Raw genomic sequence first — 53,372 nt, 5'->3', positions numbered from 1 at the left:
CGTGTGACGTCGTGGACCGAGGAGCTGACCCGAGCCCGTCTGCACGTGGTCTCCGGCAAGGGCGGCACGGGCAAGACGACGGTGGCGGCCGCGCTGGCGCTCGCCCTGGCCACCGGTGGCCGGCGGGTGCTGCTGGTCGAGGTCGAGGGCAGGCAGGGCATCGCCCAGCTCTTCGACCGGGCCCCGCTGCCCTACTCCGAGGAGCGGATCGCGTCCGCGCCCGGCGGCGGTGAGGTGCACGCGCTGGCGGTCGACGCCGAGGCGGCGCTGCTCGAGTACCTGGCGATGTTCTACAACCTCGGCTTCGCGGGCCGCACGCTGCGCAAGATGGGCGCGATCGAGTTCGCGACCACGCTCGCGCCCGGCCTGCGCGACGTGCTGCTGACCGGCAAGGTCAAGGAGTGCGTGAACCGGGTCGGGCCGGACGGCCGCCACCTCTACGACGCCGTCGTGCTGGACGCGCCGCCCACGGGCCGCGTGGTCAAGTTCCTCGACGTCACCAAGGCCATGGCCGACCTCGCGAAGGTCGGGCCGATCAAGGGGCAGAGCGAGGGCGTCGTGCGGCTGCTGCACTCCGGTGACACGGCGGTGCACCTCGTCGCGCTGCTGGAGGAGATGCCGGTGCGCGAGACCCTGGACGCCGTCGCCGAACTGGACGGCGCCGACCTGCGTCCGGGCGCGGTGTTCGTGAACCGGGTGCAGCCGACCCGTCTTCCCGCGCGCTCGGTGCCGGTCGCGGCGGAGGGCAGGCTCGACGAGTCGCGGGTGCGCACGGGGCTGCAGGCCGCCGGGCTCGACCTCGACGAGTTCACGCTCGAAGGCCTGGTCGACGAGACCGTGGAGCACGCGATCCGGGTGCAGTCGCAGCAGGAGGCGAAGGAATTGCTGTCGCACTCCGACCTGCCGACCCTCGAACTGCCGGACCTGACGGACGGGGTGGACGTGGCCGCGCTGTACGAGCTGGCCGAGGTGCTGGTCGCGGCGGGAGTCCGATGAACAAGCTCGAGTTCGACCCCCTGCTCGACGACCTGGAGACGCGCGTCCTCGTGTGCTGCGGCTCCGGCGGCGTGGGCAAGACGACGACGGCGGCGGCGCTGGCCGTGCGCGCGGCCGAACGCGGCCGGCGCGTGGTCGTGCTGACGATCGACCCGGCACGCCGGCTCGCGCAGTCGCTGGGCCTGCGGGAACTCGACAACCACCCGCGCGAGGTGGTCGTGGACGGCTTCGAGCCCAAGGGCGAGCTGTTCGCGATGATGCTCGACATGCGTCGCACGTTCGACGACATGGTGCTGACCCACGCGGGCCGCGACCGGGCCGACCAGATCCTGTCGAACCCCTTCTACCAGACCATTTCCTCGTCGTTCTCCGGCACGCAGGAGTACATGGCGATGGAGAAGCTGGGCCAGCTGGTGGCGCAGGACGAGTGGGACCTGATCATCGTCGACACCCCGCCGTCGCGGTCGGCGCTCGACTTCCTGGACGCGCCGCAGCGGCTCTCGACGGTGCTCGACGGCAAGTTCATCCGGATGCTGTCGGCGCCGGCGCGCGCCTCGGGCCGCGGGTTGTTGAAAATTGTAGGAACCGGCTTCAGTCTTTTCACGCGGGCCGTGTCGACGATCGTCGGTGGCCAGCTGTTGCAGGACGCGTCGACTTTTGTTCAGGCTTTCGACAGCATGTTCGGAGGATTCCGCGAGCGCGCCCAGCGCACGTACGAACTGCTCCGGTCGCCCGGAACCGGTTTCGTGGTGGTCGCGGCGGCGGAACCCGACGCGTTGCGCGAGGCGAGCTATTTCGTGGAACGGCTCAGCGCCGAGAACATGCCGCTGTGCGGGCTCGTCGCGAACAGGACCCACCCCGTGCTGGCGGCGGACCTGCCCGCGGCGAAGGCGGTCGCGGCGGCGGACGACCTCGACCGCTCCGGTGACGCGCCGCTCGCCGCGGCAGTGCTCCGGCTGCACGCGGACCGGATCGCAGTGGCCGATCGGGAGAAGCGGCTGCTGGCCCGGTTCACGCGTGCTCACCCCGGCGTCTCGCTGGTCGGCGTGCCCGCCCTGCCTGCTGACGTGCACGACCTCGACGGCCTACGGGAGATAGGTCGCCGCCTCGCCGGCGAGTGACCTGCTAACTGACCCGCGTGTCCTCGACGTGCTCCTGACGGGCGTTGTCGAGCAGTTCGAACCACGAGTCCACGTCCGGGCGGCGGCGCAGCAGAGCACGGCGTTCGCGCTCGGTCATGCCTCCCCAGACCCCGAATTCGATCTTGTTGTCGAGCGCCTCGGCCAGGCATTCCATGCGCACCGGGCACCCCAGGCACACGAGCTTCGCCTTGCGCTGCTCCGCCCCGCGCACGAAGAGCTGATCCGGCTCTTCGTCACGACACGAAGCGTTGATACGCCAATCCCCCTGGTTCATATCCCCCACTCCTCAGTGCTTGTCCAAATGTGGAAATCCGCCACACCCCTGCCACGGATGCCGTAGCGTTCGAGCTACGACTGCATTCCTTGGACGTTGACGGACTGTAGTGCCGTTCGGTTCCCTGTCCAAGCCTGGGTCACCCGACTGTTACCTGTCGTGCGTATGTCTACTCATGCTGAGTAACGGCACTTACTGATCACCTTCACCCGTTCGTGTACGGCGTACGCTGAGCCGCGTGCGAGTCAGGAATGGCGTGCTCAAGATGCTCGGCCTGTGCCTGCTGGCTGGGGTTCTCCTCGCCGGCATGCTGTTCCCAGTCGTGGGCGCGACAGGTCTCGTCTCGAACAGGGCCAGCGACACGGTGGACAGCATCTCGGCCGACCTGGTGACGACGGATCCTCCGTTGATCACCACGGTCACGGACAAGGACGGCGCCCCCATCGCCTACCTGTTCGACCAGTACAGAGTGCTCACGCCGCCCGAGAAGATCTCCCCGACCATGAAGGCGGCGCTGATCTCGGTCGAGGACCGGCGCTTCTACGAGCACCAGGGCGTCGACTGGAAGGGCACGATCCGGGCCGGGTTGACGAACCAGGTCAGCGGCTCGGTGTCGCAGGGCGCGTCCACGCTGACCCAGCAGTACGTCAAGAACTACCTGGTCCACGTCGTGGCGCGGAACAACAAGCTGGAGCAGGCCAAGGCCCAGGAGCAGACCATCGCGCGCAAGATGCGCGAGGCCCGGATCTCGCTGCAGCTCGAGCGCAAGCTGGGCAAGGAGGAGATCCTCGCCCGGTACCTCAACGTCGTTCCTTTCGGTTCGACCATTTACGGCATCGCGGCGGCCGCCCAGGCTTACTTCGGCACGACGCCGGACAAGTTGACGGTTCCGCAGGCCGCGATGCTCGCGGGAATGGTGAACAGTCCGTCAGCACTCGACCCCGAAGCGTATCCGGACAAAGCATTGGACCGGCGCAACAAAGTGATCGACCGGATGGTCGAGAACGACAAGCTGTCGCGCGACGCGGGTGAGGCGGCGAAGAAGGAAGGCCTCGGCCTGCAGAACCCGGTCCGCACCCCGCCGAACGGTTGTGTCGGCGCCGGGCCGGAAAACGGTTTCTTCTGCTCGTACGTCGTGAACTACTTGCAACGCGCGGGTTTCAGCGAGGAGCAGCTGCGCACCGGCGGCTACACCATCCAGACCACTTTGGACAGAGCGGTCACCTCGCAGGCGAAGGCGGCGGCCGAGGCGGGCGTCCCCAAGACCACCGACGGCATCGCCAACACGATGGCCGTCGTGAAGCCCGGCAAGGAGCGCCACGACGTGCTCGCGCTGGTGGCGAACCGCGACTACGGCCTGAAGGCCGACCTGCGCCAGACCACGTACGACCTGCCGAGCGGCGTCGAGAACAAGTTCGGCGCGGGCTCCATCTACAAGGTCTTCACCGCGGCGGCGGCCCTGGAGAAGGGCCTCGGCATCGAGAACGTCATCCCGACGCCGACCTCGCACGTCTCGCGGGTCTTCAAGGGTGGCGCCCAGCGCTGCCCGAGCACCGGTGAGCCCGGCACCCGCTGGTACTGCCTGTCGAACTTCGACTCGAGCTACCCGTCGTCGATGACGCTGCAGCAGGCCCTCGCGACGTCGCCGAACACCGGCTTCGTGATCCTCGAGGAGCAGACCGGCATGGACCCGGTCGTGGACATGGCCTCACGCCTCGGCATGCGCGAGACGATGGCGACGAACCTGCAGGGCACGAGGCCCGACCCGAAGGCCAAGGACAAGCAGAACCGCATCTCGCAGACGGAGTTCTACAAGCAGAACGGCGGCAACGCGTCGTTCACGCTCTCGCCCGCGCCGGTGTCCACCCTGGAGCTCGCGAACGTCGCCGCGACCATCGTGAGCGGCGGCAAGTGGTGCCCGCCCACGCCGATCGCGAAGGTGCTCGACCGCAACGGCAAGGCCGTGCCGGTGAACGAGGCTCCGTGCGAGCAGGTCGTCGCCGAGGGCCTCGCGAACGGCCTCGCCGTCGGCATGAGCAAGGACGACGTCGGCAACGGCACCGCCGCGGCCGCCGCCCGTGCCGCCAAGTGGACCCGCCCGATGATCGCGAAGACGGGCACCACCGAGGAGTACAAGTCGGCGGCGTTCATCGGCGCGACCCCGGACTTCGCGGGCGCCGTGCAGACGTTCAACGACGGCACCTCGCCCCGGCCGATCTGCCTGGGCGCCCAGCCCCGGCTGTGCGGCAACGGCAACATCTTCGGCGGCACGATCCCGGCCAAGACGTGGTTCGAGACGATGACGAAGGTGCACGGCGCGATGCCGGCCTCCCCGCTGCCGCAGGTGGAACAGCGGTACCTGAAGGGCGGCCGCGAGATCCAGGTGCCGGACGTCGTCGGCAAGCAGATCAACGACGCCACCCGGATCCTCGACCAGGCGGGCTACAAGGTGAGCCAGCAGTCGGTGAACTCGGAGCAGCCGAAGGGCACCGTCGTCAGCCAGTCGCCGCGCGGCAACGCGTTGCGCGGCACGGTGATCACGCTGTCGGTGAGCTCGGGGTACGTGCCGCCGCCGGTGGCCTCGGAGCCCCCGGCCCAGCCGCCGCCGAGCCCCGGCGCTCCTCCGAACCAGCCGCCGCCGGTCACGCTGCCGACCGAGCCGAACCGCTAGCCCAGCAGGGCCTTGAGGCGGTCGACGCTCACCTCGACGTGGCTCCGGATCTCGGCGACCGCCCGGTCGCGGTCGCCGAGGCGGACGGCGTCGAGGATCGCGCGGTGCTCGGCGACCACCTCTTCCGGCGTCTCGTCCTTCGCGAGCACGGTGAGGTAGAAGCGCAGCTCCTGCGTGAGCGAGGCGAAGAACTCGTCGAGCCGGCTGCTGTCGAGGACCGCGACGATCGCCTGGTGGAACCTCAGGTCGCGGTCGACGATCTCGTGCGGGTTGTTCGTCGCCGCCTCGACCAGCGCGTCGAACGCCGCGGTGATCGCGTCGAGCTGCTCCGGGCTCGGCGTGCGGGCCAGCGCGGCGGTCTCCAGGCGTTCGCGGGCGGTGTAGAGCGCCTCGATCTTCTCGGGCGTGGGCGCGATGACGACGGCGCCACGGTTGACCTCGTAGCGGACCAGGCCGGTGAGCTCGAGGATGCGGACGGCCTCGCGGATGGTGTTGCGCGCGACGCCCAGCTCGGCCGCGATCGCGCTCTCCCTGAGCCTGTCACCAGGGCCGAACGCGCCGGCCATGATCCGTTCGGACAGACCGTCGGCGAGCTGCTGGGCCGTGGTCGTGCGGCGCACTTCGAGACCGTCGAGGGCGGACATGTGGCCAGTTTAACCAGTTGCTCTGCAGTTGAACTGTACTACAGTTGGTCGGCATGGACCTGACGACGTTCAAGGCGCTCAGCTTCGACTGCTACGGCACGCTCATCGACTGGGAGGCGGGGCTCGTCGCGGTGCTCTCACCGTGGGCGCGCGAACAGGGGCTCTCGCTGTCCGACGAGGAACTGCTGCGCTCGTACGCCTCGGCGGAGGCATCGGTGGCGGCGACCGAGTTCGCGCTGTACCCGGAGCTGCTCGCGGCCGCGTTCCGGCGGACCGGTGCCGATCTGGGGCGCGAGGTGAGCGACGAGTGGGCGGCGCGGCTCGGTGCGTCCGTGCCGGACTGGCCCGCGTTCCCCGACTCTGCGGATGCGTTGGCGCGCTTGGCTTCCCGCTACCAGCTGATCATCCTGTCCAACGTGCACCGGGACGGGTTCGCGGGCAGCAACCGGCAGCTGCGAGGGGACTTCGCGGCGATCATCACCGCCGAGGACGTCGGCGCGTACAAGCCCGCCGAGAACCACTTCCGGGCCCTGGACACGACTTTGGAGTCGCTGGGGATCGCGCGGTCGGAACTGCTGCACGTGGCGCAGAGCCTGTTCCACGACCACGTCCCGGCGAAGCGCGAGGGCCTGCGGTCGGTGTGGATCAACCGGCGGCACGACCGCCCGGGCTGGGGCGCGACGCCGGAGCCGGCCGGTGACTACAGCTACGACCTGGAGTTCGGGTCGATGGGCGAGTTCGCGGACGCGGTCGACAAGGCGTTCTGAACCGGGGTGCCGCAGCGGATCCCGCTGCGGCACCACCTCACGTCAGCCGGCCAGCTTGGCCTTCACCGCGGCGGCCACCCGGCCACCCTCGGCGCGGCCCGCGACCTCGGCGTTGACGGCCTTCATGACCTGGCCCATCTGCTTCTGGCCGGGCGCCTCGCCGAGCTGCGCCGCGACGGCGTCGTAGGCCTTGTCCACAATGGACTGGAGCTCGGCGTCGTCGAGCTGCTTGGGCAGGTAGATCTCCAGCACGGCGAGCTCCTGGCGCTCCAACTCGGCCTTCTCCGCCCGGCCGGCACCGTCGAAGGCCTCCGCGGCCTCCTTGCGCTTCTTCGCCTCACGCGAGAGGACCTTCACGACCTCGTCGTCGCTGAGCGTGCGGGCCTCCTTGCCGGAGACCTCCTCGTTCGTGACGGCCGTGAGCGCCATGCGCAGCGCACCGGCCGTGACCGTCTCTCGGGCCTTCATGGCCGCAGTCAGGTCGTTCTGCAGCCGCGTCTTCAACTCCGCCATGGCGCAGAACGGTACCGCCCACCGGATGCCGCGCCGATCGAGTTAACGCCTTTCCGTACCCTTGACGCGTGAACAAGCTGGGCCGCGCCCTCCTCGCCACGACCGCTCTCGGCGCCGCGACCGTCGCGTACGCGGCGGGAATCGAGAGAAGGTACTGGACCCTGCGCACCGCCACGGTGCCGGTCCTGTCCCCCGACGCCAAGCCGATCCGCGTGTTGCACATCTCAGACCTGCACATGACGCCGAACCAGGTGTCGAAGCAGCGCTGGGTCGCCGCGCTGGCCGACCTGAACCCGGACTTCGTGGTCAACACAGGCGACAACCTCGCGCACAAGGACGCCGTCCCCGGCACGTTGCGCGCGCTCGGCCCGTTGCTCGACAAGCCGGGCGTCTTCGTGTTCGGCAGCAACGACTACTACGCACCGAAGCTCAAGAACCCCGTGCGCTACCTACTGCCGTCCTCCAAGACCAAGCGCATCCACGGCACGACGCTCCCGTGGCGCGACCTCCGCGCCGGCATGATCGAGCGCGGCTGGGAAGACCTCACGCACGTCCGCAAGACCATCATGGTGAACGGCCAGGCCATCTTCTGCGCGGGCCTCGACGACCCGCACCTGAAGCGCGACCGCTACGCCGACATCGCGGGCACCCCGGACCCGTCGGCGGCACTGCGCCTGGGCGTCACGCACTCGCCGGAACCGCGCGTCCTGGACCCGTTCGCCGCCGACGGCTACGACTTCGTGATGGCGGGCCACACGCACGGCGGCCAGCTCCGCATCCCGTTCTACGGCGCCGTTGTGACGAACTGCGAATTGGACAGGGGCCGAGCCCGCGGCGTTTCGCGCTGGGGTGCGCACATGTGGATGAACGTGTCCGCCGGCATGGGCACTTCGCCGTACGCGCCGGTGCGGTTCTGCTGCCCTCCGGAGGCGTCTCTGCTGACCCTCGTCCCGAGGCCCGTTACACCTGGTCAGGGCCGAAATGAGGGGGTCCGATTCGGAGCTGGGGCGGACATGATGTAGAGTTCTACATGTTCCCAGCCGGGGTGTGGCGCAGCTTGGTAGCGCGCTTCGTTCGGGACGAAGAGGTCGCAGGTTCAAATCCTGTCACCCCGATTGAAATAAATACAGGTCAGGCCCTGTCCACAGTAGACGTGGACAGGGCCTGATTTGTGTTCGCGGACCGTTCTGGGAGAAATCTGGGAGAACAACTCCGGAATCACCCCCGGAAGGCTCCCGGTCAAGAGGCTCTGAGAAGCCTGTTGAGGACGGCAACCGGTGATGACGGGCTCATCACCCGCCGCAGCTCCAATGCTTGCTCCCAGACGTCCGTGAGGTCCGCCATGAGCTGATCCCTCATCGTCTGCGTCACGTGCGAGTAGCGAGCCTGCACAGAACCGTCCAGATGCCCCATCCGCTCATCCTGGAGCGGCTTCGGCACGTTGAGCTCCACCAGCAGCGTCTTGTGCGTGTGCCGCAGTCCGTGCGGCGTGAGCCCAGGGGCGACCGGCAACCACGACGCGTCAGCGCGCGTCGCGGCATTCCTGCCACGCGCCGGCACTCCGGGCCAGGGCTCGCCGATGATGGGCACCGGTCGAGCCGCGTGCGGCGACTTCGCCGGGTACCAACCTGTTGCCGCCGGTTTGAACAGCCACGTCGCGAACCCGTTCCGCCGCCAGTGCGCGGCAAGCTGAGTCGGCGCACCGCCGCGGACATAGCCAAGAGTCGAGATCGCGTTCTCGACCGCTAGCCGGGTTTTCATTGGCACCGTCACCGGCCGATTGAGCACGTTGGACACGGTGCCAACTGAAACAGCAGCAAGTCGCGCAACATCAACGAGCTTTGCGCCTGTACCCCGCGCAGACGTGTTGCTCGGCCGATGACCGGAAAAGGCGTAGTCGAGGCCATGACACGCGCACGGTCCAGAATTTTGCTTGGCGAGGTGGTCGGCGAGCAGCCGCGAATGCCACTCTGGAGTGTCGATCGTCCGATATGAATCATCCTTCGGCGGGCACCTATGAAACTCGCCCGTATCCAGTTCATAGAGCTGCCACTCGATACGAATTCCGCCTTCCTTGACATACTGAGCTTCAAGACCGATCAGCTCACCCCAGCGAATCCCGCTGTAGCCCTTGGTAACGATGGCCGCAAATTCATCGTCTCGACCAGACAACAAAGCAGCACGTTCAGCGATCAGCAGCATCCCGAGCATGGTGGTGATTGCCTTCTCTGGCCCTCGCTTTCTAGACCTACCTGCACGCTTACCCCTGCCCCTACGCCTGGCCGCCGGGTTCGATTCGATCGGAATTGTAGGGTCGTCGACCGCATCAGCGAACACCAGATGCAGAGTGCCGCGCCAGGTCTTGATGCTGGACTCTGCATAGCCTGCCGCACGCTCGCTCTTCTCCCACTCACTCACGTCCAAAGGTCGGATTTCACCGATTACCTTGTCCGCGAACGTAGGCAGGATGTGCTCTTCGAGATGCCTGCGGTAGTTCTGCATTGTCGACGCCGCCAGGTCCTGTACCGCGTACCACTTGTCCACATACTCACCGAACAGCACGCCAACTCGTTCGGCGACACTGACACGTCCATTGCGGATGTCAGCCTCTGCATCATTCGCCGCTTTTTCCGCGTCGCGCTTTTTGGAGTATCGGACCGTCTCGCCAAACTCGTTCTTGACGGTGCCATACCGACCAGGCGCGACCTTGTAACGAGCACGGTAGTAATCGCCGCGATTTTCCGCGAATCCCATTTAATTCTCCAGGAAGTAGAGCGCACGCCGCCGCAGTCATCGCGGCGGCGTGCGCAAGGGGTTTCTCATGCGGCGGTCGAACGGTTTGCCGCCGCGCGGGCACGACGCGGCGGACGCGCCCGGAGCCTCCGCACAGGTTGACCGCTAGAAGGAGCTGCCCCGTGCGGAAGTTCGACTTGAAGGGCACCTGGAGTTTCGACCGAGATCGGGCGCCGCTCGCAGATCATCACGATTTCTTTGATTTGGTCTTCCGTAAAGAGGTAGCGTCCACCGATCCAGCTATACGGAATTCGTCGGCGCCGCGCCTGCTCCTTCACCCACCATTCCGAGCATCCGAGTTGCTTAGCGACATCGATCGGTTTGAAGAGCTTGGGGCCATCAGTACTGGACATGGCGAACCGTTCTGTGTGGTGGGGCGATGGTGTCGTCCGGGCGGTGCGTGGTTGGCGGTTCGAGCCGTCCGGGCGGTTGGGTACTGCCCGCATGCGCGGGCTGGTGGGGGATGCGAGTGTCAAACCCGCAAACCCGCAACCGGGTCGCGGCAGGCCTGTGACCTGCGGCGATGAGGTGCGGGTTTGGCGCGGGACTAAACCCGCAGCAAACCCGGGACAAACCCGCAGGCGGGTCTAAACCCGCATCGGCGGGGTCGGGTGGCCCTGCTAGCCGCGGCTAGATCAGGGCGGTCTGTTCGTCGGCGGCCGGCGTCGTGTCGTCGTGGTCGGCCTGGTCGGGTTCGGGGTTGGTCTCGACCCAGAACACGAGGGAGTTGGCGTGCTTGTCGTGGCGGCTGCGCAGGACGTGGCGGCCGTGCCAGCGTCCGATGTGGCCGGTGAGCAGCTTGCCCAGGCTCTTGGACGTGGGGATGCGGTCGCGGTCGTCGGTGAGGAACGTGCCGTCCCAGCGGTCCACGACCTGGTTACCGATGACCTCGGGTTCGGCGCTGTGGCACAGCACCCGCGCCCGCAGCTCTGTGTCCCCGTGCAGCTCCTGCCATTTGGCGAGGAACGCGGTCCAGGTGGTGTTCTCGTCGTCGGCCTCGCGCATCTCGGCGAGGTTGTCCAAGAACCCGTCGATCCCGTGGTGGGCGAGGAACCCGCCGGCCGCACCCGCCCAGGTCGTGAACTGGCGCATGGTGTGCCCGGACCGGGGCGCTCCAGCGTTGATCCAGTCCATGACCAGGATCAGCAGGTGCCGCAGCACCGTGACCCTGTTGGCGGGCTTCTTCAGCCACTGGTCCAGGTGCGGGATGCCGAACCCGGTCTGGTCACGCTGGTCCGGGTGCGGGTCGTTGGGGTCCAGGCGCACCAGGGCGGTGCGGGTGGCCATGTCCCCGCCCAACCGGATGTTGTTGCCCGTGGCCAGCCACAACCGGTCGTTGGTGGCCTCGAACCCCGCGCTGTTCGAGCCGAGGTTGCGGTCGTCCCACTTCGGGCCGGTGAGCAGCTTGGCCAGCACGGCGGAGGAGACCTCGGTTCCTTCGGCGAGGTTGTCCCACAGCATCACGGCGGCGGTGCTGTGCAGGGCGCTGGTGATGGACTTCTGCAGCTCGTCCTCATCGTTCTTGCGCCACACCAGGTGCTTGAGTCCGTAGATGTAGCCGGGGATCTCGGCCAGCAGCGTCTTGCCCGACGACTGCGTGGTGGCGGAGATCAGGCCGAACGGGGTGAGGCACCCGAGGTAGGGCCGCAGGATCGGCGCGACCATCAGCCCGATGTGGTTCGCCTTGTCCGCGTCGGCGACGAACGGGAAGTCACGCAGCAGTGTGCGCGTGATGAACTCGAGCGCGTCGTTGACCTCGGCCTTGCTCGGCTGCGCGGGAACGGCCGGCATCGCCACGGTGGGCGCGTAGTACAGGCCGGTGCCGGTGTCGTATCCGGCGGTCTGCAACAGCGTGCCGTCCGGGCGCAGCACCGGCGAGGTCACCACACCCACCAACGGACGCACATCAGGCCAGTACCGCGACGACAGCACGGCGGCCAGGGCGGCCTTGGTGGGGCTGGCCTCCATGTCCTCCAGCTTTCCGGTGTCGGGGTTCTTCTTGCGCCGGTAGACGAACGCGTGGTGTGCCAGCAGCCACGCCAACGCGGGCGAGGTGATCGGGTCGGCCTGCACCGGCAGTGCTCCGGCGTCGACCTGGTGGGCGTGCTCGGCGGCACTGACGGCCTTGCCGGAGACGCGCGAGAGGTGCACGAGCTGCCCTCCGCTCACGTACACGTCGGGCAGCGCGCCCTGCCCCATCGCGGTGGTGAGCGCGCGGATGGTCTCGGCCTCGCCGCCGATGCGAATGGCCGGCTTCTCCGCGGGCGTGCCCGCCGACACCTCGGCGCTGCTGGTGGTGGTGCCGGTCATGAGGGCGGTGATCTCGGCGGGATCGGTCAGGTTGTGGGTCATCGGCGGGTCCTCCTTCCGTGCTGTGGCAGGCGTTGCGGTGCTGCTGTGGTGCAGGGTCACGCGGCGCTCCGGATGTCGGGTACGGGATGCGGGCGGCCGAACCCGGATGCCAGGACGTAGCGGATCTCTCCGGCCGGGAGTCCGGCGTGCCGTGCGGCGTCGGTGAGCGCGGCTTCCACCACGGCGCGGTCGATCCATCCGGCCAGGGCCATGCCCGCGAGTCGCGTGGTGGAGCGGAAGAGCTTGCGGTTGCGGCCGGTGTCGGGCTCCATCGCGGCCAGCTCGGCGCACGCGGAGCGCAGTGCACCGGCGGCGTAGCGGGCCGGGCCGGTCTGCGTGTCGACTACCGGCACGGCCGCAGTGGGCGTCGTGGTGGCGGCCGGGGTGGTCGGGGTGCGGTCGTGGCCGGTGCGCGTGAGGGCGTCGGCAAGCCAGCCGTCCATTGGGCGGGGCGTGGTGGTGCTTGAGCTACGCCAGTAGGTGCCGGTCTTGCTGGTGGAGCCGGGCAGCACCACGTAGCCGCCGTAGCACTTGATGTCGATCTGCCAGCCCAGTCCGGTTCGGACGGTGTCGTCGCCGTCGCGGACTTTGCCGTGGCTGCCTTTCCACTGCCTGGTGGTGCTGTAGATCAGGTGCAGGCCACCTGAGGGTGTGTCGGTGGTGAACGTGTCCGTTCCGACCGTGCCGCCCGACTGCGCGGCGAGGGTGGAGTAGGTGTCGAGTCCATCGGCCGGCGGCGGTTCCTCGGCGGGCCAGGGTAGGCCGTTGAGTGGCTGACGTGGCGGTGGGCCGGTGCGGGTGTCGAGGTCGACGGCCAGCAGCCCGGAGGCCCACAGGTGCACCGCCCACACGCTGGTGTGCCAGCGCTGCGCCCACCGGGCGATCACGCTCGGGTCGGTGGTGGCGGCCCACACGCCGTGGCACAGCGCCCCATCGGCGCGAGCGAGGCACGGGCAGGTCTGCGGGGTGTGGTCGGTGGTGGCTGCGCGGCAGTCCACGCAGCCACCGAACGGGCGTTTGGTGCCGTAGTTGAGCGGCAGGACGTGCCAGCCGCGGTGCACCGCCAGCCACAGCGCGGCGTCGGCGGCGGTCGCAACGGTCCGGTTCGTGGTCATGGTCGCGGGTCCTTCCGGGTGCTGTGGCGGGCGGTGCTGCGGGGGCTAGTTCGAGTCGGACGCGGTGGTGCGGGTGATCAGCGCGTTACGGGCGGCGGTACGTGTGGGCAGCTCGTTGCGGTACCAGCGGGCGGCGGTGTCGCCGTCCTGCCGCCAGCACGCGAACCAGCGACGTCCGCCGTAGCGCCAGCCCTTCCAGTCGCGGTAGTCACCGATCCAGCCGATCCATGTGCCGTCCACGGTGACGCGGTAAATGACCGTTCCGCGCATGCCGGGCTCGGTCGTGGTGTCGGTGGCCAGTCGCACCTTCACGGCGGTCCCCTTTCGTTGTGTCGCAGACAAGAGCGGGGCACGGCCTGGTGTGGCCGTACCCCGCGTGCGGGTGGTGGGTTAGCGCGTCAGCGACGGCGGCGGGTCGCTGTCCAGGCGCAGCGTCGTGACGTCCAGGCGGGTTACGCGGGCGGTGACGATGTCGGCGGGCAGCACGGTGGCGGTGACGTAGACGCGGCCCAGGACCGATGCGCCGCGGTTGGGGTAGTAGTCGCTGACTTCCTGGATCTCGTAGCCCAGTGCGAGTGCGCGCACCATGTTCGGGATCTCGTCGCGGGTGCCTTCCAGGCGGATCTTCATCGCTGCGCCTCCTGCACGTGCAGCACGACGGCGGTCATGTTGTCGGCCGGTTCGCCCTCGGGTGCCGCGTCCAGGGCAGCGGCCACCAGCTCGCACGCCAGCTGGTCGACGTCCTCGGGGAACGCGGCCATCACGGCGGCGATCTGGTCATCGGTGAGGACCTTGTGGATGCCGTCGCTGGTGAGCAGGACGCGGTCGGCCACGACGTCCACGACGGGGATGCTGGCCACGGCGGCGTTGCCGATGCTGGTGCGCACCCAGTTGTCGTGCAGCTGCGCGTGGTGCTCGTGCACGCCGACCATGCGCAGCAGCTCGCCCACGGTGTGGTCGGTGGTGTGCCGGGTGAGCACTGCGCCGGTCAGGGAGTAGACGCGGCAGTCGCCGACGTGCGCGATGACGGTCGCCCGGTCCGACGGGTAGACGACGGCGACCGCGCCCACGGCGTTGGGCTTGGGTGACTCCGGGCCGGGGCCGGAGATGAGGTCGTGTGCGGCGAGTAGTCCTGCGACCGGGCCACGCCGTGCGGCGACGCGGGCGGCGACTTCGGCCAGCAGTGCGGCCGTGTGCTGGACCTCGGGGGTGCTGCCGATGCCGTCGATGAGCGCGGCGGCCGTGGTGGTGGCGGTGGAGTGCACGGCGGCGGCGTCGCAGTTGTGCGACCGGCCGCCGATGGCGGTGTCGGTGCCGACCCTGATGGTCATGGCCTGGTGCTCGAACTGGAACACGGATTCTCCTGATCGTGGTTGGGATAGCGGGCTGCGAACCGATTGCCGCAGCTCAAGGGCAGGCCCTACTAACTCGCGCGGGTTAGTAGGGCCTGCGGTTGAGCCGGGCGGCTGGAACCGGCGTTGAGGGGTGCGGGTGGGCCGGGTTTGCGGGTTTGGTCTTCCGGCGGCGGGTTTGGCGTCGCTGGAAACCCGCAACGCGTTTGCGCAGCTCGGAGGCTGTCTGTGGGCGCGGTTGCGGGTTTGCGGGTTTGTTTTCGACTCTGAGAAGGGGTGTTGTTGGTTAGGCGCGTGCCGTGCTCGACAGGGCGCACGCGGTGCACATGACCTGGTCCGGGCTGATCCGCCCGCCGCAGCTCGGGCACGTGGCCACGAACCGCAGGCCGCCCGGGATCGGCCGGCGGATCGGCGCGGGCGCCGCCGCGGCGATCAACCTGGTGGTGGATGCCATCGCCGGTCACCGGGCCTTGTGCAGGGCCTCGCAGGCCGGGCAGCGCGGGTTGCTCGACAGCCACGCGAACCAGACCGTGTTCGGCTTGGCGATTTTGATCCCGCACAACGTCTTCGCAGAGCCGTCCCACCACGAGCGAGACGCCGCGATGTGCATCATGTCCTCGTCCACCAGAACCTCATTTCCGTCACTTTGAGTGACTGTCAGCGGGTGTGCGGAGGCCAGGGAGGGAGCCGCGAAACGGGCTCAAACCCCTGATATCCGGGTGTTTTGGCTGGTCGGAGGCCGCAGACTCCCCTGACTCCCTGGGTGGGGTCCCCGCTGGTCAGGTGAGGGAGTCAGTGACGGGGAGGCGGCGAGGGAGATCTCCCCGCCTCCCCGCCGCCTCCCTCACTCGCCGTCTTCCTCACCGTCACCGTCGTTGTCACGCTCGGTGATCGCCTCGGTGATGCGTTCCGCGCCGACCTGCATGACTCCGCCGGTCTTGTACGGGGCCGCGCCGAGCGGGGTGAGGTAGGCGGTGAGGTCCTCCAGCGACCAGCCGGTGTAGTGGCCGGGGTTGAGCGTCGCGAGGCGCTGCAGCACCTCGGTGGTGCGCATCCGCTTGGCCGTGCCGATGACGCGGGCGATGTCGGCGAGGGTGTCGACCTCGACCGGCTCGGGATCGGCCGGCGCGTCGGCGAGGCCCGCGGCCTGGCGCAGCGCGAGGGCGCGTTCGACCACCGGCGTGACCTCATCGACCTCTTCGGATTTACGCAGGTAGCAGCTCCGCACCAGGCCCGGACGGGCCATGAGTCCGCGGGTCATGGCGGTGCCGATGTCGCCCGGTCCTTCGGCGGTCTTGGGCTCCAGCGACACCGCCGAGATCCCCGCCTTGTACGAGCCGGTGCCGAGTACGGCGTCGTTGGACTGCTGGTCACCGATGGCGAAGCACAGCTTGATCGCGGTGACGGCCATCAGCTTGCGCGGCAACGCCGCCGTGGACCCTTCCGGGGTGGCCCAGACCAGCACGATCCCGTACTTGCGGGCGGCGTTCTGCAGCAGCACCGCGACGTTCGCGGCCTCCTCGCCCAGGTCGGCGTCCATGAACAGGGCCTGGCACTCGTCCACGACCACCACACGCGGGCGCATCTGCGGGAACTGCTCCGCCAGCTTGCGGGTCAGCGACCGTTCCCCGTTGGCCTTCAACAGCTTCCCGCGTTCCTCCAGGCTCATGTAGAGGGCCTTGAGGTTGTCCAGGCAGGCCTTGACCGTGTCGGGGCTGGCACCGGTCTTGAGCGTGCGCAACCTGGGCTCGTACGGGTCGTAGTCGGCGTTCTCCGCCAGCACGAACACATCCACGTCCACCAGCGGATCGAGGATGGCTCCGGCGACCAGGGAGATGACGAACGTGGACTTGCCGGAGCCCATCATCCCGGCGACGGCGTAGTTGGTCTCGAACAGGCGGGCGGTGACCAGCTCCCCGCGGATGTTGTAGCCACCGGGAACGCCCTTGAAGAAGTCGGTGGAACCCTTGTGCAGCAACGGCCATGGCTCGACCGGACCCGAGAGTGCGCCCTGGTCGGCCACCCACAGGTCGAGCACACCGGGCTTGTCCTTGGGTTCGGACGGCCACACCTCGACCGGCAGGCGCACGAGGTTGTGCGCGAACACGGTCTTGCGCCGCACGATCTCCTCGACCGGCACACCAGCGGGCAGCACCAGGCGCATGCGCCAGCCCTTGCCGTCGCGGTGCGGGACGTCGATCCAGGTCGGGGTAATCGTTGTGCCCCAACCCTTCTTGAACGCCTCACGCAGCAGCGGCAGGCCCCCGAGGTTGCGCAGCGCGGCCAGCACCGCGGACTCGTCCGGCACGACGTTGCGGCCATCGGCCGGCGTGGTCTCCATCGGCGCGGCCCACACCGGCAGGGTGCCCTGCGCACGCCCGACCAGGTTCGACCGCACCGCCCACGTGCCGATCCCAGTCAGTGCCCAGGCCCACCAGAAGCCACCCACCGGGGAGGCTTCGACCACGGTGGACCAGAACTCGGCGATGCCGTTCCACCGGTCGGTCAGCGACCCCGCGCCGATGATCGCCTGAACAGCGGCGATACCGAGCAGCACGACGTGGCCGGAGGCGAGCACGACGATCACGCCGCCGGACCAGCGCAGGATCTCGATGCGGCGTTCCCGGCCACGCTGCGCGGCACCGTTGCGCCGCGCCTCCAGCGCGGCTTCCAGTCCAGCCAGGACGGTGAAGTCCTCCGCGCTCTTGGCGTTGACGCGCAACGTGGTGATGGCCTGTTCCAGGTCGAGGTGCTTGCGCCGTGCGCGGCGTTCCGCACGGCGTGCCCGTGAACCGGCGACGGTGTATCCGGCGTTGCGCACCACGGCCCGCCTGGCGCTGCGGGTGCGTTCGTGGGTGACACCGGCGCGCACGACTCGTACGACCGCTCCGGCGGCCTGGCGGGTCTGCAGGGCGGCGCGCTGGGCGGCCATGCGCCGGTCGACGGCCGCGGACTCCTCGTCGGTGAGCAGCTCACCGGTCACCGTGTCGTCGCGTTCGACCTGTCCGCCGGGGGCGGCGGGCAGGGCCGCCGGGGCGGTGCGGCGCAGGGGCACCACGTTGTCGGTGTCGTGCTCGGGGTGGGTGTGTTCGGGGGTCATGCCGTCACCTCCTGGCGGCCGTCGTCGGGGCCGTCGTTGTGCGTCGCGGCCTGCCAGACGACAGCCGCGTGGGTGGCACGGATGCGCAGGAACTTGCGCACCGCGTCCTTGCTCGGGGAGGCCGGAAGCTTCCCGGAATCGATCGCCGCGCGGACGCGGGCGACGTAGCCGCCGAACTTGTCGGCGATCTCCGCCGGAACCTCAACGGCGGGCGTTTGCCCTCTTCCCGAGGGGTTCGAGGTCTTCCCAGCCGCGGTGACATCCGGGGCCGGGAGGGCAGTGAGGTAGGCGGTGATCTCGTCGGCCAGGTCCTCGCACAGGTCGGTACCGGGCACGTCGACGGGAAGGCCGGGAACGGTCGCCGGGACCAGCCGGGAGCGGGGGCCGAAACCGCCGCGCAGGACGAACGTGCCGGGGCGGTAGATCAGGGTCGCGGTGCCGTCCGGGGCGACTTGTGCGGCGGCCTGGCGGACGGCGGCGCGGCGCACGCGGTGCAGTCGTCGGCGGGCCTCGCGCTCGACCGTGAGCGCGGCGCGCTCGGCGCGGGTGCGGCGGGTGCGCATCGGCGCGGCGTGCACGAGCTGGTGCACCACGACACCGCCGACCGACACCAGGGCCATGACGATGCCGTGCGCGATGCCGCCGGGCTGCTCGGCACCGTGCACGAAGTTGAGCACCGCGGCCACAGCGGCGAACACCCATGTGCCGGTGTGCAGCCACCCGGTGGACCGGCCGGCACGTGCGGCCATCGGCACGGCGAACGCGAACACCCACATGGCACCCTCGGAGAACAGCGGCAGCAGCACACCGGGGGCACCGAAAATCTTGACGCCGTAGACGGCCATCGCGGTCCACGCCAGCACCGCCGGGACAACGATGACGGGGATGAACATCAGGTCCAGCACGTGCGCGCGAATCCAGCCGGTCAGCTTGGCGCGGGCGGCGGTGCGCCGGGTGCGCGCGGCCTGCTCGGTGTCGGCGCGCAGGCGGGCGTCATGGTCACGGTCGGCGCGACGCTGCTCCAGCAGCATCCGGCGGTCCTCGCGCGCCTGCTCTGCGGCGGCCACGCGGTCAGCGCGGCGGTTCTCGGCCCAGGTGCTCATGCCGTTGCCTCCCAACGGTTACGGCGCGCACGACGGCGCGGGTTGAACGAGGTAGTCGAGCGGCGGAGGTGGGTCCGGGTGGATCGGCCGGCCGCGCGAGGCAGGTACAGCAGCGCGGCGGCGGCCAGCAGCGCGGGCACCGCGAACACGGCGGCCTGGATCAGGGGCTGGTCGGCGAACCCGGTGACCATTGCCCACTGCACCGCGGCGATGCCTCCAGTCAGGACCAGCAGCTTCCACAGCAGCACGGCGCAGACGATCGCCAGGCCGGAGCCCAGCAGCAGCAACAGGAAGAGGGGGTCCTCGGTCATCGGGCCGCTCCGTTCACGCGGGCGGCCTCACGCGTGGCGAGGGCGTCGTGGGAGTACTTGGCCGCCATCTCGACCGCCTCGTGGTGCTCGGGGTGCGACCGGTCGCGGGTGATCGGTGCCAGCAGCCGCACGCAGTACTCGAACCAGCGGGCGATCTGCTCAGGCGGTGCGCCCAGCGGCGGGCAGGTCGTGGCGATGGAGCGGCAGACGTCGTAGAGCGTGAGAGTGGTCGTGGTCAGGGGGTTGGTGGGCGCGGACATGGCACATGGGGTCCTGTCTGTGAGGTGGCGAAAGAGAAGCCCTGGGCGGGCGGTGCGTGGTTGGCGGTTCGAGCCGCCCGGCCAGGGCGTGGGATACGGCGGGCTGGTGACGGTCGCGTGAGTCAGCGCAGGTACCCGCGCGTGTCGGCCTCGGCCCACGCGGCCTCGGCTTCGGCGGTGGTGCAGTTGCGTTCGATCGTCTGGCGCTTGCGCGTGGCCGCTTCGGCCGCGTCCAGGTGCGCGCTGTGTCCCGACGAGCTGAGGAAGTCCGCGTGTGACTCCTCCCGGATCGCCGTGAGCAGGGTGGCGACCTTGTCCGCGCGGATCTGTTCCGACTTCATGACGGCCTGTCCCCTTTTCGTTGCTGTGACTGGACTTCGGGCCGGTCAGCGGCGCGGCGGGTGTGACTGGGCGACGGTGTCGCGCTCGATCTCCCCGATGCGGTGGCGGATCTTCTGCGCGGCTTCAGGGCTTGCGGTGTCGGCGATCTCGACCAGCAGCCGACGAAGCTCCTCAACGGTGTTCATGGCAACGTCCTCCCGGACCGATGACTGTCTGGTGTGGACGGCGGTTAGCAGGACGCGAAGAGCTGGCACTTGTAGTTGCTGCAGTACCTGCCGTCGCGCTGGCGCAGCACCTTGCCGCAGAACTTGCCGTTGCGGCCGGTCCGCGCGGTGCAGCGCTGCGGCTGGGACTTGCTGGTGAGCTTGCTGAGCATCGACATGGGACATGCCTTTCTCGCTCTGGTGATCGGGTGAGGTGGGCACCGTCAAGCGGGCGGGGCGCTAGGGCCTTGGCGGTTCGAGCCGCCCGCCTGACGGCAGAAAAAAGGGGGTGACGGAACCGGTGAGCTCACGGGGGGCGGTCGAGCTCACTGGTTCCGTCACCAGGACTCGAGCCCCTTGCGTCACCTGTGTTCAGCTAGCCGCGCCAACCCCAGCTGCGTGCGGTGGCGTTACCGCGCAACGCCCAGGAACGGGCCGGTGCGGGTGCGGTGGCTGCCGCGCCAGCCCCAGGTACGCGCGGCGGTCTCGCCGTTGACGTCCGGGTCGGCGAGCCAGCTCGGCACCGTGCCGTCGCTCTCGCAGGTCGAGCACGCGGATCGGGTGCTGGTCGAGCAGTCGGGACACGGCCTGCGCGTGGTGTCCATCACGGGTCAGCAGCCGTCGGCGCGGTCGAGAGCCGCGGTGAACAGGGGCAGGTGCGCGGGGTAGAGCCGCCCGCCGGCCTTTCCAGCGGCGCTGGTCAGCGCGTTCTCGGGCACGGCGACGGCCCCCTTTCCGGGGTGAGGTGAGTGGGTGGGGTGTGCGTGCGGGCACGGGTGCGGGACACTGGCCGTGCCTGCGCTCGGCTGTGTCCGGGTGTGTGGTGGTGCACCCTGGTCCGGCGGTGCGTGCTTGGCGGTTCGAGCCGCCGGACCAGGCAGCGGGCGCGGTTTCCGCGCGGGTGCCGGTTGGGCCGTGCCGGGTTCGCTCACGACTGCCGAACCCGGTCGATGAACGTGCCGCCGTTGGTGTCGCACGGCAGCCAACGGGTCGAGGTCGGGTTCATGTGCTGCTGCCGCGCGGTGCCGGTGGCGTTGCTCCAGCTGACCTTGTGGCAGACCGAGCACGTCTTTTCGATGAGCGCCATGTCAGGCCCCTTTTCGCAGAGTGAGGAATTTTTCGAGGTCAACGCTGGTGAGAGACCGGGCACCGGTACTCGTAAGTGCCGGCGTGCACCCACACCGGCTCACCGAACCCCTGATCGACCTGCACGGTGGGCAGGTCACAGCCGTTCGGGCAGGGCTTCACGGTGTGCGGCAGGGTGCGGACGAACGCGGCGGTCATCGCGGTCACCGGCCCTGCGCGGCGGTGCGGGGTCCGCGGACGCGGCCCGTCACCGTCGAGGTCGACAGGGTGACACCGAAACTCGGCGCGGACGTGCTGACGCGGATGTCACCGGAGACCGTGGCCACCGACACCGCCACCCCGTCGCGCACCGTCCGCACCGCGACGTCACCAGAGACCGTGGAGACCTCGGCGCGCCTGCCCACCTCCAGCTCGACATCACCGGTGGTCGAGGTGATCCGCGCGGAGGCAGCGGCGTCCACCACGACGTCACCAGAGATCGTGCGGGCGGTCACCGTCTGCGCCTCACGCACGTGCAGATCACCGGAGGTGGTGTCGAAGTCCACGGTGTCCAGCGACCACTCACCGAAGCTGCCGACCTCCAGGCCTGCCGACACCGTCTTCACGGTCACGTTCGAGTCGTCGGGCAGCAGCACGTTCACCCGCACCCCGCCGCCGCTGGTCACCTTGTCGCCCGCCACCACGCCGCCCAGCACCACGCCGCCGCCACCGAAGCGCACGTCACCGGCGGACACGACACGGCCGTTGACCATGCTCAGGCCCACGATGTTGGTGCCGACGCTGACGTTGTGCAGGTTCTGCGTCACGGTCATGCCACCGGCCGACTGCACCACCACCGTGCCCCCGCTACCGCGCGCGCCCGCCGGGCCGTTCGGCACCGACACGACCACGCCGCCCTCGCGCAGCTCGACCACGGCGCGGTCGATCAGGTCGGCGGCGACCTGGTCCCCAGGGGCCATCGGCGACAGCGTCACCCGCGCCTGCTCGACCCCGGAACCGTGCTGCACGAACACGTGACCGTGCTCGACCCGCACCGACGCGTGCAGCGGGCCGGACACCTCGAAAGCTTCAGAACGCATGACGAACACACCTCTCAGAACAGGAGAAAGCGAAGGGAGACAACGCAAAGCGGCGGGCGCGGTGAGCCGCGGCTACAGCACGGCCGTCAGCAGCGCGGCCACGAACAGCCACAACCAGTGCCAGGCCTGATCCAGCGCGTACGCGCCCGTGCCCAGGCTCGGGTTGTCGTCGCGGCCGGTGCGGGGCGTGCCCAGCACGTAGAACCTGGTGTGACCGGTGAGCCGCGCCAGCGCGGCCAGGGTGAAGCGACGGTCAGCCCAGTAGTGCGTGAGTGCGGAGACCAACTGCCCGACCACGAACCCCACTGGGCTGACGTCGAGGCCGAACACCAGCCACACCAAGCCCACCACCAGCGCGGTCACCGCCGTGTAGGAGGCGACGTGCGCCGCGCATGCCTTCCGGCCGGCGTGTCCGCGCTGGCCCTTACACGCGGCCTGGTGACTGGTCTGAACCCAGTGATCAGCGACGTTGTGCGCTACCAGCAGAGCGGGCAGCACCACCGCGAACGTCACCGCCGACGCGCTCACTGCGTCACCTCCGGCGGCTCGCTCTCCCACTTACCGCAGACGCATTCACGCTCCACCGCACCGCACCAGGAACACGCCAGGAACCGGTCCACCGCGTCCTTGGTCTTGCGGGCCGCCTCGGCCAGCTTGTTGACCAGCGACATCACGCGGCCACCGCATCCGGCGCCGCGGCCTGGTTCGCCGTGGTCTGGTTCGTGGCTGCCCAGAACGCGTCCGAGCGGACCTGCGCCCGGTTCCAGCGCTGCCAGGCCAGCCGCGTGCGCTCCACCGCGTCACCGTGCAGGCCCCGCACGTGCGCCAGTGCCGCGCTGTAGTCGGCGCGGGTCGGGTTCTCCCGCACCAGCTGACTGATCGACGCCATCCGTGCGGCCAGCCGCACCATCGCCTTACGCGCCACCAGGTATCCGGCGCAGGCCTGCTCCTCGGCCAGGCGGAACGCGGCCAGCGGAATGGAGAAGCTCTTGATCTCGAACATGCGAAGAGTCCTTTACTTTTGCAAACAACTGAGGGAAGCGGCTACCTGCGGAGACAGGCCGTCTCCGCAGTGGGGTCGTAGACCATTGGGTCCCGGGACCTCACCGGCCGGTCGAAGCGCGGACGAGTGAGGAACCGGCACTCGAACGGGCTTGAGTGCTCTCACGTGTTCAAGGGGTCAGCCTCTGCCTTGGATCTCCCGGCATTGGCGTCCAATGCCTCACGTCGCTCGCCGCGCAGCACGCTGCGCGGGTCATTGCGGGCTTGCGCCAGGCCGTGAGGCCCGACGTGCTGCCGGGGGTGCGGGTTTCGCTGACCCTGTTCAGTTCTCAAAGAACGTGGCCGCGGCGGCGGTGTCCGACGTGAAGTCCGGTCCTGCCCACCGAGTCGTCAAGCTGTGAACTGCGGCTCGATGTCTTAAGACATCTTGCGTGTCGCAGACGCTACGGCACGGATGTCTCAAACGTCAACAGGTGTCGTAAGACATCCGGGTAGGATGTGGCGTTATGGCTGATCAGGGCACGGATTCTGAGGACAAGCGGAACGCGAGTCGCCGCGTGGCTGACTCCGTCATCGCGGACATCCAGCGTGGCGAGTGGGCGGTCGGCAAGCCCCTGCCGACCTACAGGCAACTAGCCGCGGATCAGGGCGTTGCCGTCAACACGGCGATGGCTGGTGTTCGTCTGGCGCAAGCTGAGGGCTGGGTTGAGATCAGGCCGAATGCTGGTGCAGTCGTGCGGGATCGCAGTCAGGACGTCGGAGCCGAACACGAGCTGCGCGAACTTCGCACCAAGGTGGAGGAACTGCGCGTGACACTTCGGCGGGTAGGCGAAGCGCTGGGTGGCGCTGAGGGCGACCTCGCGGACGTAGTCGCCAGGCTCGGAGCGATGGGCGGCAGTGCCCAGACCGCAGAGCCTCACAGCGCTCGAACGAACGCTGTTAGCCCGTCAAGCGCCGCCCCGCCCCAGGCCGCGACCTGACGGGCAGCTGTGGCCGTACCGGTCGGATCGCGAATCACCATGGCGATGACGGCGACGACCAACGCGGCGAGAACGAGTCGCCGGCCAGTGCCCGAACTACCTGGCATCGGAAGAGTGGTCTTGGTCCTGCGGCTCATCGGTATCTCCCTTGACCTGCGGGTTTGTGATGTCCGTAAGTCAACCGCCGAACGCGAAGATGCGGTATGAACGGGACAGGAACTGAACCCGCACCGATCAGGAACTCGGGTTCGCAGACCTGAGCACCGCGGTGCCAGCTTCCGGGGAGGGGGTGGCGTGTGGACGTTGTAGGGGAGTGGAACGGGGGCCTCGTTCAAGCGCTACGCATAGCGCTGCGCATGACGATGGACGAGCTGGCGGACAAGCTCGACATGTCGACGCGCGTCGTGGGGAAGTGGGAGGCGAACGCGGAGCTTGTTCCCGCACTGGCGACACAACAACTCTTGGACGTGGTGCTTGAGCGGGCGACTGAAGGTCAACGGGCGCGGTTCGCGTTGCTCGTGGCCCAGGCGGCTCCAGCGGTGCCAGCCGCACCGGTCGAGGTCGTGTCCAGCGGCTCTGCCCACACTGCGCTTGTGGTGCCCACCGTCATTGCAGCGCCACCGCGCCATGAAATTGGCCTGCCGACCAGTGACACGATTGAGTACCTGCGTTCGAATCTCCAGAACCAGTATCTGGCGGACAACCTCATCGGTCCCCGTGCCCTTCTTCCGGTCATTACCGCACATGTTAGTACTGTCGAGGCCCTTCGGAAGCAAGTGACCGGCAAAACGATGGACGAACTCCTCGCGATCGAGGCTGGTTACGCGGAGTTCGCCGGATGGCTAAGTCACGACAGTGGCGACATGGGCAACGCAACGCGCTGGTACACACACGCCTATGAAACCGCAAATGCCGCTGGCGACGAACGAATGAGTGCTTTTGTACTGACGCGTCGCGCAGTTCAGTCTATTGGGGAAGGGGACCCACACTATGCGGCGCGGCTTGCGCGCATGGCTCAGCGTGACGACTCGATAACAACTGCACGTGTTCGTGCTCTTGCCGCCCAAACGGAAGCAATTGGGCACGCAATGTCAGGAAACCATAGCGAGACAGACAGGGCGTTGGATGCCGCCGCTCACCTAACCGATTTGGGCAGTAGCGTGCGACCGGATGGCGACCCGTCCGTGGGTCGATACTGCGAGCCTGAACTTTACCTGAAAATCACGAATGCCAAGTGCCAGCTTGAACTTGGCCGCGCAGAGAATGCGGTTATCGCATTTAGGGACGTGCTTGGTTCGCTGCCGAGCAGCTACCACCGGGACCGCGGCAACTACCTAGCCAGGCTGGCGCAGGCCTGCGCGCTCGCAGGCGAGCCTGTCGACGCCTGCATCGCGATCGAAGAATCGCTAGGTATAGCATTGGCCACTGGCTCGACCCGAACGGTCGCCGACCTGGAAAAGATAATTCCTGTCCAGTTGGCACCCTGGGCCAGTGAACCTGAAGTCTTGCGGGTTCGTGAGATGCTTCTAGATGCACAGAAGACCGATGGAAGGTAGTGCAACGGTGATCGCTATCGCAACGGACTCCGCGCCTGGTCGACCCAACCAAGACTTCGTGATCGTGTCTGACTCACTTGCCGTGGTGATCGATGGTGCCGGTATTCCTTTCGGCGGATGCAAACATGGCGTCACCTGGTATGCGCAGCAACTCGCAGCACGCACTATGACCGCCCTTGTCGGCTGCCCCGAAAAGCCCCTTCAGGAAGGCCTTGAGGAGGGCATCGCGGCCGTCGTCGCTCAGCATGCCGACTCTTGCGACCTAAGTGACCCCGGAACGCCCTGCGCGGCCGTAGGGATTCTGCGCATAGGCGATGAAACCGTTGACACCCTTGCACTGTCCGACGTGTCCGTAGTGGTGGAGACGGCGGACGGACCTCAGGTCACTTGCGATCTAGGTATTGAAGATCTTTCAGGAACCGAGCCGGATGCGGTCGCTGGGATGAAATTCAACACCCCCGAGCACGATGAGGCTCTGCGGGCGTTGGTGGCCAATCAGACAGCCACTCGAAACCGCGAGGGCGGTTGGTGGGTGGCAGCAGCGCTCCCCGAGGCTGCTCGTCACTCGGTGGTCAACTCATACCCGCGGCGAGACGTGCAACGGGCCGCGGTCATGTCGGACGGCGTCACGCGCCCGGTGGACCAGATGAAGATCTACTCCTGGCCCGAGTACCTCGACCTCCTGGACAAGCTCGGTCCGGCCGGCCTCATCGACCACGTGCGGTCGATCGAGGTCGAGGACCCAGACGGCGAGCGCTACCCACGGACAAAACGTCACGACGATGCCGCCCTCGCAACGGTTGTCGGCGGGCTCAGCGCCGCGATGACTCAGAGCTGACGCACCTACCGTCACAGTTGTCATGAACGGCAGGCCAAAGACCTGCCGTTCATCGTTCAGCAGGCCTATTCGTGGCCCTTAGAACGGCGGCTCATCCTCTTCCGGTGTTCGTCTGCACAGAGCTTTACGGGCGATGAAATGCCTCACCAACACCGATCCAAGCCCTGCAACCGCAATGGTGTAACTCGTGAGTGCCAGCCATGAGCCGTTCTGTGCCCGGCTCCATGCGGCAACCTCGCCCTTCGTCAGCGGCAGACGGTCGGGGTTGAGACCTTGGGTCCGCACGACCGTCGTCGGCGGCGTGGCAGGCGGACTGCCTGGCACGTGTTGATAGACCTGCCGAAGATCAACCCAGACGAGTTCGGCGGGTTCGCATGCGCGCCACAGAGGCGAAGGCTGAGACTCGCGCGATTCGACCATGTGTTCGATTGTGCATCGGCCTGTCCGCTGCGAACAACCCTAGGCATCGACTCGTGTGGCGGCGCAATGGTGAACTGGTGGCCGATGCGGCTCGCTCGCGGGAAAACCGATGAAGATGCAGGTCTGCAGCTCACGCTTCCCCTGTCAAGTCCCTTATAACCTCACTCCGGTCAGCTGCAGAATTGCACACCTTGGAACTCACCGCTTGGTTCGGGGGTCTTGGTCAGCACCACTGGTACCGGCACCAGTAGCAGCGTGTCGGATGCTTCACCAGGTGCTGCGGTTCCCCTGTGCTGATCATTAACCGTCCACCCCTCCGGCCATGTGCACTCGATGGATACTTCCGCTGCGACAGCCTTCTTCATTGACGTGATTACAGCGAACCTCGTCTTCATGAACCGCGCGCCACGAAAGAAATTAACCCCGTCGAACGTTGCAATGCCGAAAGTCGAATATTCAAACACCGCACGGCAGTTGAAAGTCACACCGTCGAACCGCGCGACGCCGATGAAGGTCGTACCGGTGAACCACGCGTCGCCATTAAAGTTCGCCTTATGGCAGTTCACGCCCCTGATGAAGGTTGCCTCGGAGAACCAGGCGATGCGGCTGAAAGTTGCGTGATCAAATTCTGCGCCATTGACGAAGGTGGCCCCACGGAACCACGCAAGCTCGGAGAAGGTCACCTTATCGAAGGACGCGCCGCCATTAAAATTCGCACCATCAAATGTCGCGTCCATGCTGAAAGTCACTTCGCTGAACAGTGCATTGCCGGAGAAGGTGGCTCTGTTGAATTGCGCGCCGCCGTTGAAGGTTGTCCCGGTGAACCCCGCTACGTCGCTGAAAATCGCCCCGTTGAACGATGCGATGCCTGAGAATTCCGCGTCGCCGAACCAGACTCCACCGGAAAAGTGCACCTCGGTGAAAGCTGCCTGCCGCAAAGTAAGGCCAGCGGCGTTAAAATCGATGAGAGTGGCACCAGTAAGGTCGAGGTCATATGCCTCGCCCCAGTAAAGGGAATCAGTCGGCTGGCCGCTAGTCGTATCTAAGCCGAAGCACAGATGGGTGGTGAGGATGCGCTGCGCAGTGAGTCGGACCTCGCGTTCCTGACGCAACTGCTCGGACGTAACGGCTGGTGTGGGTGGTCTGAGACTGATACGGCGCGCGGTCGCAGAACCAGTAGTGACACGGTCGGTCGCGATGCGTCGGCGTGGGGTCATAGAAAGCCCGGTTCGGCGAGTGGCGGCCTGCTCAGGCGGCGGGGCGTAGGGACTGCGCAGGTAGGCGCAGATCACGTTGATCACGGTCTGACGCTGGTGGGGGTTGTCCTGGGCGACGCGTTCCAACGCGTACAGACCGCCGTGCCGGACCGCCGCCTTGTCCGAACCCAACTGCTCAACCGCCTTCAGATACAGCTCGGTGATCCGCCGCGCCGCCGCGTCGTGCGCGGTGTCGGCAGCGGCCTTGCGCTGCACGGCCAGGGACAGTTCGGCCGCGCGTTGCCGGCGGGCGGCCAATAGCAGCGCAGCAGCGCCACCAGTGCCAACCAGCAGCGTGGCAGCGGTCCGGATCGCGTCCAACCGGTCTCGTGGCTCGGTCCCAGAGAAGTTGACCAGCAGGAGCACCGCAGCGGTGATGCCCAATCCCAGTAGGACGAGTGCGCCGAGCAGGATCGCCCGCGGCGTCAACGCCGGCATCACCTCCGTCTCCGGCTCCACCATCGGGCGGGCTGGCATGGCCGGGTGAAGAGACCGCAGTACCCCGAGCGCTGCCGCAGCACCCAGCAGCAGCACGATGATCGGAACCATCCACCATCGGCCCAGCCACATCCACACGGCAGACCACCAGGACCAGGATCTCGCCATCCATATCGCCATGCCCAAGCCTGTGCCAGCCAACAGCAGGGCTAGCACACCAAGCCCAGCTCGTCCGGTCACTACCTGTCGCACACGGGTCGCTAGCCCGACAGCGGAAGGCGGAGTTACATCGGTCGTCACGCAGACGGGATCGCGGACTCACCCACAGCGTTACCTGGTGGGGACAACTCGTTCTTGAGCTGTCCCCACCTACGAGCTGGTCAGCGCCAAGGAGCACGCGCAAGTGTGAGTCCGTAAACCGAGTGGGCTCCTGCTTCGCGTAGTCGTCGAGCTACCGCGTTCAGGGTGGCGCCGGTCGTAAAAACATCGTCATAGACCACAACTATCTTGCCTCGAACTGCGGCGGAATCTACGACGTTGAGCGCGAGGTAAAGTTGCGCGGCATTCGCGCGTCGCTCTGCAAGGCTGCTTGCCGTCGCCATTTTAGGCGTGCTAGCCGTCTTGATGATCACAGGTGGATCCACACGGAATGGATAACGCCCCGGCGGGTCCTGCTGCTCCATCGCAGACTCAAGCGTCCAGCTTGCCTGGTCATTACCCTTCCGTGGCAGTCCTGATTCCAGGAAGGCGGGCATGGGAATAATCAGGTGCGATATACGCGCGATCTCCCAGTGAGGCAAGTAGCCAAGTAGTACACGTGCCGCAATGACGCCCCAACCCCATCGGTGATGGTACTTGTGCTGCTTGATTGCGGTATCTAGTGGACCAGTCTTCATTGCAATCGCTGTATTGGAAACGTAGTAGCGGTTGGGGTCTGAGCACAATTTATTGATGCATGGCCCGGTTCCTGTGCTGTACTGCTGGCCGCAGGCAGTGCAGTAGTATGGAGCGGCGCGCTTGATTGTGGCGTTTGCGCAGGTGAAGCACCGTTGAGGTGGTCCTACTGCAACGTACGCGCATTCCTGGCAGTTTCCGAACCCTGCTGGACGCGGGGGTTTCATCTCGTTCATTTAGATGCCGCTCAGCCGAAGTCCAATACGAGTTGTGCCCGTCGTTCATCTGCTGCGTAGATTCGCGAAGCTGGCGCCAGGGATTCCGCCACTTCTTCGACGCTCTCAACCTGAACTGCGCCGCGGCCTTCCACGTACTTTCGTGCCCACTCCTGATCTTGCGTGAGGCTCTTTATGAGGAATACCTTTTTGCCATGTTCAAGCGCAACGCGCGCCTGCATCTTGGCGCCAGAGGTACTTCCTGCCTCGATCACAACCGTACCTTGTGCAATTCCAGACATTGTCACGTTGCGACGGGGGAAAGTCCACGTTGCTCCAGGCGATGACGGCCAGAACTGTGAAACAACAGCACCGCGTCCGCCGGTCGCGATCTGGTTCGTGAGTTCTCGGTTCGAGGCAGGGAAGTAGCGGTTGATGCCGGTGCCGACGACTGCGATGGTGCGCCCACCTGCCGCGAGGGCGGCTGTGTGTGCTGCGGTATCGATGCCCTGGGCGAGGCCAGAGACGACAGTGACGCCTCGATTGACCAGCTCCCGGGCCATCCGCCCTGCTCGTTTGAGGCCCTCATCGCTCGCTTGGCGGGTGCCGACAACTGCCACGCTTCTTAGGTCATCCTCGGTGATCTCGCCGCGGATGAACAAGAAGGGTGGGGGGTTGTGCACCAGGCGCAGGTTGGCGGGGAAAGCCTCGTCAAGGATGGTAACTAGGCGCGCATCGGGCTGGGAGAGCTTGTCTACCTCCGCCTGAGCGGCAGCAACGAACTCGTCTAGACGCCCGGCGGCTCCCCTTAGGGCTTCAGCTGCTTTCGCGCCGTCCTTGCCTGTCTCAGCTGGCTGTCCACTCCACAGGCGATCAACGCCACCAGGGCGCTGAGCCTCGCGGGCAATCAGATACCAGTTGACGCCTGACACCTTGCATAGTCCAAGCAGCCTGAGCTGCTGCTCTGTGAGTCGCATCCTACTCCTATCGCACATCTGTTCGAATGCGTCTGTCACTCATATGTATCGCACACTTCCGGCAAGAATTACAGTCGGCTGGCGTAGGTCTAGGCCAACGTGCCCGTATCGGGCGCTGTCCCATGTGTCTCAGGTGTCTCATGATGCCTCTGAGCTGCGTAGATGGCGCGGGCACGGATCGTGGCTGCCGGTCGCGCATGCCTGGAAGGTGCAGGGCCTGGGGGAGGAGGGGTGCCCGCGTTTTCGATCGCATGTTCGTTTGCGAGGGCCGAAGACTTAGGGCAAGCCTGCTTCATGTGGACCTGCGCACGCTGATGAGCAGTGCACCGCAGTTGCAATCGCGGTGGCATCCACTCACGCTCAGGAGCGTCCACGGAAGCTCGCCATCAGTCGTCGACCAGCCGAAACGTTACTGATGATCCTGGGTGATCGGTCACTCGCAGACCTCGAAAGTGTGCTCGTGACGTGGGCGCAAGCTGGCCGCGTAACAGAGGCCGTCTGGAAGTCGACTTCCTTGCGTGGATGTGACCGTCCGTGCCCGAGCCGTAGCGATTGGTCGACCGATCGCATATGTACTCGGTGGCCTCCTCGCCATCACCCTGTATGGGCTGGCTATCTGGCAAGCCCCTGAGTTCTTAGTGAATAGGGACGTCCTGAGCAGGGCCACCCCGGAGCAGCGCTTGCCGGCCGAACACAACGCGCGCCTGATCGTGATCTCCGTTGGCGGTGCGTTAGTCGTTGGTACCGGTTTGCTCTACACCGCACGGAACTATCGGCTGGCACACCGCGGGCAGGTCACCGAGCGGTTCACCAAGGCGCTCGAACGCCTCGGGTCGGATGAGTTGTACGTCCGTATTGGCGGGGTTCACGCGTTGGAGCACGTCATGCGTGACTCCCCCGAGCACCGCGGCGACGTGGTAAAGGTTCTGGTCGCTTTTATTCGCGATCGCCTGCCTCGCAGAGGTACCGAGGCGGCGAACGAGACCCCGTGGATGCACCCACCATCCGGAAGCGATGAGCCAGAGTTGCCAGCCGAGCCCGCGCCGGACGTGCAAGCCGCGTTAACAGCGCTCGGCAGCCGCCCAGAACAGACCAAGCACAATCGAGCTTCGCTCAACTTCCGGCAGCTCCACGTCCAGGGCGTTCAACTTAGCGGCGCGCAGTTTAGGAAGGCGGACCTGCGCGGGGCCGACCTCCGGAACGCGGACCTGTTCGAGGCCGACCTCCAGAACGCGGACCTGAGCGGGGCCAACCTCCAGAACGCGTACCTGAGCGAGGCCAACCTTCAGAACACGAACCTGAGCGAGGCCAACCTCCAGAACGCGAACCTGAGCGGGGCCAACCTCCAGAACGCGAACCTGCACGGGGCCGACCTCCAGAACACGCACCTGTTCGGGGCCGACCTCCAGAACGCGCGCCTGAGCGGGGCCGACCTCCAGAACGCGGACCTGCGCGAGGCCAACCTCCAGAAAGCGCGCCTGCGCGGGGCCGACCTCCAGAAAGCGGACCTACGCAAGGCCAACCTCCAGAGCACGCACCTGCGCGGGGCCAACCTCCAGAAAGCGGATCTACACGGGGCCAACCTCCAGAACGCGGACCTACACGGGACCAACCTATCCCTAGCTTCGCTAACAGCCGAACAACTTCGGCAAGCCGCCTTGTCCGAGCACACGATCCTGCCGGAAGGACTCGCACGAGGTCCCTTGGGAGAAATTTGGGAGAAGAACCTCTCCTGATCACCTCTAGCGCCCAGCGCAGACCAACAACGACCAACGTCTTGACCAGCAGAGATGATCGCTTCTGCAGGTCAGCCCCGCAGGCGGACTTAGTTCGGGACGAAGAGGTCGCAGGTTCAAATCCTGTCACCCCGATTGAAATAACACGGGTCAGCCCCTGTTCGCAGAAATGCGACAGGGGCTGATTTGTTTTTTGCGGCCTCATGCCGGGCAAGTCGCTGTCGCGCAGCCTCCGAGTCTGCGACCCTCTGTTTCCGGAATGGGGTCGCACCGGGGGGACCATGACCGAAGAAGAAGTGCCTCTGACGCACAACGAGGTGACCGGCGACGCGCACTCCGTGGTCCAGGCGGGTGCGATCCACGAGGTCAACATCTACCACCGCCCGGAGCCGTCGCCGGAGATCCCGATCGCCGTCACCTGCGAGGTGGAAGCGGGCAGTTACCTGCTCCCGAACGGCTGGCACGACGCGATCCCCCTCGGCGGCGGGATGGTCCGCCTGTACGTCGAGTCCCGGGTGGACCGGGCGGTGCTGCTGCGCGCCCTGCGGGTGGCGGTGGTCGCGCGACGCCGGCCGGGCACCGGCACGGAAGCGCTCCACCTGGGAACCGTGGAAGTCCGCTCCTACCGGCTCGACCTGGACGCGAACCCACCTCGTCTCGCCGGTCCGAAGTTCCTCTACACGGTCGCGGCGGGCGATCCGGAGGTGTTCGAGATCGAGGTTCTCTGCACGCGTCACGACGTGGAGTGGCGCTTCGAACTCGACTGGATCTGCGCCGGCCGCACCGGCACCCACGTCGTCGACCTCGGCGGACATCCGTTCCGCTTCACCGGTTCTCCGGAAGGGGCGTGACCAGGTGCCCCCTCAGGTCGAGTTCCACCTCGTCCGCACGGCCGAGATCGTGTATCCGCCCAGTTCGGCCACCGGACCGCACCCGGTGGCCGTCCAGATCAGTGGGCACGCGGTCACCGTGGACGTGACCGCGGTCGAGGAGGTGGCCGTGCACTCCCTCGGGTTTCGCGTGGTGAACCGCCACCCGACCCGCAGCGGGACGGTCAGCATGTGCTTCAACCCGGCGCCGGAACCGAACCTGCGATTTTGGCTCGACGAACCGACGCGGACAGCGCACGGACCGGTCCGCCTCGACTGGCCGGTGACGATCCGCCGAGGACGCAGCCGGCAGTTCGTGGTGTCGGCACACACGAAGAAGCACGACGTCGAGTGGGAACTCTCGATCACGGTGGACTGGGGTGCGGGCCTGCACCAGATGACGTGCCGGGTGCGCACCACCGCAGAGACCGGCATGGTGAGGTTCAGCCCCGACGGGACCACGTCCGTCGCGAAGATCCACGCGGAGCCCGACCGCCCGGAGGATTCCTCTGCTCGGCCGTGAACTCCGGGCGTGCCCCGTGCGTTGGGCGAGATGCTGCGCTGGAAGCGCGACTGAGCTGAAGGCTCACGCCGACCCCTGACTCGGACGTCTCCCCCCAGAGTCGAAGGTCCTTTCTGGACACGGAAAAGGACATCAACATTCCCAATAAGCCACCCGATCGTGTGACGTAGCTCGACACGCGCGGTCGTAGACGGGACCGTGATTAGACAACGCAGAGACATCGTTCTGCGCCAAACCTAACGAAACGACCACGTAGCGTTAACCCTTACGAGTGAAGGTTGACGGTTCCACTTACGTTGCGTAACGGCTGTCTAGATCCAAACGACGTAGGCAGTGGTTCAGCCCTCGTTGAATATGTCGGGAGATGTTCGTGATGGACTCCGCCTCCGCCGCCAATCCTGCTCAGAGGTCGTGGATCGTTGTCGCGGCCAAGGCAATCGTGGTGTTGCAGTCCCTGGGGATCGTTTACATGCTCACATCGGCTTGGGTGACGGCCGTGGTGGCCGTCGGCTTCATCGCTGTCTTCGTCGCGATCCGGGCGCTCACGCGCGCCTCGCGGCAGGTCGACCGGATCTTCGAAGAGGAGCTCGGCCGGCAATAGGCTCGGCACCATGCTGACGCGGGTGTCCGAGGCCCTGGTGAAGCCGGGGCGAGAAGAAGAGTTCGTGGCACGGGTGCGCGAGCTGGTCGCGGGGTTCCCCACGACCTACGAAGGCCTTCTGGGGCACGAGGTGCTCGTCGACCTCGACGACCCGCGGCGCGTGCGGTACGTGAGCCGGTGGCGGGACGAGCAGGCGCTGGAGGACTACGCGGGCGCCGGGTGGCGCACCGATCCGGTGACCTTTCCCGACGAGGACGAGTACCTGCTGCAGCCGTTGACGCTGCGGCACTTCCGGCACGTGGACTGACTCAGGCGAGGAAGCCCTTCGCGGGCAGGCCCTCCGGGAAGCGTTCGAGGGCGTCGCCGGCCGCGCGGGCCAGTGACTCGAGCGTCTCGATCTCGGCCGGGGTGGCCGTGTGCGGGACGGCCCAGTAGCAGCCGATGGCGCCGAGCGGTTCCGGGCGCAGGATCGGAGCCATCACGAGACTCCTCACAAAAGTCGGCCGGTACGCTTCTTGAGGAATCCTCGAATCGAAGCGGATGTCCCTGATCGCCACGGTTTGACGATTCATCATCGCCCACCCGCTGATGCAGTTCACCGCCGGGAACCGCTGGCCCTTCCACAGCGGACTCATCGAGTCCTCGTCCGCGTAGTAGCAGAGGTCCCCGTCGAGCAGCACCAACGTCGCACCGTGCGCCACCAGCGACGACCTGGCCGTCGTGCGCACCACCCGTTGCACTTCCTCCAACGTGGCGGCCCCGGCGAGGCGCTCCATCGTTTCGGACATGCCACCACATTAACTCGCACCGGACCGCACACCTAGTTTTTCTGACTCGATTCAACTAATCGGCGGCGACGGCGCAGTGCGTGACCCTGCAACAAAGACGGTCGACGCTTTGCGAGAATCCGCCGTTCACTTCCGAACGGCCGCCGCCCACCGGGTGGTGGCACATCCCACTGTGGTGGTTGTGTCAGGTGGAATCCCCCTAGAAGCATCCACGGACTCTAGGGTTGAACCGTGACCACGCACCCTTCTCCCGAGATCCCGGACCAGCTCTTCGAGGACCCTGCCGCCGAGACCCGGTGGCGCGAGCGGTTCACCGCTCCCCGCATGAGCCTGCCCGGCTGGGCCGACGACGCACCGGACCGCACCCTGTACGTCTCCAACGCCAGTGGCGTGTGGGAGATCTACGCGTGGGACCGCGCGACGAACGAGCACCGCAAGGTCACCGACCGCCCGAACGGCACGTCGCACGGCACGCTGAACCCGGACGGCACCGAGATCTGGTGGTTCGACGACCACGACGGTGACGAGTTCGGCGTCTGGGTGCGCGAGCCGTTCCACGCCGACGGCGGCAAGCCGGAGCCGGCGGTCGCCGACGTCACCCCCGGCTACCCGGCGGGCTTGGAGATCGGCCGCACCGTCACGGCGGTGGCCGCCTCGACCGACGACGGCACCACGGTCTGGCTGAACCGCGAGGGCCGGAGCGAGGTGATCTACCAGCACGTCAACGACGCCGGCGTCACCGCGCTCGCCAAGGACGAGTCGATCGTCGTGATCGCGCACTCCGAGCACGGCGACAACCGGCACATGGCCCTGCGCGCCCTGAACGCAGGCACCGGCGAGACCGTCGCCGAGAAGTGGGACGGCAAGGGCAAGGGCCTCGACGCCATCTCGTTCAGCCCGGTGCGCGGCGACCAGCGGCTGCTGGTGCTGCACGAGCGCCGCGGCCGCGAGGAACTGCTGATCTGGGACGTCGCCGCCGACACCGAGCAGGAGATCGTGCTCGACCTGCCGGGCGAGGTCGCCGCCGACTGGTACCCGGACGCGTCCGCGCTGCTGGTCGTCCACACGCACCACGCGCGCAACACCGTGCACCGCTACGACCTCGCGACCGGCGAACTGTCCACTCTGGACACCGCGCCGGGCGTGATCGGCTCCGCGGGCGTCCGTCCGGACGGCACGATCGAGTACTCGTGGTCGTCCGCCGAGAGGTCGACGGTGATCCGCGCACTGGCCACCGACGGCACCGAGAGGGTGCTCGTCGAGCCCGCCGGCGCCAAGCCCGCGACGTCGTTCCCGCTGGAGGACGTGTTCGTCGGCGACGTGCACGCGCTGGTCTCGAAGCCCGAGGGCGAGGGCCCGTTCCCGACGGTGTTCCTGATCCACGGCGGCCCGCACTCGTCCGACGAGGACCGCTTCTCCGCGTACCGCGCGGTGTGGCTGGACGCGGGCTTCGCCACCGTGCACGTGAACTACCGCGGCTCCAGCGGCTACGGCTCGAAGTGGCGGGACGCCATCGAGGGCCGGCCGGGCCTCACCGAGCTCGAGGACATCGCGGCCGTGCAGGACTGGGCGATCTCGTCGGGCCTGACCGCGCCGGGTCGCTCGGTGCTGAACGGCGCCTCGTGGGGCGGCTACCTGACGCTGCTCGGCATCGGCGTCCAGCCCTCGCGCTGGGCCGTCGGCGTCGCGGGCGTCCCCGTCGCGGACTACTTCGCGGCCTACGAGGACGAGATGGAGCCGCTGCGGGCGTTCGACCGGGCGCTGTTCGGCGGTTCGCCGGAGGAGCTGCCCGAGCTGTACAAGGAGTGCTCGCCGCTCACGTACGTCGGGGACGTCACGGCGCCGGTGCTGATCCTCGCCGGGGAGAACGACCCGCGGTGCCCGATCCGGCAGATCGACAACTACCTGGACGCGCTGGCCGAGCGCGGGCACGCGTACGAGATGTACCGGTACGACGCCGGGCACGGGTCGCTGGTGGTCGCGGAGACGATGCGGCAGACGGCGGCCGAGGTGGACTTCGCCCGGAGGCACCTGGCGAAGTGACCGGACTCGGCTGGGCGGTGTGCTCAGCCGGGTTCATGATCGCGAGTTGTCCACAGGCTGGCGGCGGGCTGACCTGCGGTTATCCGAAGTCGGCTAGCCTGTGGACAACGCGGGAACCAAAACCGGGGATCGCGCGTTGCGCCAGGAGGAAGCGCGCGGGGGGCGGTGGGCACGGAAGGCCGGCAGCGTGGCCGAGATGGTCGGAACACCGGGGTGACCGAACTGCCGGGGTGGTCGGAACGCCGGACTCGTCGCCCGCGATACGACTGCTGTGACGGAGCTGCCGAGCCGCCCGCGGGCCAGGCCTGAGCGGGATGCACCAGCCGGGCAGATGCCTGAGCGGGGCGCACCAGCCGGGCAGATGCACGACTCCTGGTTGCTGCGTGAGGTCCTCGACGGCGAGTGGTCCGAAGCGCTGCTGGCCGGACTCGCCGGCGGCATCGGGTTCATGTACTTCGTGTTCGAGTACAAGGGCCACACGCCCACGATGACGATCGTCGCCCGGCATCACCCGGCGCCGTTCATCCCGACCGCGCTGCGGCACGCCGGCATCGCGCACGACGTCACGACCACCACCTCCGCGCGCAAGGCCGAGCAGCGGCTGCGGGCCGCCGACGGACCGGTGATCTGCCTGCTGGGCAAGGACAAGCACCCGGTCGGGGTGCTCGGGGTCGACGGGGACGAGGTCACCGTGCTCGACCGGGACGTGCCCAACCGGGGCGCGCCCGACCTAGGCGTCCACGCTCGGCCGCTGGCCGAGTTCATGGCGGGCTGGGGTCAGGGCAGGCACGAGATGATCGGCATCGGTGAGCGGACCGGTGAGCCGGACGTCGCTGCGGCCGTGCGGATGACCTGCGAGCACCTCACCGGACCGGTGCTGGGCAACAACTTCGACGTGAACTTCGGGTTCTCCGGGATGCGCAAGCTCGCGGAGCAGTTGCGCGACAAGGGGAAGAAGGGGTGGGGCCAGCGGTGGGCCGACGACCCCGCCCACGTGCGGCGGCGGCTGCACGACTGCCTGGAGGTCGAGTACACCGCGCCCGGCGCCACGCGGCCGCTCTACGCCGACTTCCTCGACGAGGTGGGGCTGCCGGGGGCGCGCGAGTTCCGGGAGTCGGGTGCGCTCTGGTCGGAGGTCGCGCGGGGTGGCGACTACGAAGTCGCGCGGGGTGGCGACTACGAGGTCGCGCAGGGTGGTGACTACGACGAACTGGCCCGGAAAGTCGACGAGGCCCGTTCCGTCGAGGAACGGGCCGTCCGTCTGCTGATGCGCTAGGCCGGGGTCACGCGGACTGGGCCTGCCACATCCAGTGCGCCTGCTCCAGGTCCTGGGTGATGCCGATCAGGAGGTCCTGGGTGACGAGGTCGGGCTTGTCGGTCTCGTCGATGCGGGCACGCATCCGGGAGATCAGGGACGCGAGGGACGTCGTGATCGCGGCGACGACCTGGTCCTCCTTCAGCCAGCCCGACTCGATCTCGGGCAGGCCGGACGACTCGGCGATGACCTTCGCCTTGCCGTTCGGCGTGACGCCGATGGCCGCTGCGCGCTCCGCCACCTGGTCGGCGGCGTTGCGGGCGAGCACCACGAGCTCGTCCAGCTGGAGGTGGACGCTGCGGAAGTTCTTGCCGATCACGTTCCAGTGCGCCTGCTTCCCGACCAGCGAGAGGTCGACGAGGTCGACCAGGGCTGCCTGGAGGATGGCACCGACGGCGTCGCGGTCGGCGTCCGCCAGTGGGCTGGTGATCGGGTTCTTGGCCATGTGAAACGCGCCTCCTCAGACGGTGACGGTGAGCGCCACCTCGATGTTGCCGCGCGTCGCGTTCGAGTACGGGCAGACCTGGTGGGCCTGCTCGACGAGCTTTTCCGCGACCGCCTGGTCGAGTCCGGGGATCGTCACCGCGAGCTCGACGGCCAGCTGGAAGCCGCCGGCGCCGTTGGAGCCGATTCCCACCTTGGCGGTTACCTCGGACGAGGCGATCTGAATCTTCCCCGCTCGGGCGACAGCTGCGATCGCGGAGTTGAAGCACGCGGAGTAACCGGCTGCGAAGAGCTGCTCCGGGTTGGTCGCGTCGCCGCCGGGGCCGCCCATCTCCTTGGGGACCGACAGCACCTCGTCGATCACACCGTCGGATGAACGGACCTCGCCGTTGCGTCCCTCTCCGTAAGCAGTCGCCTCAGCCGTGTACAGCGCTTCCATTCCGCTCTCCTCAGGTCAGTGGACTCAAAGCCTTTCACTGAGGGAGAACGCATCGTGCGCGATTTAAATTCCAGTCGTGACCCAGTTCACTGCTGGACGGGGCGGCGGAGGGCGAACTCGGCGACCTGGCGGCCGATCGTCCGCAGGTTGCGGTCGACGTCGTCGTCCGAGCAGGCGCCGTCGCCGTCGAACTTGACCTGCGCGGAGTTGATCGCGGAGCCCAGCGGGGTCGGCCAGCCGCGCAGCGCGTGCACGATCGAGCGGACGGCGGCGAGCGTGTTCACCGCGGCCTGCCAGCCGTAGGCGGCGGTGATGGTGCCGACCGCGCGGCCGTCGAGGTACGGGCGGTCGTCGTCGCGGAGGTCCTCGATGTAGTCGAGGGCGTTCTTGACCAGGCCGGACACGGTGCCGTGGTAGCCGGGCGACACGACGATCACGCCGTCGCAGCGGCGCAGGTCCTCGACCATCCGCATCGCCACGTCGGTGCGGTCCGGCACCGACGGGTCGTAGAACGGGAGCACCAGGTCGGGGCCGCTGTACTGGATCGTCTGCGCACCGAGCTCGCGGGCACCTTCCAGGGCCACCCGCAGCGCCCGCTCGGACTGCGAGTCGGGCCTGATCGAGCCGCCGATGCCCACCACCGTCACCGTCATGAACCCGATCCTTCCACCTCCAGTTACCTGGAGATCCAGCACTACTCGCTAGTAACCTGCACCACATGTCGAACTTCCAGGCGGCCGCACTGGCCCGTGCTCTGCGCTTCGCGTTCGGTCTTCCCGGCCCTGTGCGCCGGCTCATCGCGGGTACCCCGATCCGCCTGGACGGTCAGGACCTGCACCCCGAGGCCCAGTTGCTGCTGAGGTTGCAGCAGCTGTCCGGGACGGGGTGGCGCACCAGGACAGCATCCGAGAGCCGACTGGACCTGGAGTTGAGTTCGAAGCTCGTGGCGGGTCCGAAGATCACCGGGGTGGGTGCGCGGGAGCTCACGATCGGGGAGTTCGCCGGGCGCCTCTACACGCCGGACGGGCTCGCGAGCGGCTCCCCGCTGTTGATCTTCTACCACGGTGGCGGTTGGGTGACCGGCAGCCTGGAGAGCCACGACAACCTGTGCCGCTTCCTCGCGAAGGAGGCGGGCGTCCGGGTGCTCGCGGCCGACTACCGGCTCGCCCCGGAGGCACCGTTCCCCGCTGCGGCCGACGACGCCGCCGAGGTGCTGCGCTACGCGATCGCGAAGGCGGAGGACCTGGGCATCGACCCGCGCCGGATCGCGCTCGGCGGCGACAGCGCGGGCGGGAACCTGGCGGCGGTCACGGCGCACGCCGCCGAGATCGACCTCGCGTTCCTGCTGCTGCTCTACCCCGGTGTCGACGCGTCGGTGCGCCGCCGGTCCCGCGAGGTCTTCGGCAACGGCTTCTTCCTCACCGACGAGAAGATGGACTGGTTCCTCGACCAGTACACGACGGGCGGCAAGGACCGGCACGACCCGCGGCTGTCGATCATGCTGGCGGACGACCTGTCGGGCATGCCGCCGACCTACATCGCGACCGCGGGCTACGACCCGTTGCGCGACGAGGGCGAGGCCTTCGCGGAACGGCTCGCCGCCGAGGGCGTGCCGGTCGTGCTGCGCCGGCACGAGGGCCTCTTCCACGGGTTCGCGAACGTGCTGGGCGTCGGCGGGATCTTCCGCGAGGCCGTGTCGGAGGCGGTCGGCGCGCTGCGGACCGGGTTCGCGCTCGCCAACTCCGCTCAGGACGTGGACGAGACCGCCTGACGCTGGCGGGACAGCGCCCAGCCGACGCCCGCGATCACGAGTCCGGCGAGGCCCGCGACGACGAAGCCGAGCGGGGGTCCGCTGTGGTCCACGGCGACTCCCGCGAGCGGTTGACCTGCGGCGACACCGAACGTGAACGCTGATCCCTGCAGCCCGAGGGCCAACCCTCGGGCCGTAGGGGGCGCGCTCTTCGCGATGAGTTCGGACGACGCTGTGATGGTCGGTGCGCACGCGAGGTTCATCGGGATCAACGCGAGCGCGAGCAGCCAGACGTTGCCGTCGCCGACGCCGACCGGGATCTCCAGCAACGCCATGCACGCCAGCAGGAACACGCCGCTCGGCACCCGTTTCAGGCTGCCGTAGACGAGGCCGCCCAACGCCGAGGCCGCGCACATCACCACGAAGATCAGGCCGAGCCAGCTCTGCTGACCCGAGCGCTCCAGCGAGGCGATCGCCGAGATCTCCATGCCCGACAGCACCATCGTCGCGCCGAACGGGACGATCAACGCGGCGATCACCGGCCCGCGCAGCCACTGCCGCACCGGCGGCGGCGGACCGTCCACGACGTCGTCCTCGTGCAGCAGCACCGGGTTCACCGCGAACAGCACGGCGCTCGCGGTCAGGATCGCCGCGCCGATCACGACCAGCGCCGTGCCCGTCGAGAACTTGGTCGCGATCAGCACGCCCGCCGCCGGCCCGACCATGAACGACAGCTCGACCGAGATCGAGTCCAGCGAGAACGCGGGCCGGCGTTGGGGTTCGGGCACGATCGCGGTCAGCGCCTGCCGCCCGATCGACATCACCGGCACGGCCACCAGCCCGTTGGCGAACGCCAGCACGAGCAGCACGTAGTAGTCCATCAGCGGTGCCGTCAGCCAGAACGCGCCTTCGAGCAGGCTGAGCAGCAGCACGAACCGCAGGCCCTTGGTGTCGACGAGCTTGCCCATCAACGGCGACCCGAGGCCGAGCCCGACCATCGTCGCGAAGCCCACGGTGCCGGCCGCCGCGTAGCCCTTGTCGAGCGTGGTCACGACGTGCAGCGTCACCGTGACGCCCGCGGCCGTCGGCGGGATCCTGGCGAAGAACATCAGCAGCATCAGGGGACGGACCCCCGGCAGCGCCAGGACCGACTTGAACGGGGCGAGGTTCACGAGGACATCGTCACCCGGTCCGCAACCGGTTTGCCGGATCTCGCGAGCAGCCAGGCGACGCCCGCGACCAGCAGTCCGACCACGCCGACGATCGCGAACCCGGCCGGTGCTCCCCCGCGGTCGATCGCGACGCCCGCGACCGGTGCGCCGATCGCGTGGCCCAGGGTGAACGCCGACCCTTGCAGTCCGAGAGCGAGGCCACGCGCCGTGGGTGGCGCAAGGCGGCTGATGTGTTCACCGGACGCGGCGATCAGCGGCGCGCACATGAGGTTCATCGGCACGAGGAGCAGGCACAGCAGCAGCACGTTGCCATCGCCCAGTCCGACCGGGATCTCCAGCACGGCCATGAGCACCAGCAACCCGAGCACGCTCGGCACCCGCTTCACGCCGCCGTAGACCAGGCCGCCCACGATGGACGCCGCGCACATCGCGAAGAACACCACACCGAGCCAGCTCTGCTTGCCGATGTGTTCCAACGACGCGATGGCCGACACCTCCATGCCGGCGAGGCACACGGTCGCACCGACGCACACGACCAGCACGCCGAAGATCCGTCCGCGCAGCCACTCGAACAGCCGCGGCGCCGGTCCGTCGACGACCTCGTCCTCGTGCACCATCGGCGGGTTCGCCCAGTACAGCAACGCCCCGGCGACCAGGATCGAGAGGCCGATGAACATCAGCGCGATGCTCGTGGAGAACTTCGTCGCGACGAACACGCCCAGCGCCGGCCCGGCCATGAACGACAGCTCGACCGAGATCGAGTCGACCGACAGCGCGACCCGGCGCTGGGTCGCCGGCACGAGCGCGGTGATGACCTGCCGTCCGATCGACATCATCGGCACGCCCAGCAGCCCGACGAGGAACGACGTGATCAGCAGCGTCCAGTAGCCCATCAGCGGCGCGGACAGCCAGAACGCCGCCGACGCCGTGACGCTCACGACAAGCATCGACCGCAGGCCGCGCGCGTCGATCAGCCGGCCCATCAACGGGGCGCCCAGCCCCATGCCGATCGTGCCGACCGCCCCGACCAGCCCCGCCGCGCCGTAGCCCCGGTCCAGCGTGACCGCGACGTGCAGCGTCAGGATCACGCCGGTCGCCGCCGGGGGCATCCTCGCGAAGAACATCAGCAACGCGAGAGGCCGGACCCTGGGCAGCACCAGGACGTGTTTGAAGGGGGCGAGGTCCACCTCGTCATCCTCGCCCGGATGGCAAAAGGTTTTCTTTGCTAACGATGTGATTCGCCGTACAGCTCTTCCAGTGCCCTGTAAGCCTTCACGATGAACGGCCGCGCGTTCGCGTACCTCTCGACGAGCCCCTCGTCCGGCGTGATGGTCTGCGTCGGCTGCACGAGGTCGACGGTCAACGACTCGATCTCGTCCAACGCCCGCCACGCGAGCATCGCCGCGCCCACGGCCGAACCTCCGCTGTCCTCGGTGAGGTGCAACGGCATCCCGAGCGTGTTCGCCAGCGTCTGCGCCCAGATCGGGGCGCGGAACGCACCGCCGGTGATCCGCAACGACTCGACGTGCGGCACCGCGTCCAGCACGAGCGCCAGCTGCTGACACACACCCTCGACCAGTGCCTTGGTGATCTGCTGAGGGGTGTGTTCGCGCCTGAGGCCGAGCATCGCGGCGTGCGCGGTCGGGTCCCACCACGGCGCCCGTTCGCCCAACAGGTACGGCAGCGCCACGAGTCCATCGGAGTCGGCGCCGGCGGCCTGCGCGAGCAGCTCGCCGACCGGGACGTTGAACGTCTCGGCGGCCCACTGCGCGACGACGCCGCCGTTGCTGATCGCCCCGCCGCGCACCCACAGGCCTTCGCCGATGGCGTAGCTGAACGTGCGGCCCTCGTCGTCGATGCCCGGTCCCTGCTGCGCCACGCGCAACGCACCCGAGGTGCCGAGCGAGACCGCGCCCGCGCCGGGACTGGCCGCGCCGACGCCGAGGTTGCCGAGCGGTCCGTCGCCACCGCCGACGACGACCGGGATGCCGGGTCGCAGGCCGGGGACCACGGCGGTGAGCGGCGTCGAGTGGGTGGGCTCGACCAGCGGCGGGAGCTGGTCCGCGGTGACGCCCGCGAACTCCAGCGACGGCTCGTGCCACTGCAGGGTGTGGACGTTCATCAGGCCCGTGCCGGAGCCGGACGAGTGCTCGTTCAGCAGCTCGCCGGTCAGGTGCAGGTGGACGTAGTCCTTGATCTCGCACCACTTCGCGGCGCGGACACCGTTCTCGTGGAACCACGCGAGCTTCATCAGCGGCGTGAACGAGTGGATCGGCGCGCCGGTCTGCCGGTGCAGCTCACGGCCCTCCTCGGTGCCGCGCAGCCGTTCGGTCTGCTCGACCGCGCGGTTGTCGGCCCAGCTCAGGGCGTCCGTGACGGGTTTCAGGTCCGAGTCGAGCCCCATGATCGAGTGCATGGCACCCGTCAACGCGATCGCGCGCACGTCGTCGGAGGCCAGCTCGCGCAGCGCGTCGAACGCCGCGTCCAGCACCTGCCGGGGGTCGTGCGTGGCCTCGAGACCGCTGGTGCGCATGGGATAGGCGCGCTCGGTCGAGGCGACGACCTGGGCCTGCGCGTTCACCGCGACGACCTTCGTGGCCGTCGTGCCGAGGTCGACCGCGAGGACGATCATGCGCGCACCGCCGTGAAGGCGGCGAAGCTCGGCGACTGCCGCAGCGGGCCCCAGAACTCCTCGCCGCGGTCGTCGTCCGGCGTCACGGCGGGCTGCCGCGTCACGGCCAGCCCCGCTCGGGTCAGCGCGCCGTCGAACACGCCGCGCTCCCAGTAGAAGGAGTCGAAGTCGAACGGCGGATCACCCAGCACGTGGACCTTCACCGGCTGCTTCACGTTCATCGGCCCCGTGCGGGTGACCTCGTAGCCGTAGCGGCCGTACTGCGCGAGGAGGTCCCAGTCGGCGTCGGGGTTCGGCACCAGCACGACGAGGCGGCCGTCCGGGGCGAGGTTCGCGGTCAGGTTCGCGATCATGACGTCGAGCGCGGGCACGTCGTCCGCGTAGCCGAGCAGCCACACGGCCGTGACGACGTCGAACTCGCCGAGCACCGGCAGGTCCGTGGCGTCGTGCTGCTCGTAGGTGATGCCGCGCGGTTCGCGGCTCTCGACGTGGCGCGCGTAGCCGATCATCTCGCCGGCGGAGTCGACGCCCACCACGCGCGTGGCGCCGAGGTCGTGGAACAGCCGGGCGTAGAACCCGGTGCCGCAGGCCACGTCGAGCACCGACTTGCCGAGCAGGTCACCCACCGAGGACAGCAGCGTGGCACGTTCGGCCAGGCCGGTCGGGATGTGCTTGGCACGTTCGTAGATCGCGCCCAGCGCGTCGTACTGATCGTCGCTCTCCGCCATGAACATCACCCTAGGACGGCGGATAGCGGACGAACCACTCCTGTCCCACGGGTGCGGCCTGGCTGGTCTCCAGCTCCCAGTCCGCCACCATCCGGTCGATGACGGGCCGGAACTGAACGCGCTCCACCCAGTCCGGACGGATCTTCTCCACGCCGTGCAGGGCGCCGGCGAGGTTGCCCGCCATGGACGCCGTCGAGTCGTTGTCGCCGCCGTGGTTGACCGACAGCAGCAACGCGTCGTTCGGGTCGTCGGTCGCCAGCACCGAGTACAGCGCGATGGCGAGCGCCGTGTCGCCGACGCCGCCGCGGCCCAGTTCCTCCACGCGAGCCACGCCGGGGTCTCCGGAGGCGGCCAGTTCCAGGGCGTGTTCGATGCCCGCGACGACCTCCTCGTGGTCCTCGCGCCGGACCAGTGGGCCGACCGCGACGTCCAGGGCGGCGAGCAGGTCCTTGCCGCGCAACAGCTGGTGCACCAGCACGGCGAACACGCCCGCCGACAGGTAGCCGCTCGGGTGGCCGTGGGTCAGCGCCGCGTTGGCCGCCGCCAGGGCGAACACGACGGCCGGGTCCTCGTCGGCGAGGGCGACCGGGGCGACCCTCATGGCGCCGCCGCAGCCCTTGGAGTTGTTGGCCGGCTTGGTGATCGTGGCCTGGTCACCGGTGCGGGCGTACTCCTGCAACGCGCTCGTGCAGGTGAGTCCCGGTGCGCGCATCCGGAAGAGGTCGCGGTGGCCGACGAGCCAGCCGTCCGGTTCGTCCGCGCTGGAGTGGAGGCCCCGGGCCTTGTCCCACGGCGTCTTCTGGGTGTGCAGCCAGCGCTGGTACGCGTGCTGGGTGACGGTCGTGAGCTCGCTCTCGCCGGTGATCCGCTGCCTGACGTGCGCCCGGATGACCGCCTCGAATGTGAAGAGCGTCATCTGGGTGTCGTCGGTGATGTCCGGGTTCTCCGGCAGGTCGGTGATGCCGTCCGGGCCGTGGCGCTCGTAGACGACGTCCATCGGCAGGTTCTCGGTGTTGGCGCCGAGCGCGTCGCCGATCGCACCGCCGATGAGGCACCCGCGCAGCCGTGAGGACCTGTGCGGCACCGGGAAGAACCGGTGGCCCGCTCCGTCGACCCACCTGGCGGCTTCCCGGGTCGCGGACGGCCGGTCGTGGCAGCCGCAGCTCCGCATGTGCTGCGCGGCGGCGTCGGCCAGCTCGACGAAGTCGAACTCCGCCTCGAACGGCAGGCCGGGGTTGACGTGCAGCCGCGGTTTCGTGGCGCCGAGCCGGCTCAGGATCGTGTGCAGCGGGACGCGGATCCACTGCTCGACGCCCGCCGGGAGCCGCGACTCCTCGGTGTAGGCGCGCAGGACCTCGTCCTCGGTCATCAGGACCTCGCCGGGGATGAGCAGCTCGCCGTGCGCGGCGTGGTGCCCGAAGCCCTGGACGTCGCCCTCGTAGTCGTGCAGGAGCTGTTCCACCGGCGCGAGCGGGATCACCACGACCTCCGGTACAGCTCTTCGGCCACGAGCCGGACGTCGTGTTCGGGTCCGCCCTGCAGGGCACCCGCGACGGCCCGTGCGACACCTCGGCCCTCACCGCGCACGGCCTGCGCCAGCGCACCCGCGGCGGTGAACGGATCGGCGTCCGGCGGGTCCAGCTCGGAGGGGGTGAAGAGGTGCGCGGCCAGCGTGATCACGGCGTCGGCGGCCGGTGAGTCCGGACCGTGCGTGAGGGCGACGAGCTCGCGGATCCGGTCCTCGTCGAGCCGTTGCACGGCGGCGGGCAGCGCCCAGATCAACGCGCCTGGCCCCTGCGACCTCACCGAACCGCCGCGGGCAGCCTGCCGGGACACGAGATCGTGCTGCACGCCCGGATTCGAGGCCCAGGCGGCCAAAGCGGCGAGCGGGTCCTCCGCCGAACACGCGACCAGCTGGTCGACGAGTCCTGTTCGGACACCCGCGCCGCAAGCGAAACCCTGGTAGGCGGCCACGACCTCGGTGAGGCGAGGCGGCCTGATCCACTCGACGTCCCCCATCGCCGCCAGACCCTACCGGGCCGGGCGGCGACGGGAACGATCAGCTCAGAGGCGCTTCGCGAGCTCTTCCGCGACCTCGTAGGTGTTGAGCGCCGCACCCTTGCGCAGGTTGTCACCGCACACGAAGAAGTCCAGCGTGTTCGGGAAGTCCAGCGCCTGGCGCACGCGACCCACGTACGTCGGGTCGCCGCCCACCACGTCGGCGGGCGTCGGGAACTTGCCCGTGGCCGGGTCGTCGATGAGGACGATGGTCGGCTGCTCGGAGAAGATCTTGTGCGCCGCCTCGACCGTGACCTCGCGCGCGAACGTCGCGTGGACCGACAGCGAGTGGGTGGTGACCACCGGGACGCGCACGCACGTCGCGGAGACCTTCAGGTCCGGGATGCCGAGGATCTTGCGGGCCTCGTTGCGGACCTTGAGCTCCTCCGACGACCAGCCGTCGTCCTTGAGCGAACCGGCCCACGGCACCACGTTCAGCGCCAGCGGGGCGGGGAAGGGCGAGTCCTGCGCGGACAGACCGGCGGCGGCGAGCGCCTCGGCCACGTCACCCGCGACCGCACCGGCCTCCTTGCCCGCGAGCGCCGCGATCTCGGCGTAGAGGCGGTCGATGCCGGACTGGCCGGCACCCGACGCGGCCTGGTACGACGCGACGACGAGCTCCTTGAGCTCGAACTCGCGGTGCAGCGCGCCGAGCGACGCCATCATCGACAGCGTCGTGCAGTTCGGGTTCGAGATGATCCCGCGCGGGCGGTTGTCGATCTGGTCCGCGTTGACCTCGGGCACGACCAGCGGCACGTCCGCGTCCATCCGGAACGCGCCGGAGTTGTCGATCGCGATCGCGCCGCGCTCGGCGGCGACCGGCGCCCACTCCTTCGAGACCTCGTCCGGCACGTCGAACATCGCGATGTCGACGCCGTCGAACGCCTCGGGCGACAGGGCGATGACCGTGAGGTCCTGGCCCCGCACGTTGATCTTCTTGCCCGCCGACCGCGGCGACGCGATCAGCCGGACCTCGCCCCACGGGAAGGAGGAGCGGGTGTTCATGATGTCGATCATCACGGTGCCGACGGCACCGGTCGCGCCGACCAGCGCGAGTACAGGCCCAGTCATCGTCCAGTCCCTGCGTAAACGACGGCCTCTTCGTCGCCACCGAGCTCGAACGCGTCGTGCAGGGCACGGACGGCGTCGTCGAGCTGGGTGTCGCGGCAGACGACCGAGATGCGGATCTCCGAGGTGGAGATGATGTCGATGTTGACGCCGGCGGTGGCCAGCGCCTCGCAGAACGTCGCCGTGACGCCGGGGTGCGAGCGCATGCCCGCGCCGATCAGCGACACCTTGCCGACGTGCTCGTCGTAGAGGACCTGGTCGAACCCGATCTCGTCACGGGCCTTCTCCAGGGCCGCCACCGCGCGCGGGCCGTCGACCTTGGCGAGCGTGAACGTGATGTCCGTGCGGCCGGACGCCGCCTGCGACACGTTCTGCACGACCATGTCGATGTCGAGCTCCGCCTGCGCCACGACGCGGAAGATCTTGGCCGCGATGCCGGGGTGGTCGGGGACGGCAGTGACGGTGATTTTGGCTTCGGACCGGTCGTGCGCGACGCCGGTGATCATCGCCTGTTCCACGTGAAGGTCCTCCACTGAACCGGACACGATGGTTCCGGTCTTGTTGCTGAACGAAGAGCGGACGTGCACGGGCACGTTGTAGCGCCGGGCGTACTCCACGCAGCGGAGCATCAGCACCTTGGCGCCACAGGCGGCCATCTCGAGCATTTCCTCGTAGGTGATCGTGTCGAGCTTCTTCGCGTTCGGCACGATGCGCGGGTCGGCGGTGTAGACGCCGTCCACGTCGGTGTAGATCTCGCACACGTCGGCCTTGGTCGCCGCCGCGAGCGCCACCGCGGTGGTGTCGCTGCCGCCGCGGCCGAGCGTGGTGATCTCCTTGGAGTCCTGGGAGACGCCCTGGAAGCCGGCGACGATCACGATCGCCCCTTCGGCCATCGCGTCCTGGATCCGGCTCGGTGTCACGTCGATGATCCGCGCTTTGCCGTGGGCCGACGTCGTGATGACGCCTGCCTGCGAGCCCGTGTACGAGCGCGCCTCGGCTCCGAGCGAGTTGATCGCCATCGCGAGCAGCGACATCGAGATGCGCTCACCGGAGGTGAGGAGCATGTCGAGCTCACGTGCTGGCGGCACCGGCGAGACCTGGCGGGCGAGATCGAGCAGCTCATCAGTCGTGTCCCCCATGGCGGACACGACGACGACCACGTCGTTGCCGGCCTTTTTGGTCGCGACGATGCGCTCGGCCACGCGTTTGATCCGCTCGGCGCTTCCCACCGATGAACCGCCGTACTTCTGGACGACGAGCGCCACCGACCTGACCTCCTTCGCGCGACTAAAACCCCACGTCGAAGGCAGCCTACCCGGACCACCTGGTGAGACTCTGGAGCCGTGACGCGCGTGACTACTCTGTCCGGGTGTCGTCGAGCGTCGATGTGGTGGAGGCCCGAGCAGCCGTGCAGGAGAGCAGTGCGCGCTCACGGTTGGCCGAGGCGCTCAGACACCCGGCCGCGCTCTGGACGGCCCCGGCGCTCATCTACCTGATCATCCGCCAGGTCGGGCTGTTCGTGCTGCAACTCGTCGTCGGGTACCAGAACGAGCTCACCGGCAAGGCCGACACCTCGGTCGACAACCTGAGGTCGTGGGACGGCGACTGGTTCCTCGGCATCGCCACCGGCGGCTACAACGGCGTGCCGGCACCGCCGTACGACGCGTTCGGCCGCCGCACCGCCGAGACCCCGCTCGCGTTCTTCCCCGGCTACCCGGCGCTGATCCGCTGGGTCGACGGGCTGCCGGGCGTGGACGTGGTCGGCGCGGCGTTCGCGGTCAGCCTGATCAGCGGCATCTTCTGCGCGTACGGACTGTTCGTCCTCGGCCGGACCGTCCGCGACGGCTCGACCCGCGCGGGCCTGATCTTCGTGACGCTGTTCGCCGCGTCCCCGATGGCCGTGGTGCTGTCGATGACCTACTCGGAGGCCACGTTCTGCGCGTTCGCCGTGTGGGCGCTGGTCGGCGTGGTGAAGAAGCGCTGGATCCTCGCGGGCGTCTGCTGCGCGGCGGCGGGTCTGGTCCGCCCCACGGCGGCGGCGCTGATCGTGGCGGTCGGCCTGGCCGCGCTGGTCGCGGTGGTCGCCGACCGCAGGGACTGGCGGGCGTGGGTGGGCGGCGCGCTCGCCCCGCTCGGCCTGCTCGGCTACCTCGGCTGGGTCGCCGTGCGCACCGGCGACCTGATGGGCTGGTTCGGCGTGCAGCAGCGCGGCTGGGGCTCGAAGTTCGACGGCGGCGCGGCCACCTGGGAGTTCGTCGGCGCCCACCTCGGCAACCCGCGCTCGATCCTCGAGACCGGCACCGTCTGGCTGCTGGCGTTCGCGATCGTGCTGGTCTTCTACGCCTTCCAGCGCCGCCTGGAGTGGCCGCTCGTCACCTACGGCATCGGCGTCCTGGTCATGGACCTCGGCTCGAACGGCCTGATGAACTCGAAGGCCCGCCTGCTGCTCCCGGCGTTCACGCTGCTGCTGCCCCTGGCGCTCGTGCTGGCGCGCCGTCGTCCGTCCACGGTCCTCACGGTCCTGGGCATGGCGACGCTGTTCAGCGCCTGGTTCGGCGCCTACTCGCTGGCCGTTTGGCAGTATGCGATCTGATGAACGAACTCATCTCCCAGCGCCGCAGCCCCCGTGCGTTCGACGCTGACGCGACGATCTCCGCCGACGACCTCCGCACCCTGCTCGAAGCGGCGCGCTGGGCCCCGTCCCACGGCAACACGCAGCCGGCCCGCTTCGTCGTGGGCCACCGCGGCACTCCGACGTTCGACGCGATCTTCGAAACCCTGACCAGAGGCAACAAGACCTGGGCGTTCCGCGCGTCGGTGCTGCTGATCGGCTGCGTCGTCACGACCGACGACCGCGGCCCGATCCCGAACGTCGAGTTCGGCCTGGGCCTCGCCATGGAGAACATCGCCCTGCAGGCCGTCGACCTGGGCCTGATCGCGCACATGATGGGCGGCTTCGACAAGGAAGCCGCTCACCGCGCGTTCGCGATGCCCCCGGACGCCCGCCCCCTGGTGGCCATGGCGCTGGGACGACAGGGCTCGCTCTCGGACCTCCCGGAAGACCTGCAGGCCCGCGAGCAGCGCGAACGCCAGCGCCTCCCCCTGTCCGAGACGGTCTTCACCGGCTCGTGGGGCGTCTCAGAGCTCGGTTGAGAAGTACTTCGTGGCGACGTCGTTGTGCAGCGGGAACGCCAACGGCACGCACTCGAAGATGACCTTGCGCTCGGACGCCTCGTCGTTCGGCACGAACGGCGGCATGTCCTCGGCGTTGATCGCGGGCGCGGTGGCGAACATGAGCACGGTCCCACCGTCCGGCGTGGACACGAAGTGCAACGGCCGCAGGTCGTCAGGCGGAATCCGCACGCCTGCCTCTTCCTCGAGCTCGCGCACAGCGCTCTGCTGCCACGACTCACCGCGATCCATGAAGCCACTCACGAACGCAAGCTCACCCACGGGCGGAATCGCCCGACGAACTGTGAGCAGCCCCGTGCGATGCCCGTCCTTCACCGGTACGAGCAGCACCACGACCGGCGAGGGGTTGGCCCACACCATGTGCCCGCAACTTCCGCAACTACGCGGGTACGCGGCCGTGTCGGCGTACTGGGTGCCACAGCTGTTGCAGTAATCGTCGCGCGCCATGCCCCGAACCTAGTTCAGGCGCCTAACGAGCTTAAGGACGATCGCTCGAACGCCGAGCCAGAACAACGCGGCCAACCCGAAGTTGACGATGACCCGCAACTTCGCGTCCTGCGGACTGAAGAGGTCCCGGAACGCGAGCGCCACGGGCTCGGCGATCGACTTGACCGTGCTGGTGATGGTGTTGTCCGGGTTGGCCCCGCCGACGGTCAGCACGACGTGCACGACGAGCACGACCGCCAGCGCAAGGCCGACCCAGCTGATGATCCCGGCGGCGAAACCGACCACACGCGTCCGCATACCGCCGGAATCTACTACTTAGTAGCGCGACACCGCACGTGCGAGCAAACCGGTCACGACCAGCCAGAACACGGCGGCGAGACCGTAGTTGAGGAAGACGTCGAGGTTGTAGTTGCCCGTCGCGAAGAGACCGGGGAAGAAGAGTGCGAGGGGCTCGGCGAGGGACTGGACGAACTTGAAGAAGGCGTTCGCCTGGTTCGCACCCAGCACGATCATCAAGATGTAGAGGATCTCGATGAACGCGAAGACAGCACCGATGCCGCTGATCACGCGGGAAGCCGTGCCGCGGCCACTGGTCGTACGTAATCTGGACATACATGAACGATTCCCGGGTATGGGGACCGTAAAACTTGCAAGCTGACCAGCTTCGGCATGCAACACAAAAGTGCGCACAAACGGAGTAAGCCCAGCTCACCCGCGAGGCCGAAGGCGAGCAGTCAGCCAGGTGGGCGCCAGCCCCAGCGAAGCCGAAGGCGAGCCGTCTCTTGCCAAGACTCCGGGGCGGTGGGGTCCCATCACGAGTCGCGCCATAGCACTTGCTGCATGCCTGGAGGGGTGTCAAGCGGGCACGCTTTTCGCCCGCTTGACACC

The 53,372-nt window shown here is 68.2% G+C and carries 62 protein-coding genes and 1 tRNA gene; 20 read left to right on the top strand and 43 right to left on the bottom strand.

The genetic code is table 11. The features are described 5' to 3' along the window. Window positions 1-3 precede the first annotated feature (3 nt). Together ABZX02_RS36820 and ABZX02_RS36815 are read left to right on the top strand one after the other, a co-directional pair. A complete protein-coding gene (locus tag ABZX02_RS36820) occupies window positions 4-996 on the top strand; it encodes an ArsA-related P-loop ATPase (protein ID WP_355305508.1) in 993 nt (330 codons plus the stop codon). Then, entirely contained in the window at window positions 993-2,117 is a 1,125-nt protein-coding gene (locus ABZX02_RS36815) for an ArsA-related P-loop ATPase (RefSeq protein ID WP_355305506.1), read from the top strand. Before ABZX02_RS36820 ends, ABZX02_RS36815 begins: the two co-directional genes overlap by 4 nt. A gap of 4 nt (window positions 2,118-2,121) precedes the next feature. Here ABZX02_RS36815 and ABZX02_RS36810 read toward each other — a convergent pair whose 3' ends face one another. After that, window positions 2,122-2,412 carry a WhiB family transcriptional regulator gene (locus ABZX02_RS36810; RefSeq protein WP_089908081.1) on the bottom strand — a complete coding sequence of 97 codons (291 nt, stop codon included), beginning with the start codon at window positions 2,410-2,412 and terminating at the stop codon, window positions 2,122-2,124. Window positions 2,413-2,650: 238 nt separating this feature from the next. Here ABZX02_RS36810 and ABZX02_RS36805 point away from each other — a divergent pair, with 238 nt between their 5' ends. After that, a complete protein-coding gene (locus ABZX02_RS36805; protein WP_355305504.1) occupies window positions 2,651-5,083 on the top strand; it encodes a penicillin-binding protein in 2,433 nt (810 codons plus the stop codon). Here ABZX02_RS36805 and ABZX02_RS36800 read toward each other — a convergent pair. Beyond that, the gene (locus ABZX02_RS36800) at window positions 5,080-5,727 is read right to left on the bottom strand and encodes a GntR family transcriptional regulator (protein WP_355305502.1); all 648 of its coding nucleotides are present in this window, start codon (window positions 5,725-5,727) and stop codon (window positions 5,080-5,082) included. The genes ABZX02_RS36805 and ABZX02_RS36800 overlap by 4 nt on opposite strands. Window positions 5,728-5,780: 53 nt before the next feature. Between ABZX02_RS36800 and ABZX02_RS36795 the strand changes: the two genes are divergently transcribed. Beyond that, on the top strand, window positions 5,781-6,494 hold the full coding sequence (locus ABZX02_RS36795) for a haloacid dehalogenase type II (RefSeq protein ID WP_355305499.1): 714 nt from the start codon (window positions 5,781-5,783) through the stop codon (window positions 6,492-6,494). 42 nt (window positions 6,495-6,536) lie between these two features. On the opposite strand, the gene ABZX02_RS36790 is transcribed toward ABZX02_RS36795, so the two are convergent. Continuing rightward, window positions 6,537-7,007, bottom strand: coding sequence for a GatB/YqeY domain-containing protein (locus ABZX02_RS36790; RefSeq protein ID WP_355305497.1), 471 nt, complete (start codon window positions 7,005-7,007; stop codon window positions 6,537-6,539). A gap of 68 nt (window positions 7,008-7,075) precedes the next feature. On the opposite strand from ABZX02_RS36790, the gene ABZX02_RS36785 reads away from it, so the two are divergent. Then, complete coding sequence (locus ABZX02_RS36785; protein ID WP_355305496.1) at window positions 7,076-8,029, top strand: metallophosphoesterase; 954 nt, start codon at window positions 7,076-7,078, stop codon at window positions 8,027-8,029. Window positions 8,030-8,048: 19 nt separating this feature from the next. Continuing rightward, window positions 8,049-8,122: transfer RNA gene (locus tag ABZX02_RS36780), tRNA-Pro, on the top strand. Between the two features lie 124 nt (window positions 8,123-8,246). Here the strand turns inward: ABZX02_RS36780 and ABZX02_RS36775 are convergent. The 15 genes from ABZX02_RS36775 to ABZX02_RS36705 form a co-directional block, all read right to left on the bottom strand. Next, window positions 8,247-9,761, bottom strand: coding sequence for a LacI family DNA-binding transcriptional regulator (locus ABZX02_RS36775; protein ID WP_355305494.1), 1,515 nt, complete (start codon window positions 9,759-9,761; stop codon window positions 8,247-8,249). A gap of 669 nt (window positions 9,762-10,430) precedes the next feature. Beyond that, window positions 10,431-12,152, bottom strand: a complete 1,722-nt coding sequence (locus ABZX02_RS36770; protein WP_355305492.1) for a hypothetical protein — start codon at window positions 12,150-12,152, stop codon at window positions 10,431-10,433. 56 nt (window positions 12,153-12,208) lie between these two features. Then, on the bottom strand, window positions 12,209-13,267 hold the full coding sequence (locus ABZX02_RS36765) for a bifunctional DNA primase/polymerase (protein ID WP_355305490.1): 1,059 nt from the start codon (window positions 13,265-13,267) through the stop codon (window positions 12,209-12,211). Between the two features lie 45 nt (window positions 13,268-13,312). Continuing rightward, complete coding sequence (locus ABZX02_RS36760) at window positions 13,313-13,579, bottom strand: hypothetical protein (RefSeq protein ID WP_355305488.1); 267 nt, start codon at window positions 13,577-13,579, stop codon at window positions 13,313-13,315. 78 nt (window positions 13,580-13,657) lie between these two features. Next, window positions 13,658-13,897 carry a hypothetical protein gene (locus ABZX02_RS36755; protein ID WP_355305486.1) on the bottom strand — a complete coding sequence of 80 codons (240 nt, stop codon included), beginning with the start codon at window positions 13,895-13,897 and terminating at the stop codon, window positions 13,658-13,660. Continuing rightward, the gene (locus ABZX02_RS36750; protein ID WP_355305484.1) at window positions 13,894-14,622 is read right to left on the bottom strand and encodes a hypothetical protein; all 729 of its coding nucleotides are present in this window, start codon (window positions 14,620-14,622) and stop codon (window positions 13,894-13,896) included. Before ABZX02_RS36750 ends, ABZX02_RS36755 begins: the two co-directional genes overlap by 4 nt. A gap of 283 nt (window positions 14,623-14,905) precedes the next feature. Further along, window positions 14,906-15,073, bottom strand: coding sequence for a hypothetical protein (locus tag ABZX02_RS36745; RefSeq protein ID WP_355305482.1), 168 nt, complete (start codon window positions 15,071-15,073; stop codon window positions 14,906-14,908). Between the two features lie 6 nt (window positions 15,074-15,079). After that, window positions 15,080-15,244 carry a hypothetical protein gene (locus ABZX02_RS36740; RefSeq protein WP_355305480.1) on the bottom strand — a complete coding sequence of 55 codons (165 nt, stop codon included), beginning with the start codon at window positions 15,242-15,244 and terminating at the stop codon, window positions 15,080-15,082. A gap of 219 nt (window positions 15,245-15,463) precedes the next feature. Further along, entirely contained in the window at window positions 15,464-17,719 is a 2,256-nt protein-coding gene (locus tag ABZX02_RS36735) for a hypothetical protein (protein ID WP_355305478.1), read from the bottom strand. Beyond that, window positions 17,716-18,822 (bottom strand): hypothetical protein, encoded by a 1,107-nt coding sequence (locus ABZX02_RS36730; protein ID WP_355305476.1) that lies wholly within the window; start codon window positions 18,820-18,822, stop codon window positions 17,716-17,718. The genes ABZX02_RS36735 and ABZX02_RS36730 overlap by 4 nt, the downstream gene beginning before the upstream one ends. After that, window positions 18,819-19,133, bottom strand: a complete 315-nt coding sequence (locus ABZX02_RS36725; protein ID WP_355305474.1) for a hypothetical protein — start codon at window positions 19,131-19,133, stop codon at window positions 18,819-18,821. The genes ABZX02_RS36730 and ABZX02_RS36725 overlap by 4 nt, the downstream gene beginning before the upstream one ends. Then, window positions 19,130-19,393, bottom strand: a complete 264-nt coding sequence (locus tag ABZX02_RS36720; protein ID WP_355305472.1) for a hypothetical protein — start codon at window positions 19,391-19,393, stop codon at window positions 19,130-19,132. The genes ABZX02_RS36725 and ABZX02_RS36720 overlap by 4 nt, the downstream gene beginning before the upstream one ends. A gap of 122 nt (window positions 19,394-19,515) precedes the next feature. Further along, on the bottom strand, window positions 19,516-19,734 hold the full coding sequence (locus ABZX02_RS36715; protein WP_355305470.1) for a hypothetical protein: 219 nt from the start codon (window positions 19,732-19,734) through the stop codon (window positions 19,516-19,518). Window positions 19,735-19,779: 45 nt separating this feature from the next. Then, window positions 19,780-19,920: a hypothetical protein gene (locus ABZX02_RS36710; RefSeq protein ID WP_355305468.1), complete on the bottom strand. Its 141-nt coding sequence runs from the start codon at window positions 19,918-19,920 to the stop codon at window positions 19,780-19,782. Between the two features lie 44 nt (window positions 19,921-19,964). Continuing rightward, window positions 19,965-20,117, bottom strand: a complete 153-nt coding sequence (locus tag ABZX02_RS36705) for a hypothetical protein (RefSeq protein ID WP_355305466.1) — start codon at window positions 20,115-20,117, stop codon at window positions 19,965-19,967. Between the two features lie 259 nt (window positions 20,118-20,376). Here ABZX02_RS36705 and ABZX02_RS36700 point away from each other — a divergent pair, with 259 nt between their 5' ends. Then, entirely contained in the window at window positions 20,377-20,607 is a 231-nt protein-coding gene (locus ABZX02_RS36700) for a hypothetical protein (RefSeq protein WP_355305465.1), read from the top strand. A 259-nt stretch (window positions 20,608-20,866) separates the two neighbouring features. Here ABZX02_RS36700 and ABZX02_RS36695 read toward each other — a convergent pair whose 3' ends face one another. The 6 genes from ABZX02_RS36695 to ABZX02_RS36670 form a co-directional block, all read right to left on the bottom strand. After that, window positions 20,867-21,025, bottom strand: coding sequence for a hypothetical protein (locus tag ABZX02_RS36695; RefSeq protein WP_355305463.1), 159 nt, complete (start codon window positions 21,023-21,025; stop codon window positions 20,867-20,869). 38 nt (window positions 21,026-21,063) lie between these two features. Then, window positions 21,064-21,231 (bottom strand): hypothetical protein, encoded by a 168-nt coding sequence (locus ABZX02_RS36690; RefSeq protein WP_355305461.1) that lies wholly within the window; start codon window positions 21,229-21,231, stop codon window positions 21,064-21,066. Continuing rightward, complete coding sequence (locus tag ABZX02_RS36685) at window positions 21,228-22,103, bottom strand: DUF4097 family beta strand repeat-containing protein (RefSeq protein ID WP_355305459.1); 876 nt, start codon at window positions 22,101-22,103, stop codon at window positions 21,228-21,230. Before ABZX02_RS36685 ends, ABZX02_RS36690 begins: the two co-directional genes overlap by 4 nt. A 72-nt stretch (window positions 22,104-22,175) precedes the next feature. After that, window positions 22,176-22,631, bottom strand: a complete 456-nt coding sequence (locus ABZX02_RS36680) for a DUF3307 domain-containing protein (RefSeq protein ID WP_355305457.1) — start codon at window positions 22,629-22,631, stop codon at window positions 22,176-22,178. Next, window positions 22,628-22,774, bottom strand: coding sequence for a hypothetical protein (locus ABZX02_RS36675; RefSeq protein ID WP_355305455.1), 147 nt, complete (start codon window positions 22,772-22,774; stop codon window positions 22,628-22,630). Before ABZX02_RS36675 ends, ABZX02_RS36680 begins: the two co-directional genes overlap by 4 nt. Beyond that, window positions 22,774-23,106, bottom strand: coding sequence for a hypothetical protein (locus ABZX02_RS36670; RefSeq protein ID WP_355305453.1), 333 nt, complete (start codon window positions 23,104-23,106; stop codon window positions 22,774-22,776). Before ABZX02_RS36670 ends, ABZX02_RS36675 begins: the two co-directional genes overlap by 1 nt. 505 nt (window positions 23,107-23,611) lie before the next feature. Between ABZX02_RS36670 and ABZX02_RS36665 the strand changes: the two genes are divergently transcribed. From ABZX02_RS36665 to ABZX02_RS36655, 3 genes are all read left to right on the top strand, one after another. Continuing rightward, a complete protein-coding gene (locus ABZX02_RS36665) occupies window positions 23,612-24,085 on the top strand; it encodes a GntR family transcriptional regulator (RefSeq protein ID WP_355305451.1) in 474 nt (157 codons plus the stop codon). Between the two features lie 356 nt (window positions 24,086-24,441). Beyond that, window positions 24,442-25,641 (top strand): hypothetical protein, encoded by a 1,200-nt coding sequence (locus ABZX02_RS36660; RefSeq protein WP_355305449.1) that lies wholly within the window; start codon window positions 24,442-24,444, stop codon window positions 25,639-25,641. A 58-nt stretch (window positions 25,642-25,699) separates the two neighbouring features. Then, complete coding sequence (locus ABZX02_RS36655) at window positions 25,700-26,479, top strand: hypothetical protein (protein ID WP_355305447.1); 780 nt, start codon at window positions 25,700-25,702, stop codon at window positions 26,477-26,479. Between the two features lie 78 nt (window positions 26,480-26,557). On the opposite strand, the gene ABZX02_RS36650 is transcribed toward ABZX02_RS36655, so the two are convergent. The 4 genes from ABZX02_RS36650 to ABZX02_RS36635 form a co-directional block, all read right to left on the bottom strand. Further along, the gene (locus tag ABZX02_RS36650) at window positions 26,558-26,899 is read right to left on the bottom strand and encodes a hypothetical protein (RefSeq protein WP_355305445.1); all 342 of its coding nucleotides are present in this window, start codon (window positions 26,897-26,899) and stop codon (window positions 26,558-26,560) included. 170 nt (window positions 26,900-27,069) lie between these two features. Then, window positions 27,070-28,725, bottom strand: coding sequence for a pentapeptide repeat-containing protein (locus ABZX02_RS36645; RefSeq protein ID WP_355305690.1), 1,656 nt, complete (start codon window positions 28,723-28,725; stop codon window positions 27,070-27,072). A 248-nt stretch (window positions 28,726-28,973) separates the two neighbouring features. After that, entirely contained in the window at window positions 28,974-29,348 is a 375-nt protein-coding gene (locus tag ABZX02_RS36640) for a phosphoribosyltransferase family protein (protein WP_355305443.1), read from the bottom strand. A gap of 386 nt (window positions 29,349-29,734) precedes the next feature. Beyond that, a complete protein-coding gene (locus ABZX02_RS36635) occupies window positions 29,735-30,679 on the bottom strand; it encodes a DNA-processing protein DprA (protein WP_355305441.1) in 945 nt (314 codons plus the stop codon). 518 nt (window positions 30,680-31,197) lie between these two features. On the opposite strand from ABZX02_RS36635, the gene ABZX02_RS36630 reads away from it, so the two are divergent. The 5 genes from ABZX02_RS36630 (at window position 31,198) to ABZX02_RS36610 (ending at window position 34,715) form a co-directional block, all read left to right on the top strand. Then, window positions 31,198-32,415 (top strand): pentapeptide repeat-containing protein, encoded by a 1,218-nt coding sequence (locus tag ABZX02_RS36630; RefSeq protein WP_355305439.1) that lies wholly within the window; start codon window positions 31,198-31,200, stop codon window positions 32,413-32,415. A gap of 281 nt (window positions 32,416-32,696) precedes the next feature. Continuing rightward, complete coding sequence (locus tag ABZX02_RS36625) at window positions 32,697-33,266, top strand: hypothetical protein (protein WP_355305437.1); 570 nt, start codon at window positions 32,697-32,699, stop codon at window positions 33,264-33,266. Window positions 33,267-33,270: 4 nt separating this feature from the next. Further along, on the top strand, window positions 33,271-33,807 hold the full coding sequence (locus tag ABZX02_RS36620) for a hypothetical protein (RefSeq protein ID WP_355305435.1): 537 nt from the start codon (window positions 33,271-33,273) through the stop codon (window positions 33,805-33,807). A gap of 364 nt (window positions 33,808-34,171) precedes the next feature. Beyond that, window positions 34,172-34,408, top strand: coding sequence for a hypothetical protein (locus ABZX02_RS36615; RefSeq protein WP_355305433.1), 237 nt, complete (start codon window positions 34,172-34,174; stop codon window positions 34,406-34,408). A 10-nt stretch (window positions 34,409-34,418) separates the two neighbouring features. Then, window positions 34,419-34,715, top strand: a complete 297-nt coding sequence (locus ABZX02_RS36610) for an antibiotic biosynthesis monooxygenase family protein (RefSeq protein ID WP_355305431.1) — start codon at window positions 34,419-34,421, stop codon at window positions 34,713-34,715. A gap of 1 nt (window position 34,716) precedes the next feature. Here the strand turns inward: ABZX02_RS36610 and ABZX02_RS36605 are convergent, their stop codons facing one another. Further along, window positions 34,717-35,196 (bottom strand): GAF domain-containing protein, encoded by a 480-nt coding sequence (locus tag ABZX02_RS36605; RefSeq protein WP_355305429.1) that lies wholly within the window; start codon window positions 35,194-35,196, stop codon window positions 34,717-34,719. A gap of 231 nt (window positions 35,197-35,427) precedes the next feature. On the opposite strand from ABZX02_RS36605, the gene ABZX02_RS36600 reads away from it, so the two are divergent. Beyond that, window positions 35,428-37,239, top strand: coding sequence for a prolyl oligopeptidase family serine peptidase (locus ABZX02_RS36600; RefSeq protein WP_355305427.1), 1,812 nt, complete (start codon window positions 35,428-35,430; stop codon window positions 37,237-37,239). 331 nt (window positions 37,240-37,570) lie between these two features. Beyond that, the gene (locus ABZX02_RS36595; protein WP_355305425.1) at window positions 37,571-38,515 is read left to right on the top strand and encodes a DUF4872 domain-containing protein; all 945 of its coding nucleotides are present in this window, start codon (window positions 37,571-37,573) and stop codon (window positions 38,513-38,515) included. 7 nt (window positions 38,516-38,522) lie between these two features. Here the strand turns inward: ABZX02_RS36595 and ABZX02_RS36590 are convergent, their stop codons facing one another. The 3 genes from ABZX02_RS36590 to ABZX02_RS36580 all read right to left on the bottom strand — a co-directional run bounded on the left by ABZX02_RS36590 (window position 38,523) and on the right by ABZX02_RS36580 (window position 40,090). Beyond that, window positions 38,523-38,999, bottom strand: a complete 477-nt coding sequence (locus tag ABZX02_RS36590; protein ID WP_355305423.1) for a DNA starvation/stationary phase protection protein — start codon at window positions 38,997-38,999, stop codon at window positions 38,523-38,525. Between the two features lie 15 nt (window positions 39,000-39,014). Further along, the gene (locus tag ABZX02_RS36585) at window positions 39,015-39,437 is read right to left on the bottom strand and encodes an organic hydroperoxide resistance protein (RefSeq protein ID WP_355305421.1); all 423 of its coding nucleotides are present in this window, start codon (window positions 39,435-39,437) and stop codon (window positions 39,015-39,017) included. An 86-nt stretch (window positions 39,438-39,523) separates the two neighbouring features. Then, window positions 39,524-40,090, bottom strand: a complete 567-nt coding sequence (locus ABZX02_RS36580) for an NADPH-dependent FMN reductase (RefSeq protein WP_355305420.1) — start codon at window positions 40,088-40,090, stop codon at window positions 39,524-39,526. Window positions 40,091-40,155: 65 nt separating this feature from the next. Between ABZX02_RS36580 and ABZX02_RS36575 the strand changes: the two genes are divergently transcribed. Continuing rightward, window positions 40,156-41,208 (top strand): alpha/beta hydrolase, encoded by a 1,053-nt coding sequence (locus ABZX02_RS36575; protein ID WP_355305419.1) that lies wholly within the window; start codon window positions 40,156-40,158, stop codon window positions 41,206-41,208. On the opposite strand, the gene ABZX02_RS36570 is transcribed toward ABZX02_RS36575, so the two are convergent. From ABZX02_RS36570 to ABZX02_RS36535, 8 genes are read right to left on the bottom strand one after another with little or no spacing between them, the layout of a single operon-like run. Continuing rightward, on the bottom strand, window positions 41,184-42,359 hold the full coding sequence (locus ABZX02_RS36570) for an MFS transporter (RefSeq protein ID WP_355305417.1): 1,176 nt from the start codon (window positions 42,357-42,359) through the stop codon (window positions 41,184-41,186). The genes ABZX02_RS36575 and ABZX02_RS36570 overlap by 25 nt on opposite strands. Continuing rightward, window positions 42,356-43,546, bottom strand: coding sequence for an MFS transporter (locus ABZX02_RS36565; RefSeq protein WP_355305415.1), 1,191 nt, complete (start codon window positions 43,544-43,546; stop codon window positions 42,356-42,358). The genes ABZX02_RS36570 and ABZX02_RS36565 overlap by 4 nt, the downstream gene beginning before the upstream one ends. 38 nt (window positions 43,547-43,584) lie before the next feature. Continuing rightward, complete coding sequence (locus ABZX02_RS36560) at window positions 43,585-44,991, bottom strand: gluconokinase (protein WP_355305413.1); 1,407 nt, start codon at window positions 44,989-44,991, stop codon at window positions 43,585-43,587. After that, a complete protein-coding gene (locus ABZX02_RS36555; protein WP_355305411.1) occupies window positions 44,988-45,719 on the bottom strand; it encodes a class I SAM-dependent methyltransferase in 732 nt (243 codons plus the stop codon). The genes ABZX02_RS36560 and ABZX02_RS36555 overlap by 4 nt, the downstream gene beginning before the upstream one ends. A 10-nt stretch (window positions 45,720-45,729) precedes the next feature. After that, entirely contained in the window at window positions 45,730-47,199 is a 1,470-nt protein-coding gene (locus ABZX02_RS36550) for an ADP-ribosylglycohydrolase family protein (protein WP_355305409.1), read from the bottom strand. Then, a complete protein-coding gene (locus ABZX02_RS36545; RefSeq protein WP_355305407.1) occupies window positions 47,196-47,738 on the bottom strand; it encodes a hypothetical protein in 543 nt (180 codons plus the stop codon). The genes ABZX02_RS36550 and ABZX02_RS36545 overlap by 4 nt, the downstream gene beginning before the upstream one ends. Before the next feature lie 45 nt (window positions 47,739-47,783). Next, the gene (locus ABZX02_RS36540; RefSeq protein WP_355305405.1) at window positions 47,784-48,848 is read right to left on the bottom strand and encodes an aspartate-semialdehyde dehydrogenase; all 1,065 of its coding nucleotides are present in this window, start codon (window positions 48,846-48,848) and stop codon (window positions 47,784-47,786) included. Then, entirely contained in the window at window positions 48,845-50,110 is a 1,266-nt protein-coding gene (locus ABZX02_RS36535) for an aspartate kinase (protein WP_355305403.1), read from the bottom strand. Before ABZX02_RS36535 ends, ABZX02_RS36540 begins: the two co-directional genes overlap by 4 nt. Before the next feature lie 104 nt (window positions 50,111-50,214). Between ABZX02_RS36535 and ABZX02_RS36530 the strand changes: the two genes are divergently transcribed. Further along, window positions 50,215-51,438, top strand: a complete 1,224-nt coding sequence (locus ABZX02_RS36530; protein ID WP_355305401.1) for a hypothetical protein — start codon at window positions 50,215-50,217, stop codon at window positions 51,436-51,438. Then, window positions 51,438-51,998: a nitroreductase family protein gene (locus tag ABZX02_RS36525; protein WP_355305399.1), complete on the top strand. Its 561-nt coding sequence runs from the start codon at window positions 51,438-51,440 to the stop codon at window positions 51,996-51,998. The genes ABZX02_RS36530 and ABZX02_RS36525 overlap by 1 nt, the downstream gene beginning before the upstream one ends. On the opposite strand, the gene ABZX02_RS36520 is transcribed toward ABZX02_RS36525, so the two are convergent. From ABZX02_RS36520 to ABZX02_RS36510, 3 genes are read right to left on the bottom strand one after another with little or no spacing between them, the layout of a single operon-like run. Beyond that, complete coding sequence (locus ABZX02_RS36520; protein WP_355305397.1) at window positions 51,984-52,484, bottom strand: NUDIX domain-containing protein; 501 nt, start codon at window positions 52,482-52,484, stop codon at window positions 51,984-51,986. The two genes, ABZX02_RS36525 and ABZX02_RS36520, sit on opposite strands and share 15 nt — an antisense overlap. A gap of 9 nt (window positions 52,485-52,493) precedes the next feature. Beyond that, window positions 52,494-52,781 carry a hypothetical protein gene (locus ABZX02_RS36515; protein WP_355305395.1) on the bottom strand — a complete coding sequence of 96 codons (288 nt, stop codon included), beginning with the start codon at window positions 52,779-52,781 and terminating at the stop codon, window positions 52,494-52,496. Between the two features lie 18 nt (window positions 52,782-52,799). Next, entirely contained in the window at window positions 52,800-53,096 is a 297-nt protein-coding gene (locus ABZX02_RS36510) for a hypothetical protein (protein ID WP_355305393.1), read from the bottom strand. Window positions 53,097-53,372 lie beyond the last annotated feature (276 nt).

This window comes from Lentzea sp. NPDC003310, from assembly GCF_040610935.1.
In the GTDB taxonomy this organism is placed as follows: Bacteria; Actinomycetota; Actinomycetes; order Mycobacteriales; family Pseudonocardiaceae; genus Lentzea.
Note: the sequence above shows the minus strand (reverse complement) of the source record. Positions and strands in the feature narration are given on the sequence as shown.

Excerpts from the sequence above, each read along its gene's own strand:
- ABZX02_RS36815 (WP_355305506.1), top strand. The coding sequence starts at position 993 with ATGAACAAGCTCGAGTTCGACCCCCTGCTCGACGACCTGGAGACGCGC.
- ABZX02_RS36810 (WP_089908081.1), bottom strand. The coding sequence starts at position 2,412 with ATGAACCAGGGGGATTGGCGTATCAACGCTTCGTGTCGTGACGAAGAG.
- ABZX02_RS36800 (WP_355305502.1), bottom strand. The coding sequence starts at position 5,727 with ATGTCCGCCCTCGACGGTCTCGAAGTGCGCCGCACGACCACGGCCCAG.
- ABZX02_RS36795 (WP_355305499.1), top strand. The coding sequence starts at position 5,781 with ATGGACCTGACGACGTTCAAGGCGCTCAGCTTCGACTGCTACGGCACG.
- ABZX02_RS36790 (WP_355305497.1), bottom strand. The coding sequence starts at position 7,007 with ATGGCGGAGTTGAAGACGCGGCTGCAGAACGACCTGACTGCGGCCATG.
- ABZX02_RS36775 (WP_355305494.1), bottom strand. The coding sequence starts at position 9,761 with ATGGGATTCGCGGAAAATCGCGGCGATTACTACCGTGCTCGTTACAAG.
- ABZX02_RS36770 (WP_355305492.1), bottom strand. The coding sequence starts at position 12,152 with ATGACCCACAACCTGACCGATCCCGCCGAGATCACCGCCCTCATGACC.
- ABZX02_RS36765 (WP_355305490.1), bottom strand. The coding sequence starts at position 13,267 with ATGACCACGAACCGGACCGTTGCGACCGCCGCCGACGCCGCGCTGTGG.
- ABZX02_RS36755 (WP_355305486.1), bottom strand. The coding sequence starts at position 13,897 with ATGAAGATCCGCCTGGAAGGCACCCGCGACGAGATCCCGAACATGGTG.
- ABZX02_RS36745 (WP_355305482.1), bottom strand. The coding sequence starts at position 15,073 with ATGGCATCCACCACCAGGTTGATCGCCGCGGCGGCGCCCGCGCCGATC.
- ABZX02_RS36735 (WP_355305478.1), bottom strand. The coding sequence starts at position 17,719 with ATGACCCCCGAACACACCCACCCCGAGCACGACACCGACAACGTGGTG.
- ABZX02_RS36730 (WP_355305476.1), bottom strand. The coding sequence starts at position 18,822 with ATGAGCACCTGGGCCGAGAACCGCCGCGCTGACCGCGTGGCCGCCGCA.
- ABZX02_RS36725 (WP_355305474.1), bottom strand. The coding sequence starts at position 19,133 with ATGACCGAGGACCCCCTCTTCCTGTTGCTGCTGCTGGGCTCCGGCCTG.
- ABZX02_RS36720 (WP_355305472.1), bottom strand. The coding sequence starts at position 19,393 with ATGTCCGCGCCCACCAACCCCCTGACCACGACCACTCTCACGCTCTAC.
- ABZX02_RS36715 (WP_355305470.1), bottom strand. The coding sequence starts at position 19,734 with ATGAAGTCGGAACAGATCCGCGCGGACAAGGTCGCCACCCTGCTCACG.
- ABZX02_RS36710 (WP_355305468.1), bottom strand. The coding sequence starts at position 19,920 with ATGAACACCGTTGAGGAGCTTCGTCGGCTGCTGGTCGAGATCGCCGAC.
- ABZX02_RS36705 (WP_355305466.1), bottom strand. The coding sequence starts at position 20,117 with ATGTCGATGCTCAGCAAGCTCACCAGCAAGTCCCAGCCGCAGCGCTGC.
- ABZX02_RS36695 (WP_355305463.1), bottom strand. The coding sequence starts at position 21,025 with ATGGCGCTCATCGAAAAGACGTGCTCGGTCTGCCACAAGGTCAGCTGG.
- ABZX02_RS36685 (WP_355305459.1), bottom strand. The coding sequence starts at position 22,103 with ATGCGTTCTGAAGCTTTCGAGGTGTCCGGCCCGCTGCACGCGTCGGTG.
- ABZX02_RS36675 (WP_355305455.1), bottom strand. The coding sequence starts at position 22,774 with ATGTCGCTGGTCAACAAGCTGGCCGAGGCGGCCCGCAAGACCAAGGAC.
- ABZX02_RS36670 (WP_355305453.1), bottom strand. The coding sequence starts at position 23,106 with ATGTTCGAGATCAAGAGCTTCTCCATTCCGCTGGCCGCGTTCCGCCTG.
- ABZX02_RS36665 (WP_355305451.1), top strand. The coding sequence starts at position 23,612 with ATGGCTGATCAGGGCACGGATTCTGAGGACAAGCGGAACGCGAGTCGC.
- ABZX02_RS36660 (WP_355305449.1), top strand. The coding sequence starts at position 24,442 with ATGACGATGGACGAGCTGGCGGACAAGCTCGACATGTCGACGCGCGTC.
- ABZX02_RS36650 (WP_355305445.1), bottom strand. The coding sequence starts at position 26,899 with ATGGTCGAATCGCGCGAGTCTCAGCCTTCGCCTCTGTGGCGCGCATGC.
- ABZX02_RS36645 (WP_355305690.1), bottom strand. The coding sequence starts at position 28,725 with ATGTGGCTGGGCCGATGGTGGATGGTTCCGATCATCGTGCTGCTGCTG.
- ABZX02_RS36640 (WP_355305443.1), bottom strand. The coding sequence starts at position 29,348 with ATGCCCGCCTTCCTGGAATCAGGACTGCCACGGAAGGGTAATGACCAG.
- ABZX02_RS36635 (WP_355305441.1), bottom strand. The coding sequence starts at position 30,679 with ATGCGACTCACAGAGCAGCAGCTCAGGCTGCTTGGACTATGCAAGGTG.
- ABZX02_RS36625 (WP_355305437.1), top strand. The coding sequence starts at position 32,697 with ATGACCGAAGAAGAAGTGCCTCTGACGCACAACGAGGTGACCGGCGAC.
- ABZX02_RS36615 (WP_355305433.1), top strand. The coding sequence starts at position 34,172 with ATGTTCGTGATGGACTCCGCCTCCGCCGCCAATCCTGCTCAGAGGTCG.
- ABZX02_RS36610 (WP_355305431.1), top strand. The coding sequence starts at position 34,419 with ATGCTGACGCGGGTGTCCGAGGCCCTGGTGAAGCCGGGGCGAGAAGAA.
- ABZX02_RS36605 (WP_355305429.1), bottom strand. The coding sequence starts at position 35,196 with ATGTCCGAAACGATGGAGCGCCTCGCCGGGGCCGCCACGTTGGAGGAA.
- ABZX02_RS36595 (WP_355305425.1), top strand. The coding sequence starts at position 37,571 with ATGCCTGAGCGGGGCGCACCAGCCGGGCAGATGCACGACTCCTGGTTG.
- ABZX02_RS36590 (WP_355305423.1), bottom strand. The coding sequence starts at position 38,999 with ATGGCCAAGAACCCGATCACCAGCCCACTGGCGGACGCCGACCGCGAC.
- ABZX02_RS36585 (WP_355305421.1), bottom strand. The coding sequence starts at position 39,437 with ATGGAAGCGCTGTACACGGCTGAGGCGACTGCTTACGGAGAGGGACGC.
- ABZX02_RS36580 (WP_355305420.1), bottom strand. The coding sequence starts at position 40,090 with ATGACGGTGACGGTGGTGGGCATCGGCGGCTCGATCAGGCCCGACTCG.
- ABZX02_RS36575 (WP_355305419.1), top strand. The coding sequence starts at position 40,156 with ATGTCGAACTTCCAGGCGGCCGCACTGGCCCGTGCTCTGCGCTTCGCG.
- ABZX02_RS36560 (WP_355305413.1), bottom strand. The coding sequence starts at position 44,991 with ATGATCGTCCTCGCGGTCGACCTCGGCACGACGGCCACGAAGGTCGTC.
- ABZX02_RS36555 (WP_355305411.1), bottom strand. The coding sequence starts at position 45,719 with ATGGCGGAGAGCGACGATCAGTACGACGCGCTGGGCGCGATCTACGAA.
- ABZX02_RS36545 (WP_355305407.1), bottom strand. The coding sequence starts at position 47,738 with ATGGGGGACGTCGAGTGGATCAGGCCGCCTCGCCTCACCGAGGTCGTG.
- ABZX02_RS36540 (WP_355305405.1), bottom strand. The coding sequence starts at position 48,848 with ATGACTGGGCCTGTACTCGCGCTGGTCGGCGCGACCGGTGCCGTCGGC.
- ABZX02_RS36525 (WP_355305399.1), top strand. The coding sequence starts at position 51,438 with ATGAACGAACTCATCTCCCAGCGCCGCAGCCCCCGTGCGTTCGACGCT.
- ABZX02_RS36520 (WP_355305397.1), bottom strand. The coding sequence starts at position 52,484 with ATGGCGCGCGACGATTACTGCAACAGCTGTGGCACCCAGTACGCCGAC.
- ABZX02_RS36515 (WP_355305395.1), bottom strand. The coding sequence starts at position 52,781 with ATGCGGACGCGTGTGGTCGGTTTCGCCGCCGGGATCATCAGCTGGGTC.
- ABZX02_RS36510 (WP_355305393.1), bottom strand. The coding sequence starts at position 53,096 with ATGTCCAGATTACGTACGACCAGTGGCCGCGGCACGGCTTCCCGCGTG.